This window comes from Spirosoma migulaei (assembly GCF_054776855.1).
The window spans coordinates 373,492-431,162 of record NZ_BAAHBG010000002.1; the positions used below are offsets into that span (position 1 = coordinate 373,492).

The window sequence follows — 57,671 nt, forward strand, 5'->3', positions numbered from 1 at the left end:
TAAAAACTACGTTGGAAGACTATCAATAAATTTAGCTTATAAGGTATACGTTCACGTATAGAGCGTCTTGCTAGCCAAAGCTATACTTTGTTTAACTTTTATCCAATAATAAGGTGTTAAAAGTTAAACAAAGTATAGCTTTTTGGTTTTATATATATGAAAAACAACAAAATATTTATTTGAAGTCTCGGCAGTAATTTATGAACTAAGGTAACGAGCCTATGTAATACTGAAAATAGGATTTCATTATGTTTATATAAATAATATATAGGTTGCTATAAATTAAATATTGACCAATATTGGCTATGCACTTAATTCAAATCATACTGCTTCCGTCGATTCATTAACACATTTGTTGGCGCTCCTAGCAGAGCGTTTGTGAATCAACTGTTTATGCCGCTGTATCTGCAATGGCTATGATTGTCTACGCAGGCATGGGATCGACACTATAGTACACCCGATATGAACACTAACCTTAATCCTCTTCGACTTCCTCTGCCAGCGAAAGCTCTCAAAGTATACATTCGTAAACGTGGTAAACTTGATTTTCCGGTTGCAGATCTGATGTTCCTGCAAGCGATCAGTAATTATTGCTGGCTCCACTGGCAGAATGGGCAACGGATGCTCATGCCACGTACCTTGAAATATTACATGGACAGATTGCCCGACGATTGTTTTATTCGACTGCACCGCAATTGCATCGTTAACCTACAGTACATAAGGCGAATAGAGCGAACGAATACGGATAAAGGGGGTTTGGTATACCTGCAATCAGGGGCAATTCTCCCTATATCGCGCCGTCGGTGGCTTTCGTCCCATCAGTTGTTAGCAGCTCATTGCCTACCCACTGACTACTAACTCGGGCATGATTCAAGAGCCTGAATTAGTAGTCAGTGGGTCGCTTTAACAAACAACTTTGTCGTCTATCACGGAAGGAGGGTTCGTTAGCGGTCTAGCCTGTTTTCTTTACGATGCAGGCGTGTACTGATATCCAGTATACGGTAAAGCGGACAGGAACCCGATATGCCTGTTATTAATAGAACAAAGGATAAGCATATCAGCAGCCAGTTAAGCGGAAACGTTATCTCCTTAACAAACAGGATAATCATCAGACTCACGCCCACAACAAGACGGAGTACAATATCTACATTACCTAGGTTTGGTTTCATGGCCTTTGGATCTGGTTTATACGACCAAAAGTAAAAGGACCGTTCTAGTTGTAATATGATGAATATCAGGTCGTAAGATGATGATTTTTTGTTTTTTGCGTTAGTCTGTTTTATGCGTAATTAGCTACCCCGCATTCAGAAATTTCCCAACACATAACCGCTTCTTATCCTGGCACAGCGTATACTATTCCCGTTAGTAAGTCGGATCGTTGGTCTGCTTGAACGCCCGGTATCTCTAGGTCACACCGATGCCGCAGAGCGGGTTAAACGTGCCAGTAGCAGCGTATTCTTTCCGAGATAGGATGCATCTGGAATTTGTTTTACCTGAAGTATATTGGTGGTTGTTTTCTAGGTCGAAAAAAGGTTTTTTTGTTGACCTGCTTGCAAGAAGGTAACTTTCAGAAGTGCTACCCTATTAACTCAGACATACTGAACTGTACGTTGCTTAAAACCTTACTACTGGTTTCTATTAACCTCTTTGCTGTCGTCTATGCAATAGGTCAGCCGTTTATCTGTCGGCAGTTTTCGGCGAATGATGGGCTTCCTTCCTCGTATTGTTTTACCGCACTTCAGGATCACGATGGCTACTTGTGGGTAGGTACATATGGGGGCGTGGGGCGCTTTGATGGGACGACGTTCAAAAATTTCACTGTTAACAATGGGTTAGTCAATAACCAGGCTATAAGTCTTTATCAGGATAAAGATCATACTATCTGGATTGGCACTTTCAACGGCATTAACAGCTGGAAACATGGCCATTTTCGAACCATAACGACTGTTGGAAACATACCTATTGAACGCGTCTACACGATTACACAAACCAGGGATGGACGTATCTGGGCTACCAGTGATCAGGGCTTACTGGTGTTCGACAACCCCGACGCAGTTCCCAGGCTCTACCAACTCGATGTGCATAACCAACCCGTTAGGCACCTTTGGGGTGTCTGCCAGACGCCTTCGGGGCAGTTGCTGGTTAGTAATACAGACCATCTTTTTCTGTTCGATAAAAACCGGTTTGTCGAAATAAACTACCCCAGCGGCCAACCGGTTGAAGCTCGATGCCTTGTACGAGTAGGCGAGCAGATGTTGATCGGGACTTATGAGCAAGGTGTGCTTGAATACAAATCGGGAACGGTTCACCCGATCTATTCGGAGATACTGCCCGCTAACCTACGCGTCTTTAACATATTGACGGATAAGCGACATCGGTTGTGGCTGGCTACCAACCAGGGTGCTATTTGTATTGATAAAGGTAACGTCACGACCCTAAACACGAAAAATTACCTGCCCAGTGATAAATGCCTGGGTATCTGTACCGATGCTGAGGGTACGATCTGGCTTACATCGCCCGAAGGATTAATTCAATGCAAAGAGCGGTTTATAGATGTTTTTACCAAAGCAGATGGATTATTGAACGATGAGATCTATTCGCTTGGTAAAGACAAACAAGGTGTCATCTATTTTGGTGGCAGCAACGGGGCCTTTTCCGCTTACCGACGTGGCACCTTCTTTCAACCTTTTCCCGCTTTTAACGCAACCAAAACCAGTGGCCTCCCCATCCATTTTACAAAGTTCGATCATAACGGAAATTTATGGGTTTCCTGTGATGTCGATGGCGTTTATAAAATCAGCGCTGGCCGAATCGGGAAACTAACGGCCACGGGTAAATTCTGTTCCGCTTTTCTTGAAGATACCCTACACGACGCCATTTGGATGGGTAATCGAGAGAAACTCTTCCGCTTTCAACGAGACCAGTGGATAACCTATACGCCACCACCCGCTATGGCAGTGGATGATATTCTGGCCCTGTATCAGGACAAACAAAGCCGTTTATGGATAGGTACGTACGGTTTACGGCTATTTGACGGTAAACGATGGACAGACCTGTCTAAAAAGACGAATACAGAAAACGTATTCATTCAATCCATCAAAGCAGATGCAGCGGGCGCTATCTGGGTGGGAACCATTGGGAAGGGGATCCGAAAAATCCGGGTGGATGACAAGGGGGCTATCGTTTCGGTCGAAACCATCTCCATGCGCCAGGGCCTCCAGAACGACAGCGTACTCGATATGGAATTTGACAACGAAGGACAACTATGGGTAGGGTCTTTTGGCGGCATTATGCGTATTGATCTGAAGCGACCAAAAGAGAAAGGACAATATGTGTCCCGAATCTTTAACCGGAATAGTGGCATTCTGGACAATACCTGGCAGGTGGTCTCCTTTCTGAAAGACGATGTCGGCAATATTTGGGCGGGCACCTCAAAAGGAGCCATGCGGTTTGTTATACAAGACATTCCGACGAACACAATTAGCCCGCCGGTTCATATTGTTTCGGCCCAACGTTTACAAAACACACATGAGTCATCAACCCAGGGGCAGACTGTTGCGGCTGATGCGGTGTTGCCGTATTACCAGAATGCCCTCAATTTTCAATTTGTTGGGATCAGTTTGAGCGATCCTGCCGGTATCCGGTATACGTACAAGCTCGATGGATTGCCAGAAGCCAGTTGGTCCGCGTTTTCGAATCAGAACAGTATTAATTTTAACAACCTGGCACCTAACACGTATACGCTGCACGTAAAGGCCATCAACGCAGATGGTATAGAAAGCCGAAAGGAGGCAGCATTCACCTTTGTGATCACTCCTCCATTCTGGAAAACCTGGTGGTTTCGAGTCCTGGTTGTGCTGGCCATTGGCAGTGCTATAGTGGCAGCCGTTCAGTTCAGAATCCGTTTCCTGAACGAAAAGCACAAAACGGCTTTACAAATCAGCGAGTGGAAACTGAAAGCCCTCCAAAGCCAGATGAATCCGCATTTTATATTCAACTCGCTCAATTCAATCCAGAACTTTATTATCACGAACAAACCGATTGAAGGGGTTAAGTACCTGTCGAAATTTTCCAAACTGGTCAGGAAGATTTTAGATAATTCCAATTATCAGCAAATGAAACTGGAGCGGGTTATTGAAACCCTACAAATGTATGTTGAACTGGAGGCTATGCGGTTTAATCAGGAGTTCAGTTACCAATTCGTTATCGCCGATGATGAGGTGCTGTATGACACGCTGTTGCCACCTATGTTGTTCCAGCCTTTTGTTGAAAATGCCATATGGCATGGATTGATGCCCAAAAAGGGCGATAAATTACTGCTGATTCAGGTTGAAAAACAGGCGGATACACTGCTTTGCGTTATTGATGATAATGGCGTAGGACGAGGGAACAGTCAAAAAAAAGAAGGACATACCTCTCGGGGAGAATCCATCACGAAAGACACCTTTGAGGCTTTTAACCAACAACTGGGAAAAGAAGCTACACTAACCATTATTGATAAAGTAGCACCATTAACCGGCACCCGTGTCGAAATCCGAATTCCGCTATAGGTTGGACTGATGGGGCATACGGATTGGCTTATTTGTCCAGGTGTAACGCTGTCAGTCTTGTCGAGTATGTGTATATTCGTAGAAATAAGAATAATCTCTTTCGTTGTCGTATGTCTGGCGAGGAAGTCCTATTTTTCTATTTTGGGGCCGTTAGTGCCATCTGGCTACTAAACGCCGTTCGATGGAGTTTTTCACCAAGCTGGATTGATGGCCTATTTACGTTGCTGGTGCTTATCTCGTTTGCCCAGTCGATCTATTTTGCCTTATTTGCCGAAACCGTTCCCTTACCTAAAGCGGGCTATTTGATTATTCATAGTCTCCACCGAGGACTTATAAAAATCATTTTTCTGGAGTTGATCTACTTGCTCTTTAACGGGGCCAACTGGTCATCTTTAGCCCAAAGAAGGTGGCGCTGGGGACAAGTTGGTTTGACAATCTGCATGCTGATCAATGTAGGGCTATTTTCGTTGTCAGATGAAAATTGGTATCGGTCCGTGGCAGGCCATATCGTTTCAGGAATGTACTGGTGCCTGATGATCGGAATCAGTGTGATGGGTATAGGTATCGCTGCCAGACGAAAGGATGCCATCGGAAAGACATTTATTATGGGCAGTGTTTTTATGCTGCTCAGTGAGTTGAATGTGTTGATATACGCTTTGCTGCATCGATGGCCTTTCCCGGACAATGTGGTGTCGATCGACCTGCAAAGGCAGCTACTGTGGGGAGAGCGTATTCTTGAGTTACTCAGCTTTTCGCTTTGCCTGGTATTCTACCAACGATATGTGGCCGTTGCAAAGGCGGTAGAACAAACGCAGCTAGCCGAACAAATTAAGCAGGAGCGCCTGGAGGCTGAACTGGCAATGCAGCGATTAGAGCAGGAAAAAACCAATGTTCAGCTTCGTGCTTTGCAGGCTCAGGTCAACCCACACTTTCTGTTCAACAGCCTAAACTCGTTATCTGCCTTAATCGACGACGATCAGGGGAGGGCCAGTCATTTTGTGGATCAGCTTAGTCAGGTTTATCGCTACCTTCTACGAACGAGTAACCAGGCGCTAACGACACTAGCCAGCGAACTCGACTTTATTGAGTCGTATTATCATCTGCTTAAAACCCGTCATGGTAGTGGGTTAACGCTAACGGTCCAGGTCAATCCTGCTTACCAGGCTAAACTTCTGCCTCCGTTTACCCTTCAGCTATTGGTTGAGAATGCCGTGAAGCACAACATCGTGCTGGCCAATGAGCCTTTACGGATCAACATTGTTACGGATGATGCCGGGTATTTGGTGGTGAGTAATAATCTTCAGCGTAAGCGTGCACCCGTATTGTCAAATGGAGTAGGGCTATCAACCATTCTTGCCCAATACCAAAAGCTTGATCAGCTTCCTCCGGATATTATTGAAGGAGAAGGCCGATTTACCGTTCGGCTACCGCTCATTGAATCGTTAAGCGAATTGGCTCCGCAACAGTAACCCAGAAGCAGCTATCTTAGGCGCTTAATCTTATTTCTGGAACTAAACGCAGGAAATGCAAGCCAATGGCACGTTCGGTAGCGATCTTATTGTTTGATGAAATTGAAGTGCTCGACTTTGCCGGACCATTCGAGGTGTTCGGGGTAACGGGTCGGCAGAGTGGGCAAACGCGTTTTTCGGAGCCGCCGTTTCGCGTGTTTACGGTAGCCGAACGCGGACCGGTTTATGCCCGTAACGGCCTGTGCATTACACCAACCTATCTGCTCAATGATCACCCGCAGGCCGACGTATTGGTGGTGCCGGGTGGCGGTGGCATTCATCCCGATGGTACGCGCTACGGCTCCCGACGGGAGATGAACAACCCGGTCGTGCTGGCCTGGGTGAAGCGACAGGCCGAAAAGGCCGAACTGGTTCTGTCGGTTTGTACAGGGGCATTTATTCTGGGGAAAGCGGGTCTGCTGGATGGTCTGGCTGCCACAACGCACTACAAGGCCCTGGACGGCATGCGTGAAGCCGCCCCTAAAACGGAGCTACGACCCGTTGAACGCTGGGTGGATAACGGAAAGATCATCACCTCGGCGGGGATTTCGGCCGGTATTGACGCGTCGTTGTATGTAGTTAGCGAATTGCATGGTCCGGCAGAGGCTACCGAAACCGCGCGTTATATGCAGTACGACTACTGGGCGTGATCGCTATAACGCGCGGTTTTCGCTTATTTCTTGACTTTGGGGGTTAACCCTGGGGGCATTATACCCGCTTCGTTCTGTTCGTACTTGGGAACTTTAGGCGCGCCATGCACCTTGGGCGCTTTCGTGGCTACTTTCTTGATATTCTTGTTCTTCTTTTCCTCGTGTGCCATACTCGTGGGGTTTCCTATACAACACCAGCCAGACAAAAACGCTTTATTTAATTTAGCCGCGTTCCAATACGGAACGTGACAAGCTGTTAGCCTACCGCTTCAACGCTGGCTCAAGCGCAGGTAGTTATTTACATAGAAAGTAAAAGACGTAGTAAGTAGACCGGTTCAATAAGGTGCGGGATAGCTTATAAAAGCATTAGGAAATCTACAGAATTAAGCACAAAAAAGCCGCTAGATGTGAATCTAGCGGCTTTTTTGTGTAGCCCGAGAAGGATTCGAACCTCCACAAACAGAACCAAAATCTGTCGTACTACCCTTATACTATCGGGCTGTTTTGCAATTGCGAGTGCAAAGATAACCGATGATGGGCGTTAAAAACAAATAGTGGGTTAAAAAAAGTAGCTTTTTTGTTCGAACAAATCCCTTACCCGCTGATTTACAAAGGGCTATTAGTTGCTCAAATACCCGCAACCGGCGTAGCAGGGCTAATTTTTTTACTCAATCCCTGTAGCACTTTACCAGGGCCGCACTCAAAAAAGGCAGTGGCTCCATCGGCAACCATGCGCTCTACAGATTGTGTCCAGCGTACGGGCGATGTGAGCTGGGCAATCAGGTTTTCTTTGATTTGCTGAGGGTTGGTGGTGGGCTGGGCGTTTACGTTCTGATAAACCGGACAGCGGGGGGCATTAAACGGCATGTTCTGGACGGCTTCGGCAAACTCCGTTCGGGCGGGTTCCATAAATGGGGAGTGGAAAGCACCACTTACCGCCAGCGGCACCACGCGTTTAGCACCGGCAGCTTTTAACCGCTCTTCGGCCAGTTGAATCCCGGCCAAGCTGCCCGAAATAACAACCTGGCCTGGGCAGTTGTAATTGGCCGGAACAACAATCTCTTCTGTGATGCCCGCACATACGTCCTCAATGCCCTTATCGGCCAAACCCAGCACGGCTGCCATAGTGGATGGGACCAATTCACAGGCACGTTGCATGGCCGTTGCCCGGACGGATGCTAACCGAAGACCATCGGCAAACGAGAGTACCCCAGCCGCTGTAAGCGCCGACAACTCGCCGAGCGAGTGGCCCGCTACCATCTCGGGAGCGAAAGAATCCGTGGTAAGTGCCAGTACTACGCCATGCAAAAAAACAGCGGGCTGCGTATAAATGGTTTGCTTAAGATCATCGTCGGAGCCTTCAAACATAATGGAGGTCAGACTATAGCCCAGTACGTCATTGGCCTCCTCGAACAATTGGCGGGCAGCTTCGGAGTGTTGATAGAGATCGTGTCCCATTCCACGGAACTGTGAACCCTGACCCGGAAATACGTATGCGTTCATAATGAAATTCTTTTGACAGATAAAACGGTCGAAGGGTGCGAAAATAGCGGGATTATTAGGATTGGTCAAATAGGTAATCCAGCGCTTATAACTAATCTTTTATTTTTCAGTGCTTTACCGTGCGTCTGGCCTGGTGAGAACTCATACCTGACGCTCGGCTAATTTATTTTCTTGCGCAACGAACAACCCAACAAACAATTGACTACTACATACTGTTGCGAAACCAGCTTAATAAGATAATTTATACAAGCTGTAAATAAGTCATAAAACCGCCGATAAAGGCGCTTAATCTTGTTTCCATGGCGATTGTGCTTTAGCTTTGATGCGCCGTTTAAAGCGGCTTTTTTTCAATCGTTTACACTAAATTTTCGTGTCGTTCACCGTATGGCTTGGGTAACACAAACTCTGTCCAGCTCCCTCGGCCGCAAGGTCATAATGTCGTTGACGGGGCTGTTTTTAAGTTCATTTTTAATTGTTCACCTGGCTGGTAATTTACAGCTATTTAAGGGTGATGGCGGGCGGGCCTTCAATGAGTATACGTACTTCATGACCCACAATCCGCTTATCATGACCGTTTCCTATTTACTGTATACCTCTATTTTGGTACATGCACTCATGGCTTTTGTGCTCACGCGCCACAATCAGGCGTCGCGGCCCGTCAAGTATGCCTATAGCAAGCCAGAGGCAAACAGTGATTGGTCGTCCCGGAATATGGGTATTCTGGGTACGATTCTGCTATTGTTCATCATCATTCACATGCGGACGTTCTGGTACGAGATGCACTTCGGTGCCGTTCCTATGGCCGAGTACGATGGTAAGCAATACAAAGATCTCTATGCCGTGGTACAGGTTGCGTTTGGTGAACTGTGGTACGTTATACTGTATGTAATCTGTATGGTGGCCATTGGGTATCACCTGGCCCATGGTTTCCAGAGCGGTTTCCAAACGTTGGGTATCCGGCACAAAAAATATACGCCCGTGATTGAGTTCCTGGGTAAATATTTCTTTGCCATTATCATTCCGGCTGCCTTTGCAGCTATGCCAATTTACGTGTATTTACAGGTTCACCATATAATTTAATGAGTCAATGAGTGAATGAGCAAATGAGTGAATAACTCAGCTCAAGGCGATCTATTCACTCATTCGCTCATGTACTCATTCACAATTAGACGAATGAAACTGGAATCTAAAATCCCCGAAGGTCCTTTAGCCGAGAAATGGGCACGGCATAAGTTTGCGTTGAAACTGGTTAACCCAGCCAACAAACGTAAATACGATATTATTGTAGTGGGTACTGGCCTGGCCGGTGCATCGGCGGCTGCGTCATTGGCAGAACTGGGCTATAACGTGAAGGCGTTTTGCTTTCAGGACAGCCCTCGCCGGGCGCACTCGATTGCTGCGCAAGGAGGTATCAATGCCGCTAAAAACTACCAGAACGACGGCGACAGCGTGTTCCGTTTGTTCTATGATACCATTAAAGGTGGTGACTACCGCGCCCGCGAAGGTAACGTTCATCGGCTGGCAGAAGTCAGCGTGAACATTATTGACCAGTGTGTGGCGCAGGGCGTTCCGTTTGCCCGGGAGTACGGCGGGACACTGGCCAACCGTTCGTTTGGTGGCTCGCAGGTATCGCGTACGTTCTATGCCCGTGGCCAAACCGGGCAGCAATTGCTGCTTGGTGCTTATTCGGCACTGAGCCGTCAGGTGGCTAACGGGAAAGTGAAATTATACACACGTACCGAAATGCTCGACCTCGTGGTTGAGGGTGGTAAAGCGCGTGGTATTGTTGTTCGGAACCTGATTACCGGGAAAATCGAATCGCATTCAGCTCATGCAGTACTGCTTTGTACAGGCGGCTATGGCAACGTATTCTACCTATCGACCAATGCAATGGGCTGTAATGTTACGGCAGCCTGGCGGGCACACAAAAAGGGTGCTGTTTTCGGTAACCCGTGCTTTACACAGATTCACCCAACCTGTATTCCGGTATCGGGCCATTACCAGTCGAAACTGACGCTGATGTCGGAGTCGCTGCGGAACGATGGACGGGTGTGGGCGCCAAAATCGAAAGAAGACGCTCAGAAGATTCAGAAAGGTCAGTTAAAGCCAACCGATCTGCCCGAAGACGCGCGTGATTACTTCCTGGAACGTCGTTACCCATCATTTGGTAACCTTGTACCCCGCGACGTAGCCTCGCGGAACGCCAAAAACATGTGCGACGAAGGCCGGGGTGTTAGTAAAACCGGACTGGCTGTTTATCTGGACTTTGCCGACGCAATCAAACGCGATGGTCAGAAAACGATTGAGGCCAAATACGGTAACCTCTTCGAGATGTACGAAAAAATCACTGGCGAAAATCCGTACGAAACGCCGATGATGATCTATCCTGCCGTTCACTACACAATGGGCGGTTTGTGGGTCGATTACAACCTGATGACTACGGTTCCCGGTCTGTACGCACTTGGCGAAGCGAACTTCTCCGACCACGGTGCCAACCGCTTAGGGGCATCGGCGCTGATGCAGGGGCTGGCTGATGGTTATTTCGTTATCCCCTACACGGTGGGTGACTACCTGGCAACGATTGGCCCAGCCGATAAACTGCCGGTTGATTCTCCCGTATTTAAGGAGGCCGAGAAAAACATTACCGCTCAAATCAGTAAACTCCTTGCCATTAAAGGGACACGGCCGGTTGATGATCTGCACAAAGAACTGGGCCATATTATGTGGGAATACTGTGGTATGTCGCGTACGGCAGAAGGTCTACAACTCGCCAAGCAGAAGATTCAGGCCCTGAAGAAGGAGTTCTGGTCGAATGCGAAAGTACTTGGCGATGCTGACGAAATGAATCAGGCATTGGAGCAGGCCGGTCGTGTAGCCGATTTCATTGAGCTAGGTGAACTCATGGTTGACGATGCCCTGAACCGCAATGAATCCTGCGGTGGTCACTTCCGAGAGGAATACCAGACCCCCGATGGTGAAGCCCTTCGCGATGACGCTAACTATGCCTACGTGGCTGGCTGGGAGTATCAGGGTGAAGGTAAGCCTGAGTTGCTCAATAAGGAACCACTGGTATTTGAGAATGTAAAATTGACACAGCGGAGTTATAAATAAAGTGATGGGTTTACGGTATTCGGGTTATGGTAGGCTGACGCAAGAGATGCTTTCGCCAGCCTACCATAACCCGAATACCGTAAACCGTAAATCCGTCAAAGATGAAAATTAACCTAAAAGTCTGGAGACAGAAAAATAATAATACAGCGGGCAAGCTGGTTGAGTATCATTTGGATAACGTATCGGAAGATATGTCCTTTCTGGAGATGTTCGACGTACTGAACGACTCCCTGACCCGGAAAGGAGAAGATCCAGTTACCTTCGACCACGACTGTCGGGAAGGTATCTGTGGTACCTGTTCGATGTATATCAACGGACGGCCACACGGTCCGCAAACGGGAGCTACAACCTGCCAGTTACACATGCGTTCATTCAATGATGGCGATACAATTGTGGTTGAACCCTGGCGGGCACGCGCTTTCCCGGTCATCAAAGACCTTATGGTCGATCGGCTGGCCTTCGACCGGATCATCCAGGCCGGTGGATACGTATCGGTTAACACCGGTTCGGCTCCCGACGCCAACGAAATTCTGATTCCCCGTAGCATTGCCGATGAGGCAATGGATGCTGCTGCCTGTATTGGTTGTGGTGCCTGTGTAGCCGCCTGTAAAAATGCGTCGGCTATGCTGTTCGTTTCGGCAAAAGTGTCGCAATTGGCTATTCTGCCACAGGGGCAGTCGGAGCATAAGGAGCGGGCTGAGCGTATGGTCGCGCAAATGGATGCCGAAGGGTTCGGTGCCTGTTCGTTCACCGGTGCCTGTTCGGTTGAGTGCCCCAAATCCATTTCGCTGGATCACATTGCCCGTATGAACCGCGAGTACCTGGGTGCGAAACTGACTTCGGATAACGTTCAGGGATAAACTAAATTAGCAACAGAAAGCCCGACCAGTTATCCTGGTCGGGCTTTCTGTTGGTTAAAGGGATGCAATACGCTCAGAAAGTCTCCCCGTTCTCGCTTGGCTACGCCGAGTGAGTGGTATACTTTTAACGGCCTCTGGCCGGAGAATTGCAAATTACTAAACACGGGCCAGAGGCCCTTGAATGAATATACATCACTCGGCGTAGCCAAGCGAGAACGAAGGATACAACAGCAAAAAGTTTAACGTTAATTCCGCTTCCTGCGCTCTTCCCGTCTCGACTTCTTCGCGTCGTCCAGCGCTTTTTTTGCTTCCTTGTATTGACTGGATTTACGTTCCGCCTTGTCGATTACTTCTTTAAAGTATGTTTGAGCAAGGTCGTAGTCTTTCTCTTCGGTCGCAATTTTGGCCAGCCCGATGACTGACGATAAATAGTAGCCCGACGTCGTTGCATTTGTCTGTTTAGAGAAATCGACAGCTTGCTGGTAATATTTTTTGGCTTCGGGAGTATTCTTATAAAATATGGCGTTAATGTAAGCCAGAATATAGGCTGCTGTTCGACCGCTTACCGCTTCGTAACCCGATTGTGTGCGGCTAATTTTTTCAAGAATATCTTTAGATACCCGTTCCGCTTCGTTCGTACGGCCTGTTACAAAGGCTGACCGGGCGAAGTACCGCTCAAAAAATGGATTATCAGGATACTGCTCGTTCATGTACTTCGACATCTGGTACGCCTTGTCGTACTGATTCTCCATACTGTAAATCTGAACCAGGAAATAGCGAGCCTCAACGCGGGTGTAGAAAGCTGTATTTGCCGTTTTCTCCAACTCTTTGATGCCACTCACTTTGTTTCCTTTCGGAAAAAATAGCAGAATCGGCTTTAAGAGCGGGTAATTTTCGGGAATCCACTGAGCATAGTAATTATACATCCCATCGCCGAATAACAGTTCAGGACTGAAATCGGCATTTCCCTTGCATTTTTCGAAGTACTTCAGCGCATTTTTACCCGCAAATGTAGCCTTTGCCCATTTTTTACGCTCCGAGTAAAGTCGGCTTTTGAAGGCATAAGCAGCCGCGAGAAAAAACGAGGGTTCAAGTTTATTCTCGCTCTTATCATATAGTTCTTCGGCCAGGGTAATCGTAGAATCCATGTACATCAGGCACTGGTCATCATAGCCCGTTTCATCTGTATTGGGTACGATTTTCCACCACTCAGCCAATCCCATCAGGAACGTGGGCATGGGGTGTTTTGGGTAACGCAACCGCAACCATCTGAACTCCTTATCGGCCTCGTAGAACTTATAATTATACATCTGGTTGATAGCCTCCGCCGACTCAATCTGAACACCAGGGTGCTTAAGCAGACCATCATAGACCTTATCAAACGCCGACGGGTCATAGAGTTGAGCCTGCGCTAGTAGAGCGATGCCCATCAACCATATCGTCAACACAAGTTTCTTCATTTTGTCGAAATTAATTTGTTAGTATATCAACGTAAACCATCGGCCGTGCGTTTGCCAATTGTTATTTTTCCGTCGATTTTTTGTCAGCGACCTCCGTATCAGCGTATCTTTGCCGCCCCACAGACGCTGATATGATAACTGTAAAAGACAAAACGTTCGTCCCGTTTATTACCGCCGAAGCCATTCAAACGCGCATTCAGGAACTGGCCGAACAGATCAACCAGACGTATGCTGGTAAAACACCACTCATCGTGGTTGTACTGAACGGAGCCTTTCTGTTCGCTGCCGATTTGGCGAAGAAGTTAACGATTCCCTGCGAAATCACGTTCCTTCGGGTTTCTTCCTACAAAGGAACCGAGTCGACCGGGCAGCTTAAAGAAATACTGGGGCTAACTGAATCGGTAACAGGTCGAGACCTGATTGTAGTTGAAGATATTGTCGATACGGGCCGAACCCTTTGTGATATTCGGGATCAACTTCTGGCTCAGGAACCGGCATCACTTGCCATCGCTACGTTACTATTCAAGCCAGAAGCCTTACAAAAACCAATTGATTTACAGTATGTTGGCTTTGAAATTGAAAACCGATTTGTGCTAGGCTACGGCTTGGATTATGACGGCCTGGGCCGAAATACACCGGATATATTGGTGCTTGATTAGTACTAGTTTACCGGTCTACTTCGCCCATCACTACGTCAATTGATCCAATTATCGCCACCAAATCGGCCAGCATAGCCCCCCGACTGATTTCACTAATGACCGATAAGTTGTGAAAGCAACAGGAGCGGGCTTTGCAGCGAACCGGTATATCCGATTTACCATCTGTCCGAAAGAAAAAGCCTAACTCACCTTTGGCGCTTTCTGCACGGGCGTAAAAATCCATGGCCTTTGGACGAATTTTCTTCGGGACAACTGCCTGAGGGTCATAATCGCGGGTACGTTTATGATCGCCCAGGAGCTGATCCAGACACTGCTCAACAATACGAATGGATTGATGGCACTCCTGTACCCGAACATTGTTCCGATCCCAGCAATCGCCGACGGTTCCCATTTTACCCTCGCCAATCGGAATGTCGAAATCCAGTTCAGGATAAATGGAATAGCCATCTACCCGGCGCAAATCATACCGCAACCCGGAACCCCGTAGCATAGGCCCCGTACAGCCGTAATTGATGGCAACTGGCAAGGGGAGTACACCTACATTGGCCGTCCGTTTTATGAAAATCTCGTTTTCGATGACCAGTTGCTGCAATTCCACCATTTTGGGCTTCAGATACGCAACAAACTCCCGACACCGCTCTTCAAACCCTACCGGAAGGTCATAAAACAAGCCACCTACCCAAATGTAGTTATACAGCATCCGGGCACCACTCACCCATTCAAGCAATCGCTGAATGTGCTCCCGATCACGCATGAGCCAGAGAAAAGGCGTGTAGGCACCTATATCGAGCGCATAGGTGCCAATACCGACAAAGTGAGCGGCAATACGGTTCAGCTCAGCTACCAGCACCCGGATGTATTCGGTCCGTTTTGGAATATCGTTTTGAATGCCGAGCATTCGTTCAACCCCCATCACAAAGGCATGCTCACAGTTCATGGCAGCTAAGTAATCGAGTCGGTCCACGAACGGAATGGCCTGATTAAACGGCAACGACTGAGCATGTTTCTCAAAACAGCGGTGCAGATAACCAAGGTGAGGCACTACATCAACGATAATTTCGCCATCCGTAACCACCTCAAACCGCAACACACCATGGGTAGATGGATGCTGCGGTCCCATATTCAGGATCATCTCCCCTTCCTGAAGCATATCGGGTCGATAAATGCCGGGTTCCGATGCCCGAAAATGGCCCGGAGCGTATTCGTATTGGATCGTTTGCGTGGTCATGACAGGGCCAAAGGTCGAAAGAGGTAATCCCAATGCCAAACATTACGAACTTTTCTGACCTAATTCACTACAAATCATCAGTTTTTCTAAAGAAGGTGTTGCCTAAGTGAATCGGATTTCGTACCTTTGCGCTCCTTATCGAGAAAACGAACATTAGCGATGGCAAAGAAAGGCGCCAATAGAATCCAGGTTATTCTGGAATGCACCGAGCAGAAAGACAGCGGTGTACCCGGCATGTCCCGGTACATCACCACGAAAAACCGGAAAAATACGCCGGCGCGTATCGAACGGAAGAAATACAATCCGTTCCTGAAAAAAGTAACGTTGCATAAAGAAATTAAATAGTTCAGTTAGTTTAAAGTTTGTAGTCTGTAGTTCGTAGTTTACGCATATTACGCACTTCAAACCGCAAACTTCGAACCTCAAACTACAGACTAAAATGGCAAAAAAGGTAGTTGCAACCCTGAAAACGAAGGATAACGGCAAGGCATTCGCCAAAATTATCAAAGCCGTAAAATCGCCTAAAACTGGCGCTTACACCTTCAAGGAAGAAATGGTCCCAGTTGATGAAGTTCAGGCTGCGCTGAAAAGCTAGTCTTGTCGGAGTCAACATCCCGTCAAAGACATTCGTCCCACAGCCTTCATGGTTCTGTGGGACTTTTTTTGCTATAGTTTTGTTCAACCAATCAATAGTCAATACGGGGCCATCTGCATAGTCTGCCGTCATTAACGACATTGATGTGACATAGGCTAACAACTTACGACTAATCCACCACTGACTCACGACGATTTTTATGGCTTTATTCGGCTTATTCTCGAAAGAAAAAAAGGAAACACTCGACAAAGGATTAGAGAAAACCAAAGACAGCTTCTTCTCGAAACTTGGCCGGGCCGTCGTTGGTAAATCGACTGTTGATGAAGAGGTCCTCGACGAGGTGGAGAACGTTTTGATTTCGTCGGATGTGGGTGTTGAAACAACCGTTAAAATTATCCGCCGGATTGAAGAACGTGTTGCTCGCGATAAGTACATGGGCACGGACGAACTTGACCGGATTCTTCGCGAAGAGATAGCTGCACTGCTTTCCGATAACAACACCTCCGATGTGCCGGACGACTTTGACTTACCTGCCGGTAAAAAACCATATGTAATTATGGTTGTGGGGGTGAACGGTGTTGGCAAAACCACAACGATTGGCAAGCTTGCCGCTCAATTCCACAAACGGGGTAAAACAGTAGTACTGGGCGCAGGTGATACGTTCCGGGCTGCAGCCGTTGACCAACTCAAACTCTGGGGTGACCGCGTAGGGGTGCCGGTCGTTTCGCATGGAATGAATACAGACCCATCGGCAGTAGCTTTTGACGCTGTCAAAAAAGCGACCGATATGAATGCCGACGTCGTTATCATCGACACCGCCGGCCGATTGCACACCAAAGTCAACCTGATGAACGAGTTGACCAAAATTAAACGGGTAATGCAGAAGGTTACACCCGATGCGCCCCATGAAGTACTTCTGGTTCTTGATGGATCGACGGGTCAGAACGCGTTTATTCAGGCAACGGAATTTACCAAAGCAACCGAAGTTACAGCATTGGCTATCACCAAATTAGATGGTACAGCAAAAGGTGGCGTAGTCATTGGCATTTCGGATCAATTCAAAATTCCAGTTAAGTACATTGGGGTTGGCGAGAAAATTGAAGACTTACAAACCTTCAATAAAATGGAGTTTGTGGATTCGTTCTTTAAGAAATGATGTCTAAATGGCTTACCAACTTTCCTTCTCAGACAAAGCACTTAAAAGTCTGAAGCAAATATCCCAATCGGACAGTAAACGCATTATTGGTGCGCTTGAAGGATTGGCAAAAGATAGTGATAGCAAAGCTAATGTGAAACGGTTAACGAACCATTCAGATTACGAGTAGGTAATTACCGCGTTCTATACGACAAGCATGACGCGCTTCGCATCATTGCAGTTATTGATGTTGGCCATCGAAAAGATATCTACGAATGACACTAAACGCTCAAATTATTCAATCTGAAGGTAAACCAGCATTTGCGGTTATCGCCTACGAAGAATACGAAGCCATTCAGCAAAGTCTAGCCTCTTTTGATAATCTTGAAGATTTTGCCGATTATGTTCACGCGCTAACCGTAAAAAACGCTACCACAACCTGGCATACGCTAGATGACGTAAAAAAGGAACTGGGTTTATGAGTATTGGCCTATCTTTTTTAAGAAGTCGAGTGTTTATCCTTATAATAGGAGTAATACTAATCGTGATAAATACGGCCTGCGCTCAGAAGCATACCATCCGAAAAGCAGCAAAATCTGCTGCGATTCAGGGTATTTGTGGAACGGTTCTGGTAAAGCGGGGTAATCATATGCCGAGCCCTGGCTCACCCCGACCTAACGCAGATGGTTCAACCATAGAGCGTGAGGTGCTCATTTTCTCGCTGTTGAACATGAACCAGGTGGAAGCTGGTGATAATGGCTTTATCAACTCCGTTGGGCAGGCAAAACCAATCAAAACGGTCAAATCAGGAACGGATGGCAAATTTTGTGTAAGCCTTCCCGCTGGCCGATATTCAGTGATCGTGCAAGAACCGAAAGGCTTGTACGCCAATTCGTTTGATACGAAGAATAATATTTTTCCTGTTACTGTTGAGAAAGGAAAGAGTGCGCAAATTAAGATTGAGATTACGCATCAGGCCGTGTTTTAAGTTCCATGAAGAATGCGCTGATCTTATTAGCGATTATTTTTATCCCGTTTATCTGGTTCATCTACAAGATGATTCGGTATACAGACGATACCATAGGCGAAAACTCTCCGCTCTATCGCGAACGGACTTATGAGATTCAGATCGAGCAGTATTTCGTCACATTTTATAAGTTACTACTTGTTTTTACAGTTGTCATGATGCTCATACTGACAAAAATGCTTATCAGTATAGCCCTAAATCAGCACGATCCATTAGTTTTTATGGCTGCCCTGCTATTTTTGGGATTTGCGGTCTATGTCCTGTTCGTTTTTTACGTCGATTGGCACTATTGGACCATTACGCGAAATGTTCAGCTAACGCTAAATCCCTTTCAGCCAAGCATTCATATCGACAGTCCCGACCAACTAGCAACGCTTACACCTGATAGTATAGACCGAATCGAATTGCATCTCCGAAAAAGCGATAATCCTAAAGAGCCGCTCTATGGCTATGGTTATTATCTGTTTTACCAGAAAGATGGTACGGCTGTGCGGATAAATAATATCTTCTTTACGCACTACGCCGAATTCCTTGAGCGCTTTTTCTCACATACGCCCAGGCAGATTATTCGGCATCGTATTCCCTGGATTACCCCAATTGAGTAGTAGGAAACCCAGAAAGCACCGAACTTTGTAATCCAATCATTACGTTACCCATTACTATCGATTTGACCAATTATTGTTTTGAAAACCAAAGGAGTACGTACTAATAAAATTAATATCGTCACGCTCGGTTGCTCAAAGAACCTTGTGGATTCGGAGGTGCTGTTTACGCAACTCAAGGGCAACGGGATAAATGTGACCCACGAATCGAAAAAAGACGATGCTAACATTGTCGTGATCAATACATGTGGCTTTATCGACAATGCGAAAGAGGAGTCGATCAATACCATTCTCCGCTATGTAGATGCCAAAGAAGCAGGTATTGTTGATAAAGTTTATGTAACAGGTTGCCTTTCACACCGCTACAAAGACGAACTCGAAATCGAGATGCCAACCGTTGATGCCTGGTTTGGTACCAACGAACTGCCCCGGATGCTGAAAACCCTTCGCGCCGATTATAAGCACGAACTCGTTGGCGAACGGCTTTTGACAACACCCGCTCATTACGCTTACCTGAAAATTGCTGAAGGCTGTGATCGGCCCTGCTCGTTCTGTGCTATTCCACTGATGCGGGGAGGTCATGTATCGCGCCCAATGGATGAACTGGTGGCAGAAGCAAAATCATTGGCCCGGCGAGGTACTAAAGAGCTGATTCTGATTGCCCAGGATTTAACTTACTATGGTTTAGACCTGTACAAAAAGCGGAATCTTGCCGATCTGGTCAATAATCTTGCCGATGTAGAGGGAATAGACTGGATTCGGTTGCAGTACGCTTACCCATCAGGCTTTCCCATGGAAGTACTGGATGTAATGCGCCAACGACCAAACGTTTGTAATTATCTGGATATGCCATTGCAAACCGGCTCAACAGAGTTGCTGAAGCTCATGCGCCGGGGTATAACTCGTGAGCGAACCGAAGACCTGATTCATGCCATTCGTGATCGGGTGCCTGGTATAACCCTCCGTACGACCCTGATTGTAGGACACCCAGGCGAAACCGAAGCCATGTTTGGGGAGACCTATGAGTTTGTGGAACGGATGCGTTTTGACAGGATGGGCGTGTTCACCTACTCCCATGAAGATGATACCCACTCATTTACCATGCCCGATGATATTCCAGCGGACATCAAACAGGAGCGGGCCGATGAGTTAATGGAGCTGCAACAGGGTATTTCACAGGAGCTGAATCAGCAGAAAGTTGGTCAAACATACAAGGTACTGTTTGACCGGAAGGAGGGTGGGTATTTCATTGGTCGCACTGAAGCGGACTCGCCGGAAGTAGACAATGAGGTACTTATTCCAGCCACCCAATACGTCCGACTTGGCGATTTTGCCAATGTGCGAATTAATAGGGCTGAGGATTTTGATTTATACGGAGAGATAGTCTCCTGATTTTACAAACCCGCAAGTGAATCGTGGTGCCCCTCCCGAACCTTGCGGGTTTTTCCGTTGTTGAGCCGAATAAATCCCAACTCTCCGCCTATCGCATGGACTGTCAGTACCTGCCGCTTGCCTCAACCGGCCAGTTTTCGTCTCTTTTCCTCGATTACATTACTCAAAAAGATAGTCTAAAGCCTTTCTACGGTCGTTTTCCTGAGATAGCTGCATTCGGTGGACAAATAGCTGATAAGTCATTTGACGAGTCTAAACGGCGGGTTTTGGTCGATGCGCTTGAACGGCAATATCAACGTATTGACAATAAACCCGATTTTTCGGTGCTGCTACAGCCCAATACGTTTACCGTGACCACGGGTCATCAACTTAATATTTTCACGGGACCACTTTACATTGTCTATAAGCTGATTACGACCATTAACCTGGCGAAAAAGCTGAAAGAAACCTACCCTAATTACAATTTCGTCCCGATTTACTGGATGGCGACTGAAGACCATGACTTTGCCGAAATCAACCATTTCTCACTTTCGGGTCGGAGTTACACATGGCAGACTGAGCAGCGTGGAGCCGTTGGGCGCATGGATCCGAAAGAACTAAAAGCACTGTTTACTCAAATTCCGGAAAAGCTAGTCTTGTTTGAGGAGGCCTACCTCAAACAGGATACGTTAGCAAATGCCGCCCGGTATTACGTGAATGAGCTATTCGGCACCGAGGGGTTGATTTGTCTGGATGCGGACGATACTGCCCTCAAAGGTGTGTTTGCCCCCGTCATGCGCGATGAGCTACTTCATCAGCACTCCGGCGATTTAGTGCAGCAGAAAACAGAAGAATTGGAAGCATTAGGCTACAAAACGGTGATTGCGCCCCGCGATATCAACCTGTTTTACCTCGACGACCAACTGCGCGAACGCATTGAGCGATCAGATGATGGTGTTTATAAAGTTCTTCATACAAAACTCAAATTTTCGGAAAGTGAAATCCTGAATGAGCTGGATGAGCATCCCGAACGCTTCAGCCCGAACGTAGTTCTACGCCCTTTATACCAGGAAACGATTCTGCCTAATCTGGCTTATATCGGTGGGCCATCGGAAGTGCCCTATTGGTTGCAGCTAAAAGGCGTGTTCGAACATTTTCAAACTACGTTTCCGATACTGATGCCGCGTAATTTTGCGATGTACGTTCCTTCGGTTAGTGCGAAACGTATTGGCAAACTCGGCCTCACGCCCGAAGAACTTTTTCAGGATACGCTTACGATTAAACGCGCCTACGTTGAGCACCATTCCCGCCATACGCTTAAGTTCGATAACGAAAATAAGACCGTAAATAAGGCGCTGGACGCCATTCTGCACAAAGCGCAGATGGTTGACCCAACGCTGGAGAAGGCAGTTCTGGCCGAAACCAAGCGGTTTGCCAATGCCATTACCCGGCTCGAAAAGAAAATGCGCCGGGCCGAAGAACGTAATCAGGAAACTGGAGTTCGGCAGTTGTTAGCCGTTAAAAATGAGCTCTTTCCAAACGGCGGGTTGCAGGAACGTAGCGAAAACTTCCTGACGTTCTACCTGAACGACCGTAAGTTTCTCCAAAAGATGCTTTCTTCTTTTGACCCTTTCAATTACCAGATGCAGCTTTGTTTAGAGTGAAGTCGACTGGCAGGTGTCAGTCATAATTGTATGAACAAAGCTGAACTACGTCGTGAATTTCTAGCCAGGCGGAAAGCGATGACGACCGATGAGGTAGCCCATCAAAGCCAACTCATTGCCGATCATTTCTTTACCTATTTTGAGCAGAACAAACTTGGAGATACGCCTAGCACGATCCATACGTTTCTGCCCATTAAACGGCATAAAGAAGTTGATACCTGGCCAATTATTGAGCGTATTTGGTTGACGTTACATCAGGTGCATATTAGTGTCCCGGTTACCGATGAGTATAACTACCAATTGGTGAATTATACCATTTTCCCAGCAACTCCTTTAGTTGAAAATAGACTGGGTATACCCGAACCCGCTGTTGGAAGTCGGTACGAAACGGATCCTGAGCAAATAAGCATCGTATTGGTGCCCTTACTAGCGTTCGACCAGCAGGGAAATCGTGTTGGCTACGGTGGAGGTTATTACGACCGTTTTTTGGCTGAGCAAGTACCTGGCAGCCGGAAAATTGGCTTGTCGTTTTTCGGTCCGGTTGATCAAGTCGATGGTCTTGATAATACAGACATTAAACTAGATGCCTGTATTACCCCTGAACGGTTATACAGCTTTGATTAAGAATAGTTAATAGAAGTTTATCCATATTTTAATATGAATAAATTCTGGTTGTTGTTAACTTTCTCAAAAGAACAACTACTATGAAAAAAATTCTGCTTTTACTCCTCTTAGGCCCGCTACAGGCGTGGGCCCAGCAAGACAGGATAATACCTCCTCCTGTGTCAGCCGAGAATCTTAAGCCCATTGAAAGCGACCTGGTTCCTGCGTACAATGGTCGCTATGGGAATAGTGTACGCACGCAGTATGTTTATGATGGGCTGGATGTTCGCCATGCTAAAGACCTGGGGCAATACATTCTGGCATCTAATAATCCCGATGCAATTCGCGAATTCAACAGCTACTTAACCAGCCGCCATGTGGGTGGATGGTTAATTGCGGGAGGCATTATAACCTCAGGAATTGGCCTAATCATAGGTATTTCCAATGATCATTCGGGAGAAGCCAGCAAGGGCCCCTATTCGTCAACAGGAGTTGTCAGTAACGGAGTGATATGCTATGGCTATTGCAATTCCGTTCCAGATCGCACAAATCAGAGTGCTGTAAAAGCAGGTGTCACCACTTTCTTTTCTGGACTGATAGTGGCCGCAATTGGTGCCTATATGCTACGTCCGGGCCCACACCTTCGTCGGTCTGTTCAGTATTATAACCGTGGCCTTAAACAGCAAGGCATCTCCTGGCAGTTAACGCCTTATTCATCGTTGTCTAGTTCGGGAGTTGGGTTAGTTGGGCGGTTCTGATTTTTTTAGAATATAATTCCTGACCATCAAAGTTTTACCGTACTTTTGCACTCCAAAAAGGCGGGCAGTCCGCCGTTGCGGGTAACTCCGCTTTTATTAACCACTTAAACGCGGATTTCCATGGCTTCGGCCAACCATCCGCCTTACCAAAATGAAAATCGCAGTCGTTGGCGCCACAGGCCTGGTCGGTGGCGAAATCCTGAAGGTTCTGGAAGAACGTAACTTCCCTGTATCTGAACTTATTCCTGTCGCTTCTGAGCGTTCGGTTGGTAAACAGGTTGAGTTCAAGGGTAAATCGTACACGGTTGTTAGCTTCGAGGATGCTATTGTTGCCAAACCTGCCATTGCGATTTTTTCGGCGGGTGGTGGCACATCGCTGGCATTGGCTCCCAAGTTTGCCGAAGCGGGTATTATCGTTGTTGATAACTCGTCGGCCTGGCGGATGGACCCAACTAAAAAACTGATCGTTCCGGAAGTTAATGCCGATGCGCTGACTCCCGAAGATAAGATCATCGCCAACCCAAACTGCTCGACTATCCAGATGGTGGTAGCGCTGAAACCGCTCCATGATCGGTATAAAATCAAACGGGTGGTTGTGTCAACGTATCAGTCGGTAACCGGAACGGGTAAAGCTGCCGTTGATCAGCTTTTTGCCGAACGGGCTGGTAATCAAGAGGTGTCAAAAGTATATCCGCACCCAATTGACCTGAACGTGCTCCCTCATATTGATGTCTTCCTCGATAACGGCTATACGAAAGAGGAGATGAAAATGGTCAATGAAACCAAGAAAATCATGGGCGATGACTCGATACAGGTAACGGCTACTACAGTTCGTATTCCGACAATCGGTGGCCACTCGGAAGCCGTGAATGTTGAATTTGAAACAGAATTTGATCTTGCTGAAGTGGTTGATATTCTGAGCAAAGCGGAAGGTATTATTGTTCAGGACGATCCAGCCAATAAAGTGTATCCAATGCCGCTAACAGCGCACGGGAAAGATGAAGTATTTGTAGGCCGCCTTCGTCGCGATGAAAGCCAGCCCAAAACGCTAAATATGTGGATTGTGGCCGATAACCTCCGCAAAGGAGCGGCCACCAACGCTGTACAAATTGCGGAATATCTGCTAAAGCATAATTTGGTTGAAGCAGAAACGGTAGCTGCGTAACCATTATTCCTGACTACTCTATAAAAGTCCCGTTTGGCTTGCTGCCAGGCGGGACTTTTTGTCTATATTGATGTATGAATATGACGCCAGTTATCCAGCTCCAGGACCTTCACAAATCGTATGGGTCGACACCCGTTTTGAAGGGGATTAATTTGAGTGTTTCGGCAGGGCAGGTGGTGGGCTACATTGGCCCCAATGGTGCTGGAAAGTCTACGACAATTAAAATCCTGATTGGTATGCTGCCCGATTATACAGGAGAAGCCACTGTGTTGGGTATGGATGTAAAAACCAGCGCCCTCGACATTAAGCGACGGATTGGCTACGTTCCTGAAAACGCAGCCTTATACGACACGCTGACACCCATGGAGTATCTGCAATTCATTGGGCAGTTGTATGGTCTGGAAACCGCCCAGATTGAACGTAAAGCGCTTGAATTGCTACGTCTGTTCCAGCTCAACGACTACACGAATGCCCGGATGACTACCTTCTCGAAAGGGATGAGGCAAAAAGTTCTGCTCATTTCCGGGCTGCTCCATAACCCGGACGTTATTTTTCTGGATGAGCCTCTCTCTGGTTTAGATGCTAATGCAGTTGTATTGGTTAAGGAAATTATCCGTCAGTTAGCGAATAGCGGCAAAACGATCTTTTACAGTTCGCACATCATGGATGTGGTTGAAAAGATTTCGGACCGGATTATTATTATCAATCAGGGACAGATCATTGCCGATGGTACCTTTGCCGAATTGCAGCACCAGCGTCCTGAATCACTCGAACAACTGTTTGCCGAACTTACCGGTAGCGAAGGCCAGACGGGGATCGCCGAAGAGTTTATTCATACCCTGAAAAACTAACTGGTATGACAACCCTTATTCTCTGGCTACTCGACCATCTTCAATCCCTATTTCGGGCAATGGGTGCCGATTATGGGCAAGTGCGGGCGATTGTGCAGGTTAAGCTTACGATGGATAATCGTCGTAGCATTGTCTCCTTAGGCCGCTATGGTAAACAATCCGCTGAAAACAATAACAGTTTTATCCGTATTCTGGGCGTTTACACCTTTATTGGTGGCCTTATCAGCCTGAGTATGCTGTCTTTTCCTGAGAAGGAAAGCATGTTTTTCCCGCTCACGCTGCAATTTGCCTACGTTATGGCACTTTGCGCGATGACACTTATTTCGGACTTCTCCTCAGTAATTCTGGATTCATCGGATAACCAGATTATTTTGCCCCGGCCTGTTAGCAGTCGAACGCTCTGGCTGGCTCGTGTCGTGCATATTGCCAGCTATCTGTTTGCTATTGCACTTTCGCTGTCAATAGGCGCAATTTTTATCATCTCAATTCGGTTTGGCGGGCTGGCGGGCATACTGGTTTTAGTGTTGAGCCTGCTATCGGCGGTGCTGATGGTATTTCTGACGAATGTATTTTATCTGGTACTCATGCGATTCATCAGTGAAGAAAAACTGCGTGAGGTGATCAATTATTTCCAGATTGTGATGGCCATTCTGTTCTACGGAGGCTACCAGCTTTTGCCACGCCTGATGGACCCAACAACTAGATTGACTCAGGCGTTCGAACACCATTGGTGGCATTACCTGATTCCACCAATGTGGATGGCCGGAGCCGTGGATCTGGTTGTTCACCCAGCCATTGACCGGGTCCATCTAATTTTTCTTACCCTGGCATTCGTCACGCCTTTCGTTGGATTGTGGTTCATGAATCGTTTCCTGACTACCAATTTCACGCAGAAACTAAGTGGCCTCGATCAGGAAAGTCGCCCAGAATCAGCTGCAACTGCCGAGCCGATAATTCCGTCCAATCGTGCAGGATGGGTAGAGCGGTTTTCTGGCTGGTTTACAACCAACCCGCTCGAACGAGCGTCTTTTGCATTTACCTGGCGGGTAACGGGCCGGGACCGAAAATTCAAACTCAAAACCTACCCACAACTGGGCTTTGGGCTGGCTTATGTGGTGGCCATGTCGTTTCAGAGCCGTAGTCTTGGTGCCAGTAGTTTCTTCTATTTGTTTGCCCTTTATTTTGCCAGTATTTACGTGATGGTGGCGCAATATCAATTAAGCGTTTCAGACAATTACAAAGCTTCGTGGATCTACGGCAGTGCCCCCATCCGCGAACCGGGTGACCTACTGGTAGGTTCTCTGAAAGCATTGATTATAAAACTTCTAACACCTTTCTACCTGTTACTGTCCGCTTATATTCTTTATCGGTATGGTACGGATAAAATCAGTGATGTACTGCTGGCATTTAGTAATTCGCTGGTGATGTTATTGAGTGCTGCTCTGTTCTCAACTCGCTATATGCCGTTCTCTATTGAGCAGGACGCGCTGAAACAGAACAATACGGCCCGTGGTCTTTTGGTAAGTATCGTGTTAGCAGTTGTTGGATTCTCTCATTATGGCCTGACGTTTATACCTTATGGTGTGTGGATCGCCATTCCTGTATCAATAGCCGTGTTCTGGATTCTACTTAGGCAATATAAAAAAACGGGTTGGGAACGGGTTGTAATGGGATGAGATTATTTACTAATCCCATATTTTCGTAACTTGTTAAGGTGGTGCCTATATATAGTACAAATTATTATTTGTAAAGGCTATTAATTATAAATTGGTTAATTTTGGTGTAAATTATTCACTAGTATTTGTATAAAATGCTTGATTATGCATATAAGGTATACATTAAGTATTATTATTTCGATAATTATTTTGCACCTTTCGCCATTCGTTTATAGCCAGGATAACTTATTTCAAAAACTAGAGCAACGAGTCTATATACTTAATAACCAATTGAAATATAATGAATCACAGGCTTTACTACTACCTGTTTTACAGAGCCAGACGTTCAATGCCAGTGAAAAATATCAGGCGGCTATTCTACTTTCCTATACCTACAAGCGTGTATTTGACTACCAGTCTACGCTGAAATTTCTGGAAATGGCGCGAAAATTCGCGCAAGAAACTACCCAAAAAGATCAGTATCTAGCGTCAATTGAAGCCGAAGAAGCTTTTGTGTACTTCGATACGCATGATTACGATAAGGCTGACCAGCTCACAGCACTGCTAGAAAAGTCTGGATTTAAGCACATTAGTCTGGAAAATAAATCAAAGTTGATCATGCAGCGCGGCTACCTACTTTTTCTTGACAAGAAATATGTGGAAGCTGAAGCGATTTACGATCAAGCCATTCAGCTGATGAAGCTATCGACACCCTGCCATTTGCCTATGGCCCTTGTCAAAAAGATGCAACTCTATAATGCGATGAATCGGCTCGATTTGTTGCAGGATGCCTTGAAACAATCGACCTTCTACGCAGATTCCTGCCATATTATCAAATACCATCTTTATACATACGAAGAGCTGCTGCACATTTACGAAAGCCGAAACGATTTTATCCATCTGGCTGAGACCCAAAAAAAAGTAGATAGTCTGAATACCATCTACGCCAAAGAGGTCAATATTTCTTCGCTACATAATCAGAAAGAGAACATTCTGTTAGGCGAAAAAGATGAACAACTAAAGCAGGAACACACAAGTCGGGGATTTCTTACAATAACCCTGGTGTGTATACTTGCAATCGCTCTTGTTTTATTCATCTGGCTAATCCTGTACAAACGGAAGGTCGAGGTGGAGTTTCTCCGTATGAAAGCTGAGCTGGAATATTATCTGGCTATCAATAAAGAGGCTACGCCCACTAAAACGCCAACGGAAAAAAAAGAGTTAAGCAATCTATCGGAACGGCAACTGGAAGTACTGAACTGTATGGCATCAGGTATGTCGAACAAACAAATAGCCAACAAACTCTTCATTTCCGAAAACACAGTAAAATACCACATTAAAAATATCTACCAGCTTCTGGAAATTAATGACCGGAAAGATTTTCTGGTCAACATGCGGAAATAGGCCCTATTACCTAAAAATTACCTATTTATTCATTCTGTTTATTGTTTTTTGCCTAACAACTACCCGAATGGGTAGTTGTTATTTAGGCTAGACAGTATAGATTTGAGGAACTGCATACAATTCATTCTTTTGTCTGTCAGCCTACATCATATTTGAGACCTTGTACTGACAGGGTGCTCACGTGATGTATAACTTAGCCTTAAACACTAGCTCTACCTTCTCCTGGCCAATGAACTCGGATAATCATTTTGGCTCACCAAATCCCGCCTTGAATTACCTTGAATTCACTAATTTGCTCGCGCAGTATAAACGGGCTGTTTATGAAAAGTGGCTTCCTATTCAACTTGTGGAGTTCCCCAGGGAAATTCATTTATCTAATTTAGGAATACCAGTCAATGAAGGTGCTGACCCTATAAGCGTAGAGTAGTTGGCCATATATACAAATAGACTACCGGTTTCCGTTAAACAGACTCAGTTGACGCCAAGACGGATGCCCGTTTCCATCAAAGCCTCATTAGTTACTTTCCAGGCACAACAGGTATTTTTGGGTAGTGATTGTTACCACTAGGAGAAAACATAAATTTTTCTTCCAAAGAGCGTGTACTTTTATAGGTAGAGTCTCTACGAGAGAAATTTTTATTTTATATCTTCCATCGTTAACGCTCACTCTACCTACATGGAACGGTATCTATCTTTCTTGTTGATATTCATTGCATGGACGGCAGCGGCACAAATCCGAAATCCTGCCAACAAAGCCATTTATCTGGAAGATATTTCCTGGACGAAGGCCCGTGAGCTCTTAACTCCTAACGCGGTCGTCGTTATTCCCCTGGGAGCGGGCTCTAAAGAACATGGTCCCCATTTGCCGTTAGCTACCGACTATCTACAAGCCGAAGGTTACGCTAAAGAAATAGCGCTACAACGAAATGTTCTCATTGCACCCATTGTCAGTTATGGGTTTTATCCGGCTTTTCTGAAATATCCCGGCTCTACGAGTATCAATTTTGAAACAGCAACCGCTACCGTTGTTCAAATTGTACGAAGTTTAGCGTCCTACGGCCCCCGGCGGTTTTATATTGTTAATATAGGCGTCAGTACTACGCCAACCTTACTGGTGGCAGCAAAAACGCTGGCTGATGAAGGTATCCTACTTTATTATAGCCGCTACGATCGGCAAGGCTTTGTGCAGGCTGAACAGCCGTTTCGCACCCGAGCGTATAGTGGACATGCCGATGAACTTGAATCGTCAAATTTGCTTAATCTGCGTCCTGACCTGGTAGATATGAGTAAGGCTGTGAATGACTCATCTATGAAAGGTAAATCGGGGGGCATGACCCCTGTAATGGTAGCGGGAGGGAACCTCAACACAAGTGGTATTAATGGTTATGCGGCCCTGGCTACAAAAGAAAAAGGCCGTAAAGGAATGGCCGCTTTTGCCAAAGAGCTTATTCGGGAGATTGACAGCGTGAGTACGTGCACTTTGCCGAAGGCTATCGACCGGACTGCTCTCTATGAGTCTTATATAGGCACTTATGTAGATAAAGCGGGAACTGAACTGGTAATTAGCCAAAAAGGCAATCGCTTGTTCTTCTTATGGAACAAGATAGACACAAGCAATTTCTTTCATTTATACCAGGATGCTCCTGATTGTTTCTCTTCCATGAATCTGAATGTGTTGTTTGTTCGGAATGATCTGGGGCAGGTAACAAAAGCATGGTGTCAGTTTCGAGGGGCGTCTTTTTGGGTAACGAAGTCAAACTAACAGCCTGCTAAACGCCTTGTAAATCCATGCGCAGAAAAGATTTTTTAAAAATAGGCGGTATGCTGGCCGCTACGGCTTCTCAGGCAAGTTTGTTCGGTTCTCCGATTAGTAAGGCCAGCACAGCTAATGCGCCTATCGACTTTATTCACGATGGCTTGTTGCTCTCACCTAAGGAGTATGCGAGCTTGTTGATGAAACTGGCCGATGAAGGGAAAATCAAGCCCGATTATTATTCCAATGGTGGCGTTGTAGAGGAGTTAGAAGCCAAATTTGCCAGCTTATTAGGGAAAGAATCAGCTGTTTTTATGCCAACCGGTACACTCGCCAATCATATTGCGATTCGCCAGTTAGCGGGCCAAAACCGCAGGGTGATTGTTCAGGAACAGAGTCATTTATATAACGATACCGGCGATTGTGCACAGACATTAAGTGGCCTTACCCTTATCCCCTTGGGGACTAATACGGTGGAATTTAGTCTGGATGACGTTGATAGTATCGTCAAGAAGACACAGGGGGGGCGTGTGGCAACCCGAATTGGTGCTCTGTCGATCGAGTCGCCGGTACGTCGGCAAAAAGACCAGCTATTCAGTTTTGATAACGTTCGTCAGTTAACCGAATATGCAAAGAGTAAGGATATAAAAACGCATCTGGACGGAGCACGATTATTTGTTCAGCCCGTTCATACCAACGTATCGGTCATTCAGTACGGTGCGCCTTTTGATACAATCTACACATCGCTCTGGAAGTGTTTCAATGCGGCATCGGGGGCAGTGCTGGCTGGCTCAAAACGCTTTACAGAAAACTTATTTCATGAACGCCGGATGTTTGGTAGCGGATTGCCCACTGCCTGGGCATTTGCTGCCGTAGCCCTGTATTACGCAGACAGCTTTGCTGACGAGTATAAGCAAGCCTGGACAAAGGCACAACAGTTATTCACCCTGCTTCGAAAAGACGAACGATTCAGTATCGCGCAGTTTGAGCACGGTTCTCACATCGTTGAGTTGACCTTAAAAAACGCTAACTCAACTCGTTTTAAAGAAGCGCTGGCCAAAATGAATCTTGAACTATCCGCTCCCGTTAACAGTAGCTTTCTATTAAAAATTAATCCCTCACTCAACCGGGATACCCCTCAAAATCTGGCCAACCGATTTTTGGCAGCCTTGAGTTAGCGGTGTATCATACACCAATGCCCAATATTTATCCCACAAACAAGTCAGTTCTCTTTAGTTACTGATTGTAAACGAGTAGCTTCCCGAACCTAAGGGAATACTGACCTGACCATTCGCCTGACTGACGCCTTTCAATTGGGCAACGGGCTTTCCATTTTCGCTGATTTGGCTAAGGCTCCTGGCGGGTAGATAGAGAGTCGCCGTGGTGTTGGCCGGAAGCGTTGTTTTATAGGTCCAGTTCGTTCCATTCCATTTCCATTCACTGCTGATCCGTCCATAAATTGAATCGTAATACCCTTTGGCAAACGTCATTTTATGGGTTGGGTCTGGCGTTGGTTTCAGGACGATCTCACTAAAGCCAGCCTTATTTGGATCTCGCTGAATACCTAAGGAATGGTTATACATCCAGGAGGCTACGGCACCAAACGAATAGTGGTTGAAGGAATTCATACTGTTGTTACCCCCAAATCCATTCTCAACGGTGTACGAATTCAGGCGTTCCCAAATAGATGTTGCTCCATTTACTACTGAGTAAAGCCACGATGGATAATCCTGCTGCTGCAAGAGCGTATATGCAATAGCTGAACTGCCATTTTCTGACAGGGCATCGGTTATGGAAGCCGTACCGATAAAACCGGTCATCAATGAATAAGCGGGACGCTCAATTCCGCCATCATCTTTGTTTTTTCGCTCGATTGTCTCGTTCAAATACCGGGCAGCAAACGGTTTATTTTCGTCATTGAACAAACCCAATGCCAGCGGAATAGCATAGGAAGCCTGGGTATCAATTAATTGACCCTTATCCGACTTTTGGGCGTTCTGATGCTCATTAGGCGGACCCATAAAGCCCGTTTTTACGCCCGATTTAATCGTTTTGTGGGTGGTTTTGTCCACATAAATCTCGTTCCATGCAGTTTTTATTTCGTTTTGTCGTTTCACGAATTGAGCCGCATCATCGGGTTTACCCAGGATGGTTGCCACCTTACCCAGAATTTCCAGATCGTAGGCATAATAAGCCATCCAGAACAACGTATTGTCGTTTTTATTGCCTTCAGGACTTAGCCAGTCGCCTAGCGGGCCTTCATTCAGAATACCCGTTTCTTTCTCCACTTTTGTTTCTAAAAACTGGATATAGCGCTTCATGGCGTCGTAATGCTCTTTCAATAGCGCGACATCACCATATTGACGGTACGTTTCCCAGGCCACTACAATCCCGGCACTTCCCCAAAGTGTACCCCCAAACCCACCACCCATTGGAGCAACATCCGTAAATCGCCCATTTTCAGCTTGCACATCCCGCATAGCCAGCAGATGTCTACGCAGAAACAAATCGGCGTTGGTTAGGTAGGTTGCACTTTTGGAGAATACAGAAATATCCCCGCTCCAGCCCATGCGTTCGTTACGGGCGGGGGTATCGGTGGGAATGGACAGGAAGTTACTACGAAGCGACCAGGTAATGTTCTGCCACAGTTTATTGACTAACGAATTCGACGTTTCGTACTGTGATGACAAGGCCGTAATGGAACTGATCACCAATCCTTTTACATCGGTTATTGGAATGGCTTTTTCAATGCCGGTTAGCTCCAGATACCGGTAGCCGTGAAAAGTGAAGTGAGGCTGTGTGGTTTCGTCACCCCCTTTCAGAACATACATATCCTGGGTGAGGGCCGCCCGGATGTTTTCCATCATGACCATGCCCGTGTTGTCTTTATATTCCGCCAAATTGGGGTACTTCACTTCGGCGTAGCGCATTGTAATGACTTGTCCCTTTTTGCCGTTTTTGATCATAATCTGCGGAAATCCCACCATGTTTTGTCCCATGTCATAGACAAACACGTGGGGCCGAACTTCCTCCACCTTAAGGGCGGGCATGGTCTTGACCAGACTCGCGTTATTACCCATTTGCCCAACGAGTTTAAAGTCGGTATACGCTAACGTCGATTTCCGTCCCAGGAAGTCGGTAAAGGTTCCATTATAGGCAGTTCCTTCCAAAGGCACGTCAACCACGGGTTTCCAACTCGCGTCGTTATAGGTGGGGGTTGTCCAGTTTTTGACCAATGCTTCTTTGGTAGCATCATACACTTCGCCCTGAAAAAACGAACCATATCGAATAGGCCCATCGGTAAATAGCTTCCATTCTCCTGGATTGGACGTAACGATTTGCTCCGTTCCGTCCGTGTAGGTAATGACCATCTTACTCAGCAACGATTGGCGGTCACCGAAGTAATTCCAGCTTTCGCCACTATACGTGATATTGCCGCTCCACCAGCCTTCGCTCAGCCAGGCTCCCAGTGCATTCTTTTGCCCGGATTTCACCGCACTGGTGATATCATAGGTTTGGTACATATGGTGCTTGTTGTACTGAGTCAAACCTGGGTTGAAGTAATCATTACTTACCCGGTTTCCATTCAGGTATAGTTCATAAATACCCCGTGCTGTTACATACAAGCGAGCTTTGGCGATGGGTTTAGCCTGTGTGGCGAAGGTGTTCCGAAGCATGGGAGCCGCATTTCGACTCGGGTTCGCAAGGACCAATGCGCCACCTTTAACTGTATACTGGCCATTCCCGACGGTTAAGTTGCCTGATTTAAAGATACCTGTATAAGGCTGATTGCGCAGATTCTCGGAAAATAACGCATTGGATGGATACCGGAAATTTCTGATTTCTACCTGCGAAAAGTGAGCCGTTTGATTGGCGGGAACCTTAAACCCAATATCGGCTACCATCGGAAAGCTAATGAAGTTATTTCCACTGCCAACCGGATTAAGGTTGACCCCCCGAGGCCCGAAGCGGGATGGTGGTCCTTCGGTTTTTTCCTTGAGCTTATTGGCATCTTCCTTTCCGTCTACGAATAGCTCAAACAAGCCGAAATTACATTCGGCCGTTACCGTATGCTTCTCGTATTTAGTTGCATTGTTGATGAGCGTCTGAGGAATGTCGAGACTTTTGAATGGCACATCTGCTTTATCTGTTTTCGTGTAGCCAACCCGATACATATTGAGTTTGGCTAAGCCCGTTGGTGAATCATTGACCGCTGAAATATCTAGTTCAAATGCGATATAGCTCTGGTTTTGGCCATTTTCTACCCCCAGGATATTCAAATCTTTGGTCATAAGCCTCCGGTCATTGCCCCCAAAAACAAAAGCAGCTTTGGTCGAGCTGGTTGCTTTATCCAGTTGAATACCAAACTGGAACTTGAATACCGACAGGTAATGCGAATAGAAAACCAAATCGTTATCGCCCCCACCAATCCACTTGGCTCCCGACCACGCAGACATACCAGGATTCATCAACCCAGTTTCAAACCAGGACGTATTGGTGGCCGTCTGTCCAGTATTATCCCAGACCGTTACTTTCCAACTGTAACGAGTGGTGGGTTGAAGCGAACTACCGGCATATTCTATACCATGTGAAATGCTAGAGTTTACTTTTTTTGAATCCCAGACGATCTGATTTTTGGCATCGGTTACAACGATTTGCCAGGCTTTTTGGGCATAACCCCGTTTAGCATCCAGCGCCTTCATTTGCCACGAAAAATGGGGATTGGTCTGATCAACCCCTAAAGGCATTGGCTGATAATCAACGGCCAGATTATCAATGAAAATGGCGGCAAAGGCATTGCCAAAGCATATGAGGAAGAGCAGAAACGGTAGGGTAAAGGCTTTCATGGTTATCTTGTTTCCCAGTAATAAGGAGGTTGCCTACTTTCTTAAGACGATTTATATAGGCAGAGATTCCTAAATTCTATTATATCATTTTGATACAATGATAAAAAAGGAACATGATTTATCAAATCTTTTATTGTACCATTTTTGCAGAACAAACGGCGTGAAGCGTTTTAGTCGTAAATAGAGAGTTTCGCTGTAAAATTTGCGTAGCATGCTTCGTCAGAACGACCCTAGAGAAATAAGTCCTCAAGGAGAAGGGTTACTAAAAGGGATTGCCGTTGATCCGGTAATTTTTGGCTTTCATGAGGATCAGTTAAAAGTGCTGATTATTGAGCATACGAATACGGGGTTATATGCCTTACCTGGAGGCTATATTCAGGAAACGGAAGATTTAGATGAGGCTGCTAAACGCATATTGACTATGCGGACGGGCTTGAGCAATGTCTACCTGGAACAATTTCACATCTTCGGCAAGTATGATCGCAATGATCCTGAGGTGGTAAAAAAAATCCTGATTGGCCAGGGATTCACGCCAACCGAAGGTCATTGGAGCCTGAAGCGGTTTATTTCGGTTGGGTATTATGCCCTTGTTGATTATACCAAAACCAGGCTCACCACTGATCCAACAACAGGCAGTTGTGAGTGGTATGAATTTGATAAGATTCCGCCGTTAATTCTTGATCATCGGGCCATCATCGACAAAGCTCTAGCTACCCTGCGGAATAATCTTGACCAGATGCTGATTGGGTTTAATCTGTTGCCTGCTCTTTTTACCATGTCGGAATTGCATACGTTGTACGAAACCATTCTGGGCAAAAAATTAGTCGGCCCTAACTTCCAGCGTAAGATGCTAAGTCTGGGAATTCTGGAACGGGTTGACAAGAAGAAAACCGGTAAAGCGCATAAATCTCCCTACTTGTATCGCTTCAAATCAGAAGGCTCATTATAAAGAGTTGGCTAACCCCAATACGTCGTTAGCATGGGTTTGGGGAGGTTAGGCAGATAACTCTTCGTAATCAATTTCCATAAAATCAGCCACGCCCGTTAGCCAGTTATGCTGCACAAACTCGGTATGATCTGGATGATTTGTATACGCATCATAAAGTGCCTGAGTTGCAAATTTCATGGATAGGCCAAAATCAAAATTGTTTTTAGGGCTGATTTGCTTTAGGCAGGCGAAGTTTAATACGCCTGGAATGGCGGCTAGTTTTCGGGCCTCCGCAAAGAAATTCTGCTCGTCAACAGAACCGTTTGGATAGTTTAACGAAAAAAAGACGGTATGAGTAATCATAGATGAACGGTCTTTAAGAGGTAGCTTTTAGGTGTTTAGTTGAATCCGTCGTAATAGGCTAGTGCACTAACCAACTCATTAACGGTAATTTTCTTTTTGGAAAAGTTATTGGGCAGACGCGTCGGTGGAACGGCCAAAACGTTCAGAACTGATTTCCGGGATAACTGAACAGGCCGAAGAGGTGTATTATCCTGTTGCTGAATATAAAAGCTCTTTTTTCGCAAATACGTACCATCAAATGATTGCTCCAATGTATAGGGTTCGTTGCTCACTGGCCGAAACGTGCATTTGTACTGGGCTAACAGACGGGTTTTTCCTGCATATAACACCCGATAATAAATGCGTTTAGCTTTGTTGTTAAGCCGACTAACAAACTGCATATCATTGATGGTGAAAGCCTCCGGCGAAATCACATGTGGAACTGAATCACCTGGAAACTGGCAGAGGACCTGATTGGTCAACAAATTATACGCAATACCGCAGGGTATGAAGCTTTGAGAACCCACTACCTTGAAGCTGCCAATCTGCCAAATGGGATAGGTCAGGTATTCGCTACCCAGATAAACCGTTTGGGAAAGCCCCTGTTTTCGATCCGTTCGATTAATCAGTAAACCGCTGGGGTCTGTATATGATTGACATATCGTAATGACCCGCTTCTGGTCGTCCTGCGAAACGACACATTGCCCATAACTAACGACTTGTAGTAAAGACAGCAATACGATAAGCAGACGTGAACGGGTCATCGTAGAAATAAAAAAGCAGTGAAGAAACGGCTCGGGATAACTTCTTTTGTGGAAGTAAGCGAGGAATTTATGAGAGCATAGGGTTTATACGAATCGCTGCTTTACACCCAGTAAAAAAGGTATAAAGCAGCCGCTTCGTAATGGTTGTTTTTTGAAGCTTAACTCAGTGCGTTCCGACAAAAGGCCACACATTTCTTCACTTCAGCTACCGCATTTGAACCCTCCGGTACCTTATACTCCAACTCGACCGTAGCGGGGAAGTTATATTTCTGGTCACGCATTAGCTTCAACACCGCGAGTAAGGGGGTATCGCCCTGGCCCCACGGTAAGTTTCCCTTGCCGTGATCAGCGGTTTGACGGTCTTTGATATGCATACTGGATATACGATCATGCTTTTGCTTGAGAAACACCAGCGGGTCGGGGTTTCCGGCTGCTACATAATGGCCTAAGTCGAAGTTAATGGCATTCCCCGGCGATTGGGCAAGGGCCGTATCCCAGAACGTAGGTGTTTGCTGTTCATGCCCATGATAGCCTATCCGTAGGCCCTGTTTGTGCGCCATCGTCCCTAATTTAAGGGTTTGGGCATCATTGCTCGGATGCTCTACTGTGACCTGATTGGCACCCAGCAGTTTAGCTGCCTTCAAGCCGTATTCAATCTCGGCGTCCGAATTTTGCATGCCAAACGTATCAGGCTTAAATCCGTAAATTTTTACCCCGGCCTGATTATACATTTTGCGCACTTGTTCAAATTTATCCATAGGTGCCGAGAGTCGCCATTTGGCTACACTCTCCCGGTACGCTTTCATTTGCGCATCTGCATCGGCTAGTTGTTTCTTTTCGTCTTCGGTGAGTTCCTGTTTCTCCCGTCGTTTCCGCATCAACGGAAAAATAGCCTGCATGTTAACCGAATTTTTTGGCGCACCGGCAAATGATTCGGCAGGGCCACCCATCAATTCAATGGCACTTATTCCAGAATCCAGTACGTACTGTAGAGTAGCTTCGGCACTTTGGTCGGGCATATCCCGAAATGAATAGGTGATGATGCCAATCTGTACGCCGTCGATCAACGAATTCGGTTTATCGCCAAGGCTACGGATAAGGGCTGGCGCGCCAAACACTTTTTGGCTACCAACAACTGCGGTTGACAGAAGGGCTGCCGTAGTGCCTAAAAACTGACGGCGTGTAGGTTGATTTTTCATGGTTTAATGCTGTATAATGGATTGGATTTCAGGAATATAAAAGCGTTTATTGTTGCGAAAATACTTTTAGCTGAGCCATTGACCACGGAATTTCATCCGGCTCATTTGCTAAGCTCTCGCGCAATTGCATCCTTAGAAATTTAGCTTTAACCCCATTCAACGAAATGGTATTATCGCCCTCAACACCCTTTACTTCGGGTAGTGCTTCCCGCCAGGTTTTACCATCAGAAGAAACCTCAATAGCGAACGCTCTGGGGTAGTTCTGGATAAATGGTATTGTCATGGTTGCCATCGGTTGTCCCGGTTTTGGCCGCCAGCCTTTCTTTATCGTTTGCGATGCGGTGAAACGCAATTCGGCTACGTTGATCTCTTTGGGAAATTCAAGTTGATACCACATACCTTTTTCCTGTCGGCCACCCGTCGACCAGCCCTCGTAGGTAAAGGCACTTGCGGGCGAGACATTGCCGCCAATCCGGGTAGATGCCGTATGGCTAGCCGTTGTGGTCAACGATTGTGGTTGTAGTTCATAAGGTGTTGATTTCAGGAGTTGAGCATACTGATAGGCTCCTTTTTGATCCGCCGTTTTTTTACGAACCGTTGCTACCTGTTGCGGTGAAATCAATGACGCATCATTTGACAGTCCATTCCGAATGTACGAAAGCACGTCGGCTACCCACTCATCGGATTGCTCTTTCATACTGGCCATCATGCCACCAGAGTAGGTTTTACCGTCAATGGCGCCTTCCAGACCATGCAAAACAACGCGAATTGCGTATTCTGGATGCGACTGTATGTGTTGCGAACCCGCTAAGGCCGGAGCTAGCAATCGTCCGTTTCCTGCCGATGTGCCCATCCCGTTATTTCCATGGCATTGCGAACATAATTCGTTGTAAATCAATGCGCCACGCTCCACTTGTGCTTTCTGATTGGCACTTAGTTCTGGCGCCCCGAATGGACCCATATTCCGTTGCTTTGGCGGGGTCAGAATTTGTTCACCAACCAGTTTGACACCCGCAGCTTTATTGATGGTCATAGCCGACTTGATACCATCTTCTAATCCGGGTAGTTTCAAAAACTTGGCGGAAAGCATAGCCTGAATCTGAACGTCGGTGTCGGTATCGGCTAATGCTCGTTTATAATCAGCTTCCAGCGGAGTGCCGCCTGCTTTGTAAAGACTTTCTCCTGCACGAAGCGCCTGTATACGTAGGCGGGGGTTGGTATCGTTCAATAGTTTTTGCACCACACTCGTTTTTAGTGCGCCAAGCCCTTCCAGTGTCCACAACGCGTGCGTTCTGGACAGTGTATTTTTATCTGTAAGTGCCATTGTGGTCAACTGGGGCACTACAGACAAATCTTTCCGCTGCACCAGAACCTGTTGGGCCAAATCGCGCCACCAGCCATTAGGGTGTGTTAGATGCTTCACTAAATCGGCCGACTATTCCGTATACATGTTGGGGCGAGTTTTATCCCGTTCTTTACCCTCGTAGGTAATGCGCCAGATTCGGCCCAGACCCACGACTTTATCTAATTGATACTGCTCTATTTTAGTCCGCAGATAAGTACCCTTTTGGGTCCATTGGCCTTCCTGAATAATGCCATGATACATATCCGTAATGTACAGCGTACCGTCAGGAGCAGTGGTCATATCAATAGGACGAAACAGTGGATCGGTCGAACGCAGGAACTCGGATTGTTGATCCTGGTAAACGTTGTGCAGTGTAGTCAGGCCCTCGGTTACTACTGGCTTGACCTGGCGAACAATTCGGGCTACGGGTTCACCATAAAAATACTCGCCTTTTAAGTCGGCAGGAAGTCGGTCACCACGATACACATCATTCCCGGCGGCCCCTGTTACGTGATTCAGTGAGCCATCAGGTTGGCGAACCTCATCCATGCCACCCTGCATGTCGGCCAGTTTTACGGCAGCACCCCAGGGTACGTCAAAGCCTTTGGCAAATTCGTTGGGTACTTCGAAATTACCGTAGTGGATGGGGAACTGGAAATAAGAAGGCAGGCCACTTGCTCCACCCTGAAACCATAATTTACCGTCATCATCGTGGGTAATGCCCCATTGAGCCCTGTTAAAGCCTGTTTTCTCACGAATGACCCCGTTGGGTGTTTCTCGTACCCGGAACGCGTTAACCGTGCTGTATAGCCAGTTGTCCATTCCCCAGTACATAAAAGCCTGCTGATGCTCCACATTGCCCGAACGCCCATATTTATTGGTAAACAGTTCTTTCTTATCGGCCTTACCGTCGCCATTGGTATCGGTGTATTTGTAGACATTGTCGGCATCCGATTCCATTGTCAGAATGCAGTCTTTGCCATAAGGCAGCACAAAGCGGGGAAAAATCAGGTTATCGACAAAGGCTGTTCCCGTTTCGTAGACGCCATCGTTGTTTTTGTCTTCCCACCGGGAAATCCGGCTTGTTGGCTTCAACTCGTCTTTTGAGTCGGCCGTGAGCATATACGTTCGAAGTTCCAGCACGTACATCCGTCCATTGCCATCGAAGGAAATAGCAGCTGGTTGCTGTATGGCGGGTTCGGTCAGAACAGGTTCAATTTTGTAGCCCGGTGGTAATAGAAAAAGCTTAGCCTCCTCCGCTGGTGACAAGGGCTGAACAGGTGCTTTAGCCTCTAAATCAATGCCTTTCCAATCCGGGTCTTCGGGGTTAGCGCCTTCTGGTAATTTGAGTTTAGGAAGAGTATCAGCAATAAAAACGTTCTGCTGCAGTCTAATTTGCCGGATTGGGTCAGAACCAATAAATGACGATAAGGCAAGCGCGATCAGGGCGATTACCAGACTACTAATAGAGATAGATTTTAACATAGTATCGAACCCCTGTTTCAACATAAAATCTAGCCTAATTTCCGTAAACTAGCTAATCAAAGCAATACTTTTTCGTGCGAATGTACAACTTCAATAGACTATCGAAGGCTAAACATCGACAGATATACCGTTTTAGTCGATAAATCAGTGTTCTTGGGTGCAATGAGGAGATAAGAGTTGACATAGCTAACGGCAACTGTTGATCAACGCATTCTCTGCACAGGTTGGGAATGAGCAGGAGAATAGTCTAGAAAGAACGAACGTGGAGCCAGTTATTGACCAAATTGATGGGCCCATTGATCACCCTATGAGGATTGATATAGGGAGGTTCGTGAAGACCAGGAAAGCCTTTGGCGATACTTACCCGCGGCTGAGATGGCCAGCCGCCTGTTGAGCGTGAAGTGGTATCGGCTCCTATAGGAACCATAAAGCGGCTAGTGCTCGCCAATTTAGTTTCTATAGATTCTTTGGGTTCTATTATGTTGATAATCAGAATGCAAAGAACTCAAAGAATCTACCGCGCAGGTGGCCCCAAGAAACAATGGAATCCAGTTTGGCCAAGTACTAGTAGCGTATTCATATTCATCCGTTGATAAAAAAATAAGGGCTAAATGCCCTTAATAAGTAGAACTTATCAGTTCAATAAAGAAAGGTGAACAGCACTTTGACTAAAGAGTTACGAAAAATGCAAGAGCCCTACTGCAAAGTCATGCTACACAATGATTATACCGAACAGAATAGATTACTCCATATGACTCGATTCAAGAGCGCCAAACCGGCACTTCCTCTATCGGACTGACATTTTTATGATTATGGAATTGGCAATACTTTGCTTTCCTTAAATGTAGACATGATCACCATCGTTTGGGTACTGGCCACCTCATCAATTTCGTTGATGACATCGAGCATCAATGCCTGATAAGACGAAATGTCTTTCGCAATTACTTTCAACAGGAAATCGCCTGAACCGGTAATGTGGTGGCATTCGATGATTTCAGGGATTTGATTAACCCGATCCACGAATGACATGGTGGTGTCCTTTTTGTGACCAACCAGCGTGACCATAACGAAGGTGGTAACGCCCAGGCCAATTTTTTCACGGTTTAGCTGCGCATGGTAACTCTGAATAATGCCCGAGGTTTCCAGTTTTTTTACACGTTCGAGTGTAGGAGCGGGCGAAAGGCCAATTTCTTTTGAAAGCTGTGCGTTGGTAATTTTAGCGTTGGCTTGCAGAATCTCTAATACGTTGCGATCTATCTGATCTAATTTATGAATTGACATAAATGGAGGTTGTCTGTTGAATTAATTTATGTGCAGAACACTGCAAAGCTACTATCTTTTACGATAGAAAATTCTTTAAAACCTTTGAATTTTCAGAAAAGTCGAAACAAATGTTGCTAATATGCACCATAAACGGCACAAAATTAAGATTTATATAGTAGTTGCCAAATCCTATTTTTATCATGCGGTATGCATAATAATCCGTTACTCTTTTCTACAAAACAGCTTCTTGGATTTAATAGACTGATTATCGTGGAATAAGTAAGCCTTATGGACGTCTCTGTGCGGTATACTAGAGCGTATAGTTTTTAGATTCTAGTATACCGAATCACATTAACATTCGTATTTAGTAAGAATGGTAAGTAGATCGTGTTTAACCAGGTAAACGATATAAGCGATGCTGGCTATATGAAAATGCGGAAGAAAGAAAATCTGCCAACAAAAACTTGCCCAGCCTGCAACCGCCCGTTTAGCTGGCGGAAAAAGTGGGAAAAAAATTGGGAGCATGTCATTTACTGTAGTGATGCATGTCGGGGAGTTAGTAAGCGGCTAAAAACAAGCCTAAATCCCAGTATATAGGTTGTCAAACTCGAACTATAGCTACTTTTGTTGATTAACCCATTCTCGGTAATGCGTTCAATTGTTTATTCTTTCCTGCTGCTTACCATTTTTGTCTGGGGTAGCTGCCGTCAGGCAAAGCCCGTTCCTGTGGTTACAAGAAGGCCTCCCGTAAAGGCAGCACGTCCACAAGCTGGCCCAACTTCCCCCGTTGTTCAAAAGCCAGTTGTGGTTAAGACTACGCCACCTAAACCAGCAACCGTAGTGGTAACCGCCCCACTCGATTCTCTCGAAACGGAGGAGGAAACGTATCCAACACCACCACCGCCCAAACGTGAATTCCGGGCAGTATGGATTGCAACCGTTGATAATATTGACTGGCCAAGCAAAAAAGGATTGCCGGTTGCCGATCAGCAGCGCGAAATTCTGGCCATGTTTGACATGCATCAGCAAATGGGCCTGAACGCAGTGATTGTGCAGATTCGGTCGGCGGCCGATGCATTTTATGCAAAAAGTTCAGAGCCCTGGTCGGAGTGGCTAACGGGCCAGCAGGGATTGGCACCCGATCCCTTTTATGACCCGATGGAATTTATGATTGAGCAGGCGCATCAGCGTGGACTTGAGTTTCATGCCTGGTTCAACCTGGATCGGGCAACGTTCAGTAAAAATGCCAGTATAGCCCCAACCAATATCGTTTATCGAAAGCCGAACTGGTTATTAACCTATGGTGGTCGTAAACTCTTTAACCTCGGTATTCCTGAAGTCCGTTCCTATGTAGCTGGCATTGTGGCCAATGTAGTACGGGAGTATGATATTGATGGAATTCATTTCGATGATTATTTTTACCCCTATGCTGAACCCGGCCAGATACTACGCGATGACAGCGTTTATCAGGCTAATTACAATGGGATGACCAAGGCCGATTGGCGCCGTGATAATGTAAACAAACTCATTGCTGAACTTCGGGACTCAATTCGGGCTAATAAGCCATGGATAAAATTTGGGGTTAGCCCCTTTGGCATCTGGAAAAACCAGAATAATGATCCCCAGGGCTCAGCTACCAATGGCGGGCAATCGTACTATGACAATTATGCTGATTCCCGAAAATGGGCGCGGGAAGGCTTAATTGACTACATAGTACCCCAGGTGTATTTCAGTTCGGAATTCGGGCGAGTACCGTATAAAAGCCTTGTAGATTGGTGGACGCGCAATACGGGTAAGGCACATCTGTATATTGGTCATGGCGCATACCGGGTTGGCCGAGGATCTGAGCGTGACCCAGGCTGGTCTCGAGCCACAGAATTTCCAAATCAAGTACGTTATAACCGCCAGCAGCAGGCGGTACAAGGTAGCGTATTGTTCAGTGCCAAAAACTTAAAACTCAACCCGCTGGCATTCCGGGATTCGCTGCAAACAAATTTCTATCGCCACATGGCCTTAGTACCTACTATGCCCTGGCTGGATAGTATTCCGCCCATGCCTCCCCGCGACCTGAAAGCGGCTATCATACCAGAAGGAGTAGAACTATTCTGGCAACAATCTGCCGAAGCTAGTGATGGGGATGGTGCCACTTCGTATCTTATTTATCGCTTTGAAGGAAGGCACCCGCGTCTACGCTTAGATGACCCCCGTCATATTGTAGCCCATTGCATTGGCGAGTCCACGACCCGTTTTGTCGATAAGACCGCTGATCCTAAGAAGAAATATGTGTATGCTATAACAGCCATAGACCGGCTTAAGAACGAAAGTCGGGAGGTTATTATAAAGGTACAGTAGTTACTGCATTACATTATCCATAACCTCGCCAATTGGGAGGGCATTAGGGAAAAAGCTGACGAGCTTAAGCAGAATGCCTTCCACTACGGCATCCGGGCAAGAGGCTCCACAGGTAAGCAATACCGTAACCGGATGAAAATCATCTGGTTGGGGTAAGAAGTTCTCCGTAACGACTTCCTGTTTCGTATGCCCATCGAAATGGCGAATAAGCTTATCGGATAGGATTTTCTGTTCCGATTCAATGAAATAGGTTGGTAGTTTCTCTTCGCAGAGTTCAACGATATGCGAGGTGTTGGATGAGTTATAGCCACCGGCTACAATGGCAAAATCGGCCCGGTCTGGAGGAGCAGGATAGGTGAGTAGGGTATAAGTAGCGTCCTGGTTATCGTTGGTCGCATAGCATAACGTGTCTCGGGTATTGGCAAAGTGCGCTTCGGTTGAATCAGTATCCAGACCAAACTTCTGGATCATTACCTGCTTTAAATAATCGGCAATGCTTTGTGTATCAGAGGCCAACATGGTGGTCTGGTTCACTACGCCAATGCGATCCAAATCACGGGTTGGGTCAAATTCCGCCGAATATTGTCCGGCGAACTCAGCGTAAAATTCCTCGGCAGGTAACTCGCCCAGAATGTATTTTGCCAGTCGTTGGGTCTGAGCCATGTCTTTTACGACAACCGTTGGAGCTGCTTCTTTACTGTGCGAAAAGGTAGCGCGCGTTTCTTCATGACTGGGTTTGCCATGGACAATAACTGTATAGTTTTTTTGTCCAATCTGTCCGGCTTTGTTCCATACTTTTTCAACAAATGGGCAGGTAGTATCATACTTAGCCACATCCAAGCCTAGAACTGACAATTGACTCTGCGTTTCCAGGGTTGTCCCGAATGCCGGGATAATCACGACATCATCAGACTTAAGCTCAGACCACGGAATAAGTTGACGCCCGCTGGTATCCATAATGAAGCGCACGCCACGATCCTGTAAATCTGCATTGACATCAGGATTGTGAATCATCTCACTTAACAGAAATATTCGCTTGTCAGGATTTTCGGCAATGGCTTTATACGCAATTTCAACCGCATTTTCGACTCCATAGCAAAAGCCAAAGTGCCGGGCAATCAATATCCGAATTGGACCAAAATCGAGCAGGGTAGGGGTGAAGTCGCGCTTTAATTTATCCCGTTTCCGTCGAAATTCTTTCAGCGGAGTGATGATGCTACTGCGATAATATTCAGGTATATCAAACGATTTCATTACTAAGCGAGCAAACGGGTAGCCGCTAACGTAGTTAGGCTGACCCTAATAATGGTTATTACTACTTGAAGAACAGAAGCCTAAAACGCTTCGTTCAGTACAAAGTTAACGCCAAACGGTATTGATGTGTAGAAGAAGTCTCATACCCAAATAACTATGCCTAAACGCTTGCTGAAGTACAAAAACTACGATGTTCATAGCATTACGACGATTGCGAACGGAAAACAGAACGCAAACATCGTAACTTGGGTGACCCAGACGGCAATGGATGGCAAGGTGCTCGCCCTAGCTCTATATAAAGTCGATTATACAATAGAGCTGGTTCGCGAAAGTGGTATGTTGAACCTGAACCTGTTAGCAACGGACCAAACCCGCCTGGTTCGAAAGCTTGGTCAGCAGTCAGGTCGTCATCAGGATAAATTTAAAAACCTGCCCTTTGCCCTGGATGATCGCGGTTGCCCCTATTTAACGGAAGCTATCGGCTATGCTCAATGCTGCGTTATGCACAGCACTCATGCAGGCGATCATGAGTTATTCATCTGCGAAGTCGTCAAGCAGATTGTTCTCAATCCTGATAAAGAGGTGATGACCAATTCGTTTTTAAAGGAGAAAAAACTGATTCGCGGGTAAATAAGGGCTTTCAATTATATTTGGCTATCGTTGTTACAACCTCCTCTAAGCCAATTTATTGCTCATGCTAACTGCCAGTGTTTCGCCTGCCAACCAGTGGTCATGGTGGCAAAAAATCCTATTTCGATTCTGCTGTATTTATGTATTACTGTATATGACCCCCTGGACATGGCTCGGCGATATACCTATTTTGGGGTTAATTGGTGAGTACTACGGTAAAGCGGAGGCACAACTGGTTAATCTGGCCAACACCTATATTTTTCATGTAAAAGACGTACTCGTTCCGCTGAATGGTAGCGGAGATACATCGTATGGATACGCTCAATTATTTTTCTTTATCCTGACAGCTACTACGGGATCAATCCTTTGGGCGCTACTCGATAGACGCAAAAATTACGACATCGCTTATTACTGGCTACTGGTACTTATTCGGTACTATGTTGCCATGGTGGCGCTCCGGTACGGAATTATCAAGCTCTTTGGGCAACAAATGATATTTCCATCAATGAGCGCGCTGGCCACTCCACTCGGCGATTTATTGCCTATGCGTTTCTCGTGGTATTTTATTGGCTATTCAACGCCGTATCAGTTTTTTTCGGGAGCTGTTGAGGTGCTGGCGGGGGTACTACTCTTGTTCCGCCGTACCGGCACGTTAGGCGCATTTATAGCTGCCAGTGTGTTTCTCAACGTAATGATGATGAATCTGTGCTATGACATTCCTGTTAAACTGTTCTCTATTCACCTGTTTATATTCAGTAATTTACTGTTGGTGGGGGATGCGAAACGCCTGCTTAATTTCTTTGTTTTCAATAAACCAACGCAACCCACTCCTCCCCTTACGCTGCCTCGAACATGGATGCGAACGATGCAAACAGCGCTGAAAGTCGCTTTTGTTGGATTATTTTTGATAATGCCGCTCTTTGGCTCCTACCAGAGAGCATATGGGGTGAGTGATTCTCCCAGGATTCAAATACTGACAAGTGGCTTTTTCACCGTTGACCAATTTAAGGGCAATGTAGCAGATAGTTTACGCTGGAAAGATGTTGTTTTTGAGGCAACTAACTCGGGCAGTATTCAAACCGCCGACACCTTACTCCGGCAGCGATACCGCAGGGGTTATTTCAGTTATACACTTGATTCGCTTAAGCAAACGATTGACTTTAAAAAGTTTGCTACGGATTCTACGGCTCTATTTTCGATGGGCTATACTATGCCTGATACCAATCATATTGTATTGCAGGGTAAAATTCGAAACGACTCAGTTGTAGTCGCTCTTAAACGTCAGAAGCGACATTTTCAATTGGCTGAACGGCAATTTCACTGGCTCTCCGAAGCAAACCGGTAATAGTGGAGCTAATAATCACGCCAATTTTTTAAACACAGAGGCCCTAAGGACACAGAGACTTAAAATATTAGTTTTATTATTTTAGCTCTGTGTCCTTAGGGCCTCTGTGTTTAAAATCAAATTAATTAGCTTCTGCTACAGTTCGAGGACTTTGCCCAGAATATCGTCTAAATATTCCCGGGAATTGGCCAGACGGGGTACTTTATGCTGGCCACCTAATTTGCCTCGCTGCTTCATCCAGGCATAGAACGTACCCGGTTGGACGACATGGATGCGTGGGCGTTTGAGTACCATATCATTATACCGTTTGGCATCATAGTCGGAATTGACTTGCCGAAGGGTTTCGTCAAGAAGTTGATTGAAACGTTGCTGGCTATCTGGCTCCTGCGTAAACTCAATCACCCATTCATGGCAACCGTTGGCGCCATTGCTCATGTAAACAGGCCCGGCAGTGTAGTCGGAAATAATGGCACCCGTTGCTTCGCAGGCCTTTGTGATGGCTGTTTCAGCATTTTCAACGATGACTTCTTCGCCAAAGGCATTGATGAAATGCTTCGTACGTCCACTCACCTTCAGTCGGTGCGGATACAGGGAGGTGAAGCGGACTGTATCGCCCACTCGATAGCGCCATAAACCTCCGTTAGTTGAAACAATGAGGGCGTAATTTTTATCTAGCTCAACCTCGTCAATGGTCAACGCCTTCGGAAACTCCTGGTCAGCTTCGTGAATAGGCACAAATTCATAGAAAATGCCGTAATCGAGCATCAGCAGCATTTCGCCTACGCGACTTAAGTCATCCTGAATGGCGAAGAAACCTTCCGACGCATTATAAACTTCCTGATACCGAACGGTTTTTGATGGGAAAACCTGATGCTGGAACAACTCCCGGTAGGGTTGGAAATTAACTGCTCCGTGCATCATGACTTCGAAATTCGGCCAGACTTCCAAAATATTCGACTTGCCCGTGCGAGCCAGAATTTTGTCAATCAGCACCATACCCCAGGTTGGCGTACCCAATAAACTGGTTACGTTTTCCTGTGAGGTAATTTCCGCCATTCGCTCCAGTTTAGTTTCCCATTCGTCCATCAGAGCAACTTCAATAGAGGGCGTTCGAATGTACTGAGCCCAACTCGGCAGGTTTTTCATAACCACTGCCGATACATCGCCAGTGGCGCTGTTGGTCCCATATGGATTTTGATGAAGGCTACCGCCAATGGAAAGTCCTTTCCCTTCAAACGCCTTGCTATCCGGGTTGTTAGCCACATAGAGGGCCATCATATCTTTGCCGCCTTTGAAGTGGCTTTCGTCCAGCGACTCGGTAGTAACGGGAATAAATTTGCTCCGGGCATTCGTTGTGCCAGACGATTTGGAAAACCAACGAACGGGCGAGGGCCAAAGTACCTTATTTTCGCCCTTCATGACCCGCTCAATGTACGGAAACAGGTCTTCATAGCTCGAAACGGGCACTTGTCGCTGGAAATCTGCGATGGTCTTAATGGAGTTGTACTGGTATTTTCGGCCCCACTCTGTTCGACGACCAGACCGGATCAGGTGGCTGAAAACGTTCTGTTGCACCACGCCTGGTTGCTTCATCATAGCCTCAATGCGCGGTATGCGCCGTTGCAGGAGCCATTTAAGCGTGGTGTTTAGGACAGTCATGGAGCTAAAATATACATAAACTAACCGTGTTGAACGAGTTAGCGAACAAATTTACAACTATTGCGGATTGATTTATATACCGCTTGCCCGGTCAGGATAGTCTGTAATCAGCCCATCAACGCCCCACTCCTTCAATCGGGTCATATCGTCGCGCTGGTTCACTGTCCAGGGAATAACTTTTATCCCCTGCTGGTGTAACCGATTAATTTTATCCCTACTAAGCAATCGGAAATAGGGGCTATAAATATCAGGCTTAAAGCCGAGTTCCTCAATATTATTCTCTGGGCTGCGGAGGTTTTCAACCAATGCAGATAGCCTGGTGTTGGGGTACTTACCTTCGTTGATGCCCTGTTTCCACTGTTTCAATATGGTAAAGTCAAAACTTTGAATTGTTACCCGGTCTGGATTGACCCGATTGAGTTGGTCGTTCGGTAAATGCTTTTTTATAATTGCCTGTACAAGATCGCAAAATGCGGCTGGTTCAGGTTGACTTTTACTATACTCGGATGGCTCGCTTTTGATTTCAATATTATACGAAAATGAGGGAAGGTTCCGGGCTTTTCGATAAGCTTCTGCCTGTTCAATAACTTCGCTCAACAGGGGCTTATACGTTTTCAGCTTTTGCTGTTCTGGGTAAGCTGAGTTGCCTAGTGAACCCACGTCATAGCGTTTGATATCGGCATAATTTATCTGGTACAAGATCAGATTTTTCTGCTCTTTTTTTTCGACTGGCTTTCCATCGGGATCAATGCTGAAGGCTGCGTTGAAATAAGGGTCATGCGAAACGACTACCTGGTTATCCTTACTAATGACTACATCCATTTCTAAGGTTGTAACACCAAGATCAAGGGCTTTCAGAAAAGCGGGGACCGTATTTTCGGGCATCAAGCCCCGGCAGCCTCGGTGTCCCTGCAAATCAAACGTTGGTGATGGCTGAACAAAAGCAAGACCAGTCATGCAGAAAAAGAACAGAAGAACACGCATACGGGTGACTGAAAGGCTCAAAAGTACTACTTCTTTTTAGTTCGGCTTTCTGAATGCTATTTTTCACAACCAGAATTTAGCTGTGTTAGGCCTCAAAAATTGACTGAATGGCCATTATACCTATATTTAAGAACAATTTGTCTTGTTTGAAAAAAGAATATTTTTTGTTTGCTTAGTGCAATCAGTAAACTTGCATTAGCAACGTTTTGCTCACCTTCACGTTAATCATGCGCTACACAAAGGCTATTGTTGTTTCTCTACTTACCATTGTACTCGTTTGGGCATTAAACCGATCCTGGGGAAGTATTCCGGCCTTCGGTCCTTTATTAAGTCCATTTGTAGGGTTTTGGCAAAATGCCGAAGCCGCCAATACTACAGACGAAGAACTCACACTGAACGGTACTAAAGCTCCCGTTACAGTTGTATTTGATGACTTAGCGATTCCCCACGTTTTCGCTCAGAACGACCATGATGCTTATTTCGCTCAGGGGTACCTAACGGCTCGGGATCGGCTTTGGCAGATGGAATTCCAAACCCACGCAGCCGCGGGCCGCGTTTCCGAACTAGTGGGCGACAAAGCACTGGAGCTGGATCGTTTCAACCGCCACCTCGGTATGGGATTCGGAGCCGAAAAAGCCGTAAAGGAAATGATGGCAGATCCTCGTTCCCGAGAGTCGGTTGAGGCTTATACGGCCGGTGTTAATGCCTATATTAATCAGTTGAAACCAGCTCAGTATCCGCTCGAATACAAATTATTAGGGTATGCTCCTGAGCCCTGGCAGCCGATTAAATGTGCTTATTTTCTGAAATACATGTCTGGTGTACTGGCGCTTGGGGCCGATGACCTGAATATGAGTAACGTACTGAAAAAGTATGGTACAGTCGTTACAACGGATCTCTTTCCAGATTACCCATTTCGGGAAGACCCCATTATTCCCGTTGGAACAAAATGGGATTTCACGCCTGTCAAGATACCTGCCATACCTGCCAATTTACTGCCTGATAAAAAGTCGGTAGCGATGAATTGGCCGGAACAGGACCCTACCATCGGAAGTAATAACTGGGCCGTTGGACCGCAGAAGTCGGCTTCGGGGTATCCAATTTTAGCCAACGACCCTCATTTATCGCTGAGTCTGCCGTCAATTTGGTACCAAATGCAACTCGTAACGCCGACAATGAATGTATATGGAGCCACAATGCCTGGTTCGCCGGGGGTTATTATTGGATTTAATAAACAAGTTGCCTGGGGTGTTACGAATGTAGGCGCCGATGTGCTGGATTTTTACCAGATACGTTTCAAGGACGCTACCCGACGGGAGTACTGGCACGATAATAAGTGGAAAGCCGTCAGCCGTCGGCTAGAAGTTATTAAAGTGAAAGGTATGCCCGATGTTGTGGATACCGTTTTGTATACCCATCACGGCCCCATTATGTATGAGGTAGGGGAGAAGCCATTTGCCAAAAATGTTCCGGTGGGTTATGCCGCTCGTTGGATTGCACACGAAGCCTCTAATGATTTCCTGACCTACTACCTGCTCGATCGGGCTAAAAACCATGACGACTATCGAAAAGCGCTCAGCTATTACGGGGCTCCAGCGCAAAATTTCGTTTTCGCTGACACAGCTAAAAATATAGCTATCTCGCCGAACGGACGTTTCCCCCTAAAATGGAAAGATCAGGGTAAGTTTTTGCTGGATGGCACCAATCCCGCCCACGACTGGCAAGGCTGGATTCCGGCGGCCCAAAACCCACACGTAAAAAATCCGCCCAGAGGTTTCGTGAGTTCGGCGAATCAGTCCTCTACCGATCCAACCTATCCTTATTATATTAACTGGCAATTTGCCCCGTCCGAGCGTGGTACGCGAATCAATCAGCGGTTAACAGCTATGAATCAAGCCACACCCGACAGTCTGCGCTCTTTACAAAATGACAACTTTAATCTTCAGGCGGCCAATGCATTGCCGGTATTTTTGCCCTACATCCAGGAGAAATCATTATCTGGGGAGCAGAAAAAGGCACTGGATATCATGAAAAAATGGCGCTATAACAATGACATTGCTGAGATTGGGCCAACTGTTTTTACCGAGTGGGTTCGCCAATACCTGGATGGCGTCTGGAAAGACGATTTCCCAAGCAATGACACAACAACCTTACGTTACCCAAGTTTCGACCGGACACTTCAGTTGGCGGAGAAAGAACCGAACGCTCACTGGTTTGATGACCTGACAACTCCGGCAAAAGAAACAATTGGCAGTGTACTAACACAAAGTTTTCGTGGGGCCGTTGACTCGCTAACCCGACAGCATGGTGCTATGGGTACATCCTGGCAGTGGGGACCACATAAAGCCACTCGTATTACGCACTTAGCTCGATTAGACGCCCTCAGTGCACTGAATGTGCAGATTGGTGGTGGACGAAGCGTAGTCAATGCCACCAGCGAACGACATGGGCCATCCTGGCGAATGGTGGTGGCCTTAGGGCCAACGCCGAAAGCCTACGGCGTGTATCCGGGCGGGCAATCGGGTAATCCTGGTAGCCCTCATTATCTGAACATGCTTGAAACCTGGCGCACTGGTCAGCTTAATGAATTGCTGTATATGCAAACAGCGCAAGACAAAAATCCCAGAATAAAACGGAAACTGGTTATTAAGTAATGCGGCTGGAAACCCGCGATTCTTTAAAAACTAAAACGTACTAAAAGTGGCTTTCCTGCCGCGTTACACAAATGATTCAAATTCTTATTATTGCCGTTCTAAGTCTACTGGCTCAATTCCTGCTTCCTTGGTGGAGTGTGGCTATTGTTGCTTTTCTTGTTTGCTTCTGGCGCAGTGAGCGTGCAGGCCAGTCATTTTTCTATGGCTTTTACGGTATTGCCATTGTCTGGTTAGTGTATGCGTTTATCCTCCATTCACGCACCGACGGGATTTTCACGGGACGCATGGGCGAATTACTCTTTAAAACGAATAACGCGAGCCTACCGGTTATTGTAACGGCGATTATAGGGGGACTGGTTGGCGGATTGGCGGGGCTATCGGGTTACTTTGTCAAACAGGCCTTTGGAAATCAAATCACAAATCGTACCTCGTAAATCGTAAATCCCTATACCTTTGTAGAATAAACTGATAACTAACTGATTCATTTCCTGTGAAGAATGCCTCGTTGATTCTAAACGTCATCCTGACGATTGCCGTAGCTGTATTGTACTACCTGCATTTTAAAGGTGCGCAGCCTGAGTCCTCAGCTCCCACCGTAACAACACCTGCCGAAGCTAAAGGCAAATCTATTGTGTATGTGAATGTTGATTCACTACTAACTAAATACGAATACTTTAAAGACACGCAGAAAGTGCTTGAAAGCAAGCGGTTCCAGTTAGAAAACGACCTTGCTGGTAAAGGCCGGAATCTACAGAACAAAGTTACGTTCTTCCAGCAACGGGCAGCTACAATGACTCAGGAACAGGGCCGCGCTACAGAAGCTGCCCTTCAAAAAGAGCAGCAGGACATCCTGGCCTATCGGGAGCGGGCTGCACAAAGTCTGGCTGTAGAAGAGCAGGCTAAAAACAAGCAGTTGTACGACCAGATTTACGACTACCTGAAAAAGATCAACGGACAAAACAAATATGAGTTTGTACTAGGCTACACAAAAGGTGGTGGGATTCTATTCGCAGATCAGTCTGTAGACCAGACGAAAGCTATTTTGGATGGCCTGAACAAAGAGTATGCGGCTAAGCAAACAAAAAAATAGTTTTTAGTAAATTCCAAAGAGTTGAAACCCGGCTTGTCGAACATACGTGTTCGGCAAGCCGGGTTTGTTTTGAACCAAATCGCAAATTTATTTTCCCGGTATAAACCTCCAGTGAATTTCCGGTGTTCTTGAACTTACCCGGTTACCTTTGTAACCCTATTAACCCATTTTGGCGTACCGAAGCCTGATTATCAACTAGAACAAAGTCTGGCTTCTGACACCATATATCCTACATCCTATATCAGTATATGGCTTCTGCTTCTATTGTTAAACAAGTTGATATCAGAAATCGCCGGGCCTCATTTGAGTACGCGTTTTTGGACAACTATACAGCGGGTATTGTTCTGACCGGTACCGAAATTAAATCGGTTCGGCAGGGAAAAGTGAATTTGCAGGATGCTTATTGCCTCATTCATAACGATGAAATGTTTATTCGGCAAATGAGTATTGCCATTTATACAGAAGGTACCCATTACAATCATGACCCCCTACGCGATCGAAAACTGTTGCTTACCAAGCGGGAGATTAAACGTCTTACCGAAAAATTAAAAGATCAGGGCCTGACCATCGTGCCTATTCGACTTTTTACGAATGAACGGGGTTTTGCCAAAGTTGAAATTGCGCTGGCAAAAGGTAAAAAACTTTATGATAAACGCGATAGCATTAAAGAGCGTGAAGTAGAGCGCGATCTGCAGCGGGAACGGTATTGAAATAGTAATAGGTAAATTAGGTGGAGTAAGTGTAATAGATAAGATATTGACCTTTCGTTAGCTTACTACACTAACTCCACGTAGTTTACCTACTACACTTACTTCACAAACAATAACTAAATTTTCGACAGCTATTGCCGTTATGTGGATAACTCTGTAACTTGCTACCGTACAGAGGCATCTAAACGCGATATGGGTAGGAAAGTATTAGTCTTAAATCAAGATTACAGTGCTCTCAGCATTTGCTCCGTTCCCAAAGCATTCCTGCTGGTTTATTTAGATAAAGCCGAACTCGTTGCCGAATCCGAGCAGTTTATGCTCCGAACCGTTTCTGCCGAGTTCCCGATGCCGACGGTTATTCGGCTTCATCGGTACATTAATCTGCCCTACAAAGGCGTCATGCTCACCCGGCAAAACATCTTTAAGCGAGATGGTCATCATTGTCAGTATTGCGGCACTACCGAAGACTTAACGCTCGATCATGTAATGCCTAAGTCACGCGGGGGCAAAACAAGTTGGGACAACCTGGCTACGGCCTGTAAGCGCTGTAATTCACGCAAAGGGGATTTTACGCCAGAAGAAGCTAATTTAAAACTTCGCCAGAAGCCCTTTAAACCGACATTTCTGGTCTTCCTGCGTGAGTTTTCCGGTTCGATTGAAGAAAGTTGGATGCCATTTCTAGCCAAGAAGGAGAAGGCATTTAAGTAAAGCAATTAGGTAAAGCGGTAAAAGTGAAGTGGGTGGAGTGAGTGGAATATGTCACGTCGAACTTATTCCGCTCACTCCACCCACTTCACTTTTCTACCTTTCTGCCTTAAACTCAAAGAGTTTTGCCGATTTAGAAACTTTTTTTAGAAAGCAATTGCTATCTTTGCAGTCCTTTTTTGAGGGCAAAATTTTTACAACCAAAAGTCAGTCCGCCATTGACCCACGGGCTGATGTACTGAGTGGGTCAGGAAACTTTTTTTTATGAGCAAAACGCAGCAACGCGAACTGCCGGCATTTGATTGGGACCGGGCAGACAACAAAGGATTTGGAAGTGGCTATTCGGTTGAAGAACATAACCGGATGTTGGAACTGTACGACAACACCCTGTCGGAAGTTAAAGAGAAAGAAGTCGTAATGGGAACCGTCGTTGGGATAACGGACCGGGAAGTATTACTCAACATCGGATTCAAGTCGGACGGCTTGGTACCCGCTTCTGAATTCCGGGATATGCCGGACCTGAAGATGGGTGATGAAATTGAAGTTTACGTAGAAAATCAGGAAGACCCGAACGGCCAGTTAGTCCTATCGCGCAAAAAAGCGAAAGTGATTACCGCATGGCAGAAAATTCAACGTGCGCTTGATGAAGACCTCGTGATTGATGGCTTTGTAAAACGCCGGACGAAAGGTGGTCTGATTGTCGATATTTTCAGCATTGAAGCCTTCTTGCCAGGTTCGCAAATCGACGTGAAGCCGATTCGTGACTTCGACATTTTTGTCGGCAAGAAAATGGAGGTTAAAGTCGTCAAGATCAACTATGCTAATGACAACGTTGTCGTTTCGCACAAAGTATTGATCGAGAAAGACCTCGAAGCACAACGCGCTCAAATCCTGAACAACCTCGAAAAAGGTCAGGTTCTGGAAGGCGTTATCAAAAACATGACCAACTTTGGTGTGTTCATCGATCTTGGTGGTGTAGATGGTCTGTTGCACATCACGGATATCTCGTGGGGTCGTATCAGCCACCCATCGGAAGTTCTTCACCTCGACCAGAAGGTCAACGTGGTTGTTCTGGACTTCGACGAAGACAAGAAGCGTATTTCTCTCGGCATGAAGCAGCTCCAGGCTCATCCTTGGGATGCTTTGGCAGAAGACATTCAGGTTGGTTCGAAAGTGAAAGGCAAAATCGTAAACGTAGCCGATTACGGTGCTTTCCTGGAAATTCAACCAGGTGTAGAAGGCTTGATCCACGTATCAGAAATGTCGTGGTCGCAGCATCTGCGTAACCCACAGGAATTCCTGAAAGTTGGTGATGAAGTAGAAGCACAAGTGCTGACACTTGACCGTAACGACCGTAAAATGTCGTTAGGTATCAAACAACTGACTGAAGATCCCTGGACTCGCCCAGAACTGCGTACGAAATATGCAGTTGGAACCAAGCACAAAGGTCTGGTTCGTAACCTAACCAACTTCGGCTTGTTCCTTGAACTGGAAGAAGGTATCGACGGTCTGGTACACGTATCTGACTTGTCATGGACCAAGAAAATCAAACATCCTTCGGATTTCATCAAAGTTGGTGACGAACTCGAAGTTGTTGTTCTGGAACTAGACGTCGACAACCGTCGTCTGGCACTAGGTCACAAACAACTCGAAGAAAATCCATGGGATACCTTTGAAACCGTATTTGCGGTTGGTACCGTACACCGTTGCACAATTTTGAGCAAAAACGACAAGATGGCCACCCTCGAACTACCTTATGGTATCGAAGGCTTCTCGTCGCTCAAGAATCTGGGCAAAGAAGACGGAACGTTTGCCGAAGTTGGCGAAACGCTTGATTTCAAAGTAACGGAGTTCTCGAAAGAAGAGAAGCGCATTATGCTCTCGCACACAAAAACGTGGCAGGAGAAAAACGAGCCAGTTAAAGAGCAAAAGGCTCCTAAAGCCGCTGCTGCAAAAACGGCTTCGGCACCAGCTCAGGCTGAACGGGGTGCTACCCTGGGAGA

50 protein-coding genes, 1 tRNA gene and 1 pseudogene (1 of these 52 running past the window's edge) are annotated in these 57,671 nt (G+C 46.2%); 36 read left to right on the forward strand and 16 right to left on the reverse strand.

Annotation, left to right across the window (positions count from 1 at the left end; translation table 11 throughout):
* Nucleotides 1-462 precede the first annotated feature (462 nt).
* Nucleotides 463-858 (forward strand): LytR/AlgR family response regulator transcription factor, encoded by a 396-nt coding sequence (locus ACYVGO_RS02650; RefSeq protein ID WP_142770300.1) that lies wholly within the window; start codon nt 463-465, stop codon nt 856-858.
* Nucleotides 859-944: 86 nt separating this feature from the next.
* Here the strand turns inward: ACYVGO_RS02650 and ACYVGO_RS02655 are convergent, their stop codons facing one another.
* The gene (locus tag ACYVGO_RS02655) at nt 945-1,169 is read right to left on the reverse strand and encodes a YgaP family membrane protein (RefSeq protein ID WP_142770301.1); all 225 of its coding nucleotides are present in this window, start codon (nt 1,167-1,169) and stop codon (nt 945-947) included.
* 441 nt (nt 1,170-1,610) lie between these two features.
* Between ACYVGO_RS02655 and ACYVGO_RS02660 the strand changes: the two genes are divergently transcribed.
* The 3 genes from ACYVGO_RS02660 to ACYVGO_RS02670 all read left to right on the forward strand — a co-directional run bounded on the left by ACYVGO_RS02660 (nt 1,611) and on the right by ACYVGO_RS02670 (nt 6,708).
* Nucleotides 1,611-4,550: a ligand-binding sensor domain-containing protein gene (locus ACYVGO_RS02660; RefSeq protein ID WP_460967381.1), complete on the forward strand. Its 2,940-nt coding sequence runs from the start codon at nt 1,611-1,613 to the stop codon at nt 4,548-4,550.
* A 110-nt stretch (nt 4,551-4,660) separates the two neighbouring features.
* Nucleotides 4,661-6,019: a sensor histidine kinase gene (locus tag ACYVGO_RS02665; RefSeq protein WP_460967383.1), complete on the forward strand. Its 1,359-nt coding sequence runs from the start codon at nt 4,661-4,663 to the stop codon at nt 6,017-6,019.
* Nucleotides 6,020-6,084: 65 nt separating this feature from the next.
* On the forward strand, nt 6,085-6,708 hold the full coding sequence (locus ACYVGO_RS02670; protein ID WP_460967384.1) for a DJ-1/PfpI family protein: 624 nt from the start codon (nt 6,085-6,087) through the stop codon (nt 6,706-6,708).
* Between the two features lie 23 nt (nt 6,709-6,731).
* On the opposite strand, the gene ACYVGO_RS02675 is transcribed toward ACYVGO_RS02670, so the two are convergent.
* The 3 genes from ACYVGO_RS02675 to fabD form a co-directional block, all read right to left on the reverse strand.
* Nucleotides 6,732-6,878, reverse strand: coding sequence for a hypothetical protein (locus ACYVGO_RS02675; RefSeq protein ID WP_168207721.1), 147 nt, complete (start codon nt 6,876-6,878; stop codon nt 6,732-6,734).
* A 260-nt stretch (nt 6,879-7,138) separates the two neighbouring features.
* Nucleotides 7,139-7,209: transfer RNA gene (locus ACYVGO_RS02680), tRNA-Gln, on the reverse strand.
* A 126-nt stretch (nt 7,210-7,335) separates the two neighbouring features.
* Nucleotides 7,336-8,211, reverse strand: coding sequence for an ACP S-malonyltransferase (gene fabD / locus ACYVGO_RS02685; protein ID WP_460967386.1), 876 nt, complete (start codon nt 8,209-8,211; stop codon nt 7,336-7,338).
* Between the two features lie 384 nt (nt 8,212-8,595).
* On the opposite strand from fabD, the gene ACYVGO_RS02690 reads away from it, so the two are divergent.
* From ACYVGO_RS02690 to ACYVGO_RS02700, 3 genes are all read left to right on the forward strand, one after another.
* Nucleotides 8,596-9,291 (forward strand): succinate dehydrogenase cytochrome b subunit, encoded by a 696-nt coding sequence (locus tag ACYVGO_RS02690; protein WP_142770305.1) that lies wholly within the window; start codon nt 8,596-8,598, stop codon nt 9,289-9,291.
* 93 nt (nt 9,292-9,384) lie between these two features.
* Nucleotides 9,385-11,322: a fumarate reductase/succinate dehydrogenase flavoprotein subunit gene (locus ACYVGO_RS02695; RefSeq protein ID WP_142770306.1), complete on the forward strand. Its 1,938-nt coding sequence runs from the start codon at nt 9,385-9,387 to the stop codon at nt 11,320-11,322.
* Between the two features lie 101 nt (nt 11,323-11,423).
* A complete protein-coding gene (locus tag ACYVGO_RS02700) occupies nt 11,424-12,182 on the forward strand; it encodes a succinate dehydrogenase/fumarate reductase iron-sulfur subunit (protein WP_142770307.1) in 759 nt (252 codons plus the stop codon).
* A 245-nt stretch (nt 12,183-12,427) separates the two neighbouring features.
* Here the strand turns inward: ACYVGO_RS02700 and ACYVGO_RS02705 are convergent, their stop codons facing one another.
* A complete protein-coding gene (locus ACYVGO_RS02705) occupies nt 12,428-13,642 on the reverse strand; it encodes a tetratricopeptide repeat protein (RefSeq protein WP_460967389.1) in 1,215 nt (404 codons plus the stop codon).
* A gap of 131 nt (nt 13,643-13,773) precedes the next feature.
* Between ACYVGO_RS02705 and hpt the strand changes: the two genes are divergently transcribed.
* Nucleotides 13,774-14,301, forward strand: coding sequence for a hypoxanthine phosphoribosyltransferase (hpt, locus tag ACYVGO_RS02710; RefSeq protein ID WP_460967391.1), 528 nt, complete (start codon nt 13,774-13,776; stop codon nt 14,299-14,301).
* A gap of 7 nt (nt 14,302-14,308) precedes the next feature.
* Here hpt and ACYVGO_RS02715 read toward each other — a convergent pair whose 3' ends face one another.
* Nucleotides 14,309-15,529: an NADH-quinone oxidoreductase subunit D gene (locus ACYVGO_RS02715; protein ID WP_460967393.1), complete on the reverse strand. Its 1,221-nt coding sequence runs from the start codon at nt 15,527-15,529 to the stop codon at nt 14,309-14,311.
* Between the two features lie 159 nt (nt 15,530-15,688).
* Here ACYVGO_RS02715 and rpmG point away from each other — a divergent pair, with 159 nt between their 5' ends.
* The 17 genes and pseudogenes from rpmG to ACYVGO_RS02800 all read left to right on the forward strand — a co-directional run bounded on the left by rpmG (nt 15,689) and on the right by ACYVGO_RS02800 (nt 31,290).
* Nucleotides 15,689-15,874 carry a 50S ribosomal protein L33 gene (rpmG, locus tag ACYVGO_RS02720; RefSeq protein ID WP_012929817.1) on the forward strand — a complete coding sequence of 62 codons (186 nt, stop codon included), beginning with the start codon at nt 15,689-15,691 and terminating at the stop codon, nt 15,872-15,874.
* A gap of 94 nt (nt 15,875-15,968) precedes the next feature.
* Entirely contained in the window at nt 15,969-16,124 is a 156-nt protein-coding gene (locus tag ACYVGO_RS02725) for a DUF4295 domain-containing protein (RefSeq protein ID WP_012929818.1), read from the forward strand.
* Nucleotides 16,125-16,323: 199 nt separating this feature from the next.
* Nucleotides 16,324-17,280: a signal recognition particle-docking protein FtsY gene (gene ftsY / locus ACYVGO_RS02730; protein ID WP_460967395.1), complete on the forward strand. Its 957-nt coding sequence runs from the start codon at nt 16,324-16,326 to the stop codon at nt 17,278-17,280.
* Between the two features lie 165 nt (nt 17,281-17,445).
* Nucleotides 17,446-17,538, forward strand: a pseudogene (locus ACYVGO_RS02735) (type II toxin-antitoxin system RelE family toxin); the annotation flags it as partial.
* Nucleotides 17,535-17,741, forward strand: a complete 207-nt coding sequence (locus ACYVGO_RS02740; RefSeq protein ID WP_460967397.1) for a type II toxin-antitoxin system Phd/YefM family antitoxin — start codon at nt 17,535-17,537, stop codon at nt 17,739-17,741. The pseudogene ACYVGO_RS02735 and the gene ACYVGO_RS02740, both read left to right, overlap by 4 nt.
* Before the next feature lie 62 nt (nt 17,742-17,803).
* On the forward strand, nt 17,804-18,247 hold the full coding sequence (locus ACYVGO_RS02745; RefSeq protein WP_460967399.1) for a hypothetical protein: 444 nt from the start codon (nt 17,804-17,806) through the stop codon (nt 18,245-18,247).
* Between the two features lie 5 nt (nt 18,248-18,252).
* Complete coding sequence (locus ACYVGO_RS02750) at nt 18,253-18,891, forward strand: hypothetical protein (protein ID WP_460967400.1); 639 nt, start codon at nt 18,253-18,255, stop codon at nt 18,889-18,891.
* Between the two features lie 78 nt (nt 18,892-18,969).
* A complete protein-coding gene (gene rimO / locus ACYVGO_RS02755; RefSeq protein WP_460967402.1) occupies nt 18,970-20,280 on the forward strand; it encodes a 30S ribosomal protein S12 methylthiotransferase RimO in 1,311 nt (436 codons plus the stop codon).
* Nucleotides 20,281-20,375: 95 nt separating this feature from the next.
* Entirely contained in the window at nt 20,376-21,923 is a 1,548-nt protein-coding gene (bshC, locus tag ACYVGO_RS02760) for a bacillithiol biosynthesis cysteine-adding enzyme BshC (RefSeq protein WP_460967785.1), read from the forward strand.
* Nucleotides 21,924-21,953: 30 nt separating this feature from the next.
* Nucleotides 21,954-22,547, forward strand: coding sequence for a 5-formyltetrahydrofolate cyclo-ligase (locus ACYVGO_RS02765; RefSeq protein ID WP_460967404.1), 594 nt, complete (start codon nt 21,954-21,956; stop codon nt 22,545-22,547).
* A gap of 80 nt (nt 22,548-22,627) precedes the next feature.
* The gene (locus ACYVGO_RS02770) at nt 22,628-23,284 is read left to right on the forward strand and encodes a hypothetical protein (protein WP_460967406.1); all 657 of its coding nucleotides are present in this window, start codon (nt 22,628-22,630) and stop codon (nt 23,282-23,284) included.
* A gap of 151 nt (nt 23,285-23,435) precedes the next feature.
* Nucleotides 23,436-24,449 carry an aspartate-semialdehyde dehydrogenase gene (locus ACYVGO_RS02775; protein ID WP_460967408.1) on the forward strand — a complete coding sequence of 338 codons (1,014 nt, stop codon included), beginning with the start codon at nt 23,436-23,438 and terminating at the stop codon, nt 24,447-24,449.
* A gap of 80 nt (nt 24,450-24,529) precedes the next feature.
* Nucleotides 24,530-25,300, forward strand: coding sequence for an ABC transporter ATP-binding protein (locus ACYVGO_RS02780; protein ID WP_460967786.1), 771 nt, complete (start codon nt 24,530-24,532; stop codon nt 25,298-25,300).
* Nucleotides 25,301-25,305: 5 nt separating this feature from the next.
* Entirely contained in the window at nt 25,306-26,976 is a 1,671-nt protein-coding gene (locus ACYVGO_RS02785) for a hypothetical protein (RefSeq protein WP_460967410.1), read from the forward strand.
* Between the two features lie 270 nt (nt 26,977-27,246).
* Nucleotides 27,247-28,359, forward strand: a complete 1,113-nt coding sequence (locus ACYVGO_RS02790; RefSeq protein ID WP_460967412.1) for a helix-turn-helix transcriptional regulator — start codon at nt 27,247-27,249, stop codon at nt 28,357-28,359.
* A 676-nt stretch (nt 28,360-29,035) separates the two neighbouring features.
* Nucleotides 29,036-30,121: a creatininase family protein gene (locus tag ACYVGO_RS02795; protein ID WP_460967413.1), complete on the forward strand. Its 1,086-nt coding sequence runs from the start codon at nt 29,036-29,038 to the stop codon at nt 30,119-30,121.
* A gap of 26 nt (nt 30,122-30,147) precedes the next feature.
* Nucleotides 30,148-31,290, forward strand: coding sequence for a threonine aldolase family protein (locus ACYVGO_RS02800; RefSeq protein WP_460967415.1), 1,143 nt, complete (start codon nt 30,148-30,150; stop codon nt 31,288-31,290).
* 54 nt (nt 31,291-31,344) lie between these two features.
* On the opposite strand, the gene ACYVGO_RS02805 is transcribed toward ACYVGO_RS02800, so the two are convergent.
* The gene (locus tag ACYVGO_RS02805) at nt 31,345-34,959 is read right to left on the reverse strand and encodes a family 78 glycoside hydrolase catalytic domain (protein WP_460967416.1); all 3,615 of its coding nucleotides are present in this window, start codon (nt 34,957-34,959) and stop codon (nt 31,345-31,347) included.
* Between the two features lie 211 nt (nt 34,960-35,170).
* On the opposite strand from ACYVGO_RS02805, the gene ACYVGO_RS02810 reads away from it, so the two are divergent.
* Nucleotides 35,171-35,908, forward strand: coding sequence for an NUDIX hydrolase (locus ACYVGO_RS02810; protein ID WP_142770326.1), 738 nt, complete (start codon nt 35,171-35,173; stop codon nt 35,906-35,908).
* Nucleotides 35,909-35,953: 45 nt separating this feature from the next.
* On the opposite strand, the gene ACYVGO_RS02815 is transcribed toward ACYVGO_RS02810, so the two are convergent.
* The 6 genes from ACYVGO_RS02815 to ACYVGO_RS02840 all read right to left on the reverse strand — a co-directional run bounded on the left by ACYVGO_RS02815 (nt 35,954) and on the right by ACYVGO_RS02840 (nt 42,303).
* Nucleotides 35,954-36,250: a Dabb family protein gene (locus tag ACYVGO_RS02815; protein WP_460967419.1), complete on the reverse strand. Its 297-nt coding sequence runs from the start codon at nt 36,248-36,250 to the stop codon at nt 35,954-35,956.
* Nucleotides 36,251-36,285: 35 nt separating this feature from the next.
* Nucleotides 36,286-36,993 carry a hypothetical protein gene (locus ACYVGO_RS02820; protein WP_460967421.1) on the reverse strand — a complete coding sequence of 236 codons (708 nt, stop codon included), beginning with the start codon at nt 36,991-36,993 and terminating at the stop codon, nt 36,286-36,288.
* Between the two features lie 158 nt (nt 36,994-37,151).
* Nucleotides 37,152-38,192: a sugar phosphate isomerase/epimerase family protein gene (locus tag ACYVGO_RS02825; RefSeq protein ID WP_460967423.1), complete on the reverse strand. Its 1,041-nt coding sequence runs from the start codon at nt 38,190-38,192 to the stop codon at nt 37,152-37,154.
* A 46-nt stretch (nt 38,193-38,238) separates the two neighbouring features.
* Nucleotides 38,239-39,615 carry a c-type cytochrome gene (locus ACYVGO_RS02830; RefSeq protein ID WP_460967425.1) on the reverse strand — a complete coding sequence of 459 codons (1,377 nt, stop codon included), beginning with the start codon at nt 39,613-39,615 and terminating at the stop codon, nt 38,239-38,241.
* 12 nt (nt 39,616-39,627) lie between these two features.
* The gene (locus tag ACYVGO_RS02835) at nt 39,628-41,022 is read right to left on the reverse strand and encodes a DUF7133 domain-containing protein (RefSeq protein WP_460967427.1); all 1,395 of its coding nucleotides are present in this window, start codon (nt 41,020-41,022) and stop codon (nt 39,628-39,630) included.
* Between the two features lie 810 nt (nt 41,023-41,832).
* Nucleotides 41,833-42,303, reverse strand: coding sequence for an Lrp/AsnC family transcriptional regulator (locus ACYVGO_RS02840; RefSeq protein WP_142770331.1), 471 nt, complete (start codon nt 42,301-42,303; stop codon nt 41,833-41,835).
* Between the two features lie 414 nt (nt 42,304-42,717).
* Here ACYVGO_RS02840 and ACYVGO_RS02845 point away from each other — a divergent pair, with 414 nt between their 5' ends.
* Nucleotides 42,718-42,882 carry a DUF2256 domain-containing protein gene (locus ACYVGO_RS02845; protein ID WP_142776580.1) on the forward strand — a complete coding sequence of 55 codons (165 nt, stop codon included), beginning with the start codon at nt 42,718-42,720 and terminating at the stop codon, nt 42,880-42,882.
* A gap of 51 nt (nt 42,883-42,933) precedes the next feature.
* Nucleotides 42,934-44,637, forward strand: a complete 1,704-nt coding sequence (locus tag ACYVGO_RS02850; protein ID WP_460967429.1) for a glycoside hydrolase family 10 protein — start codon at nt 42,934-42,936, stop codon at nt 44,635-44,637.
* Here the strand turns inward: ACYVGO_RS02850 and ACYVGO_RS02855 are convergent, their stop codons facing one another.
* Nucleotides 44,638-45,891, reverse strand: coding sequence for a 4-hydroxy-3-methylbut-2-enyl diphosphate reductase (locus ACYVGO_RS02855; RefSeq protein WP_460967431.1), 1,254 nt, complete (start codon nt 45,889-45,891; stop codon nt 44,638-44,640). It lies immediately after the preceding gene.
* A gap of 156 nt (nt 45,892-46,047) precedes the next feature.
* Here ACYVGO_RS02855 and ACYVGO_RS02860 point away from each other — a divergent pair, with 156 nt between their 5' ends.
* Together ACYVGO_RS02860 and ACYVGO_RS02865 are read left to right on the forward strand one after the other, a co-directional pair.
* On the forward strand, nt 46,048-46,521 hold the full coding sequence (locus ACYVGO_RS02860; protein ID WP_460967433.1) for a flavin reductase family protein: 474 nt from the start codon (nt 46,048-46,050) through the stop codon (nt 46,519-46,521).
* Nucleotides 46,522-46,675: 154 nt separating this feature from the next.
* Nucleotides 46,676-47,866 carry a hypothetical protein gene (locus ACYVGO_RS02865; RefSeq protein WP_460967435.1) on the forward strand — a complete coding sequence of 397 codons (1,191 nt, stop codon included), beginning with the start codon at nt 46,676-46,678 and terminating at the stop codon, nt 47,864-47,866.
* Between the two features lie 135 nt (nt 47,867-48,001).
* On the opposite strand, the gene ACYVGO_RS02870 is transcribed toward ACYVGO_RS02865, so the two are convergent.
* Together ACYVGO_RS02870 and ACYVGO_RS02875 are read right to left on the reverse strand one after the other, a co-directional pair.
* The gene (locus tag ACYVGO_RS02870; RefSeq protein WP_142770336.1) at nt 48,002-49,525 is read right to left on the reverse strand and encodes a GH3 auxin-responsive promoter family protein; all 1,524 of its coding nucleotides are present in this window, start codon (nt 49,523-49,525) and stop codon (nt 48,002-48,004) included.
* Between the two features lie 72 nt (nt 49,526-49,597).
* Nucleotides 49,598-50,509 (reverse strand): glycerophosphodiester phosphodiesterase family protein, encoded by a 912-nt coding sequence (locus ACYVGO_RS02875; protein WP_460967437.1) that lies wholly within the window; start codon nt 50,507-50,509, stop codon nt 49,598-49,600.
* A gap of 227 nt (nt 50,510-50,736) precedes the next feature.
* Between ACYVGO_RS02875 and ACYVGO_RS02880 the strand changes: the two genes are divergently transcribed.
* The 6 genes from ACYVGO_RS02880 to rpsA all read left to right on the forward strand — a co-directional run.
* Complete coding sequence (locus ACYVGO_RS02880; protein ID WP_460967439.1) at nt 50,737-53,163, forward strand: penicillin acylase family protein; 2,427 nt, start codon at nt 50,737-50,739, stop codon at nt 53,161-53,163.
* Nucleotides 53,164-53,234: 71 nt separating this feature from the next.
* A complete protein-coding gene (locus ACYVGO_RS02885; RefSeq protein ID WP_142770338.1) occupies nt 53,235-53,597 on the forward strand; it encodes a hypothetical protein in 363 nt (120 codons plus the stop codon).
* A 56-nt stretch (nt 53,598-53,653) separates the two neighbouring features.
* Nucleotides 53,654-54,253, forward strand: coding sequence for an OmpH/Skp family outer membrane protein (locus ACYVGO_RS02890; protein ID WP_460967442.1), 600 nt, complete (start codon nt 53,654-53,656; stop codon nt 54,251-54,253).
* A 248-nt stretch (nt 54,254-54,501) separates the two neighbouring features.
* The gene (gene smpB / locus ACYVGO_RS02895; RefSeq protein ID WP_142770340.1) at nt 54,502-54,963 is read left to right on the forward strand and encodes an SsrA-binding protein SmpB; all 462 of its coding nucleotides are present in this window, start codon (nt 54,502-54,504) and stop codon (nt 54,961-54,963) included.
* Between the two features lie 192 nt (nt 54,964-55,155).
* The gene (locus ACYVGO_RS02900) at nt 55,156-55,671 is read left to right on the forward strand and encodes an HNH endonuclease (RefSeq protein ID WP_142770341.1); all 516 of its coding nucleotides are present in this window, start codon (nt 55,156-55,158) and stop codon (nt 55,669-55,671) included.
* 261 nt (nt 55,672-55,932) lie between these two features.
* A protein-coding gene (gene rpsA, locus ACYVGO_RS02905; protein ID WP_142770342.1) for a 30S ribosomal protein S1 crosses the window boundary here: on the forward strand, nt 55,933-57,671 show its 5' portion. The gene runs 49 nt beyond the window's last position; 1,739 of the gene's 1,788 nt are visible here — the first part of the coding sequence; the start codon lies at nt 55,933-55,935; its stop codon lies beyond the right edge, outside the window.

Excerpts from the sequence above, each read along its gene's own strand:
- ACYVGO_RS02650 (WP_142770300.1), top strand. The coding sequence starts at position 463 with ATGAACACTAACCTTAATCCTCTTCGACTTCCTCTGCCAGCGAAAGCT.
- ACYVGO_RS02655 (WP_142770301.1), bottom strand. The coding sequence starts at position 1,169 with ATGAAACCAAACCTAGGTAATGTAGATATTGTACTCCGTCTTGTTGTG.
- ACYVGO_RS02665 (WP_460967383.1), top strand. The coding sequence starts at position 4,661 with ATGTCTGGCGAGGAAGTCCTATTTTTCTATTTTGGGGCCGTTAGTGCC.
- ACYVGO_RS02670 (WP_460967384.1), top strand. The coding sequence starts at position 6,085 with ATGGCACGTTCGGTAGCGATCTTATTGTTTGATGAAATTGAAGTGCTC.
- ACYVGO_RS02675 (WP_168207721.1), bottom strand. The coding sequence starts at position 6,878 with ATGGCACACGAGGAAAAGAAGAACAAGAATATCAAGAAAGTAGCCACG.
- fabD (WP_460967386.1), bottom strand. The coding sequence starts at position 8,211 with ATGAACGCATACGTATTTCCGGGTCAGGGTTCACAGTTCCGTGGAATG.
- ACYVGO_RS02690 (WP_142770305.1), top strand. The coding sequence starts at position 8,596 with ATGGCTTGGGTAACACAAACTCTGTCCAGCTCCCTCGGCCGCAAGGTC.
- ACYVGO_RS02695 (WP_142770306.1), top strand. The coding sequence starts at position 9,385 with ATGAAACTGGAATCTAAAATCCCCGAAGGTCCTTTAGCCGAGAAATGG.
- ACYVGO_RS02700 (WP_142770307.1), top strand. The coding sequence starts at position 11,424 with ATGAAAATTAACCTAAAAGTCTGGAGACAGAAAAATAATAATACAGCG.
- ACYVGO_RS02705 (WP_460967389.1), bottom strand. The coding sequence starts at position 13,642 with ATGAAGAAACTTGTGTTGACGATATGGTTGATGGGCATCGCTCTACTA.
- hpt (WP_460967391.1), top strand. The coding sequence starts at position 13,774 with ATGATAACTGTAAAAGACAAAACGTTCGTCCCGTTTATTACCGCCGAA.
- ACYVGO_RS02715 (WP_460967393.1), bottom strand. The coding sequence starts at position 15,529 with ATGACCACGCAAACGATCCAATACGAATACGCTCCGGGCCATTTTCGG.
- rpmG (WP_012929817.1), top strand. The coding sequence starts at position 15,689 with ATGGCAAAGAAAGGCGCCAATAGAATCCAGGTTATTCTGGAATGCACC.
- ACYVGO_RS02725 (WP_012929818.1), top strand. The coding sequence starts at position 15,969 with ATGGCAAAAAAGGTAGTTGCAACCCTGAAAACGAAGGATAACGGCAAG.
- ftsY (WP_460967395.1), top strand. The coding sequence starts at position 16,324 with ATGGCTTTATTCGGCTTATTCTCGAAAGAAAAAAAGGAAACACTCGAC.
- ACYVGO_RS02740 (WP_460967397.1), top strand. The coding sequence starts at position 17,535 with ATGACACTAAACGCTCAAATTATTCAATCTGAAGGTAAACCAGCATTT.
- ACYVGO_RS02750 (WP_460967400.1), top strand. The coding sequence starts at position 18,253 with ATGAAGAATGCGCTGATCTTATTAGCGATTATTTTTATCCCGTTTATC.
- bshC (WP_460967785.1), top strand. The coding sequence starts at position 20,376 with ATGGACTGTCAGTACCTGCCGCTTGCCTCAACCGGCCAGTTTTCGTCT.
- ACYVGO_RS02765 (WP_460967404.1), top strand. The coding sequence starts at position 21,954 with ATGAACAAAGCTGAACTACGTCGTGAATTTCTAGCCAGGCGGAAAGCG.
- ACYVGO_RS02770 (WP_460967406.1), top strand. The coding sequence starts at position 22,628 with ATGAAAAAAATTCTGCTTTTACTCCTCTTAGGCCCGCTACAGGCGTGG.
- ACYVGO_RS02775 (WP_460967408.1), top strand. The coding sequence starts at position 23,436 with ATGAAAATCGCAGTCGTTGGCGCCACAGGCCTGGTCGGTGGCGAAATC.
- ACYVGO_RS02780 (WP_460967786.1), top strand. The coding sequence starts at position 24,530 with ATGACGCCAGTTATCCAGCTCCAGGACCTTCACAAATCGTATGGGTCG.
- ACYVGO_RS02785 (WP_460967410.1), top strand. The coding sequence starts at position 25,306 with ATGACAACCCTTATTCTCTGGCTACTCGACCATCTTCAATCCCTATTT.
- ACYVGO_RS02795 (WP_460967413.1), top strand. The coding sequence starts at position 29,036 with ATGGAACGGTATCTATCTTTCTTGTTGATATTCATTGCATGGACGGCA.
- ACYVGO_RS02800 (WP_460967415.1), top strand. The coding sequence starts at position 30,148 with ATGCGCAGAAAAGATTTTTTAAAAATAGGCGGTATGCTGGCCGCTACG.
- ACYVGO_RS02805 (WP_460967416.1), bottom strand. The coding sequence starts at position 34,959 with ATGAAAGCCTTTACCCTACCGTTTCTGCTCTTCCTCATATGCTTTGGC.
- ACYVGO_RS02810 (WP_142770326.1), top strand. The coding sequence starts at position 35,171 with ATGCTTCGTCAGAACGACCCTAGAGAAATAAGTCCTCAAGGAGAAGGG.
- ACYVGO_RS02815 (WP_460967419.1), bottom strand. The coding sequence starts at position 36,250 with ATGATTACTCATACCGTCTTTTTTTCGTTAAACTATCCAAACGGTTCT.
- ACYVGO_RS02820 (WP_460967421.1), bottom strand. The coding sequence starts at position 36,993 with ATGACCCGTTCACGTCTGCTTATCGTATTGCTGTCTTTACTACAAGTC.
- ACYVGO_RS02825 (WP_460967423.1), bottom strand. The coding sequence starts at position 38,192 with ATGAAAAATCAACCTACACGCCGTCAGTTTTTAGGCACTACGGCAGCC.
- ACYVGO_RS02835 (WP_460967427.1), bottom strand. The coding sequence starts at position 41,022 with ATGTTAAAATCTATCTCTATTAGTAGTCTGGTAATCGCCCTGATCGCG.
- ACYVGO_RS02840 (WP_142770331.1), bottom strand. The coding sequence starts at position 42,303 with ATGTCAATTCATAAATTAGATCAGATAGATCGCAACGTATTAGAGATT.
- ACYVGO_RS02845 (WP_142776580.1), top strand. The coding sequence starts at position 42,718 with ATGCGGAAGAAAGAAAATCTGCCAACAAAAACTTGCCCAGCCTGCAAC.
- ACYVGO_RS02850 (WP_460967429.1), top strand. The coding sequence starts at position 42,934 with ATGCGTTCAATTGTTTATTCTTTCCTGCTGCTTACCATTTTTGTCTGG.
- ACYVGO_RS02855 (WP_460967431.1), bottom strand. The coding sequence starts at position 45,891 with ATGAAATCGTTTGATATACCTGAATATTATCGCAGTAGCATCATCACT.
- ACYVGO_RS02860 (WP_460967433.1), top strand. The coding sequence starts at position 46,048 with ATGCCTAAACGCTTGCTGAAGTACAAAAACTACGATGTTCATAGCATT.
- ACYVGO_RS02865 (WP_460967435.1), top strand. The coding sequence starts at position 46,676 with ATGACCCCCTGGACATGGCTCGGCGATATACCTATTTTGGGGTTAATT.
- ACYVGO_RS02870 (WP_142770336.1), bottom strand. The coding sequence starts at position 49,525 with ATGACTGTCCTAAACACCACGCTTAAATGGCTCCTGCAACGGCGCATA.
- ACYVGO_RS02875 (WP_460967437.1), bottom strand. The coding sequence starts at position 50,509 with ATGCGTGTTCTTCTGTTCTTTTTCTGCATGACTGGTCTTGCTTTTGTT.
- ACYVGO_RS02880 (WP_460967439.1), top strand. The coding sequence starts at position 50,737 with ATGCGCTACACAAAGGCTATTGTTGTTTCTCTACTTACCATTGTACTC.
- ACYVGO_RS02885 (WP_142770338.1), top strand. The coding sequence starts at position 53,235 with ATGATTCAAATTCTTATTATTGCCGTTCTAAGTCTACTGGCTCAATTC.
- smpB (WP_142770340.1), top strand. The coding sequence starts at position 54,502 with ATGGCTTCTGCTTCTATTGTTAAACAAGTTGATATCAGAAATCGCCGG.
- ACYVGO_RS02900 (WP_142770341.1), top strand. The coding sequence starts at position 55,156 with ATGGGTAGGAAAGTATTAGTCTTAAATCAAGATTACAGTGCTCTCAGC.